Here is a 57,671-nt window from a genome sequence, read left to right as displayed (position 1 = left end):
GACGGCCGCGATTCCCTCGCGCCGTCGATGAACGCGCTGGCCGAGCGCAGCTACGTGCCCGGCGACGGCGACGTCGCCGCCGCGCTCACCGAGCACGTCGACCGCGCGATCGACGACGCCGTGGCGGGACTGATCGAAAAGGAGCGCGTTCGCGTCGGGCCGCCGGCCGCCGCCGTCGCGGCGCTCGCCGCGCCCGACTCGGACCTGCGCACGTGGGCACTGCTGGTGGTCGGCCACCGCCGCATCGCGGCGGCGTTCGACGCGGCCGTAGCCAGGCTGTCGGCGACCGACGAGGCGGAGCGGGACGCCGCGATCGGCGCGCTGTTGGCGATCGGCGATCCGCGCGCGGTGCGGCCGCTCACGCGGCTGGCCGAGTTCCAGGACTACGCGCTGATGCGCCGCGTGATCGACGCGGTCGCCGCGCTCGGCGGCGACGAGGCGCACGCCTATCTCGAGTTCGTCGCCACCGGCCACCCGGACGACGACATCCGCGCGCAAGCCGAGCGGGCGCTGGCGCGGCTGCGCCGGCGGACGGCTCAGACCGCGGCATCTCGCGCACCCGGCGAGCCGAGCCCGTAGCGTTTGAGCTTCTTCTGCAGGCCGTAGCGGCTCAGGCCGAGCAGCTTGGCGGCCGCGGTTTGGTTGCCGTGACAACGGGCCATCGCCTCCTCGATCAGCGCGCGCTCGAGCGCCTCGACCCGCGGTCGCAGGCGGAGGTCGTCGGGCGACGGCGGTCGCGCCGCCGGGTCGGCGTGCGCGATCGCCGGCGACAGATCCGCGACGCCGATGACGTCGCCCGCGAGCGCCGCGGCGCGCGCCAGCTCGTTCTCGAGCTCGCGGACGTTGCCGGGCCACGCGTAGGCGCACAGCCGCTTCAGCGCCGCGCGGTCGAGGCGCGGCGGCCGCGCCGGATCGGGAGCGACGCGGGCGAGCAGGGCGCGGCACAGGTCGGGGATGTCCTCGACCCGTTCGCGCAGCGGCGGGATGCGCACCGAGATGACATTGAGCCGGTAAAACAGGTCCTCGCGGAACCGGCCCTCGTCGACCAGCGCGCGCAGGTCGCGGTTGGACGCGGCCACGATTCGCACGTCCACGGTGCGCGTGCGCGCATCGCCGACCCGGCGCAGTTCGCCCTCCTGCAACACGCGCAACAGCTTGGCTTGCATCGCCGGGCTGGTGTCGGCCACTTCGTCGAGAAACAGCGTGCCGCCGTCGGCGATCTCGAACAGGCCCGGGCGGTCGCGGTCGGCGCCGGTGAACGCGCCGCGCACGTGGCCGAAGAGCTCGGACTCGAGCAGTTCCGCCGGCACGGCGCCGCAGTTGACTGCGACGAACGGCCGGCCGGCGCGCGGGCCGTTGTCGTGCAGCGCGCGGGCGACCAGCTCCTTGCCGGTGCCGCTTTCGCCGAACAGCACCACCGGCAAGCTCGTCTCGGTTGCGCGGTCCACGATCTCGAGCATCCGCACCATCGCCGGGGAGCGACCGACGATTGCGGTGTAGTCGTGGCGCAAGCGGGCGTCGCCGAGCCTGGCGCGCGCGCTCGCGAGCTCGGCGCGCGCGCGCACGATGTCGGCCTCGAGGCGCGCGTTGAGTTCGGCGATCTGTTCGGCGCGCCGGCGGTTTTCGTCGGCGAGGCGCGCGTTTTCGATCGCGACCGCCGCGATGTCGGCCAGCTCGAACACGAGATCGATCGCCTGCTCCGTGAACGCGCCGCGGCGGAAGCGGTGATCGAGGTACACGGTGCCGATGATGCGCCCCTTGCAGCGCAGCGGTACGGCGAGCACCGACCGCAACCGCAGCGCCGCGACCGACGCCGCTTCGCCGAACCGATCGTCGAACGCGGCGTCGACGGTGAGAACGGGTTCGCCGGTGCGGGCGGCGCGCTCGGCGATCGACCGGCTCACTTGCACGGTCTCGGTCGCCACCGGGCTGTGGTCGAAGTTGCGCGCGACGACCACCTCGAGCGCGCCGTCGCGCTCGAGCAGCAAGAAGCCCCGTTCGGCGTCGGTGACCTCGATCAACGAGTCGATCACGTCGTCCAGCAGCGGTTCGAGGCGCTGCTCGGAGTTGAGCCGTCGGCTGAGCGCGAGCAGCCGCCGCAGCCGGGCTGCGTCCGCGTCGGCCGCGCCGCCCGCGGCGGGGGCGGCGACCGCGCGCAGCGCCGCTTCGGTCGCGCCGATCAGGGCTGCGTCCGGGTCGGAGCGGACGCCGTCGCGGTGGACCGCGGGCGTGGCCGCCACGATCGCGTCGAACGCGCGGCGCGCGTCGGCCAGCGCGGCGCCGGCGGCGCCGCGGTCGCCGGCGGCCAGGTGCAGGCGCGCCGCGAGCGCGTCGGCCCGCCACGCGAGGTCGGCGCGGCCCCGCGCGCGCAGCCGGGCGCGCGCCGCGTCGACGGCGGCGGCGACGTCGGGACCGGCGACTCCGGCCGCGAGCGCCGCGCGGGCGCGCGCCACCGCGATCTCGTCGCGGTCCTCGTCGGAAGCGGCCGCCGCCGCGGCGGCGTCGAGTCGCGCGCCGGCGCGCGGGTCGCCGGCCTCCGCCAGCGCGACGCCGAGCGCGGCCAGGGCGAGCACCCGCGCGCGCGCCGGACCGTGCGCGTCCGCCGCCGCGGCGGCCGCTTCGTAGTGCGCCCGCGCGCCGGCGGCGTCGCCTGCGCGCCGCGCCACGTCGCCGGCGAGCAGCTGCGCGAATGCCTGCACCTCGGGGGCGCCGTGGGCGCGCGCGTCGGCCAGCGCACGGTCGGCCGCGCGCCGCGCCTCGTCGACCTTGCCGAGCGCGAGCAGCGACACCCCGCGGTTGTAGGTGGCCGCGGCCACCTCGGCGTGCGCGTCGAGCCGGCGCAGCTGAACGAGCGCCGCGTCGATCGCGGCGACCGCGTCCGCGTGCCGCCCCTGGGCCGACGCGGCCGCCGCACGGTTGAGCGCGTAGACGGCGGCGGCGTGCGGATCGCCGGCCGCCTGCGCGTGCGCGTGCGCCGCCGCGTAGCGCTCCGCGGCGACGGCGACCTCGCCGGCGGTGTGCGCGACCATGCCGAGCAGCGCGAGCGCGCGGCCGAGCAGCGCCGGGTCGTCCGCGGCGCGCGCGGCCGACTCCAGGCGGGCGAACGCGGCGTTCGCGCCGGCCAGGTCGCCGCGGTACAGGCGCGCGAGGCCCGCCGCCTCGAGCCGCGCGGCGCGCGCGGCGGACACCGGACCGCCGGCCGGCGGCTCGTCCTCCGGCCGGCCGGCGACCGCCTCGGCGTCGGCGTAGCGGCCCCGCGCGACGAGCACGCGCGCGTAGGCGGCGGCGACGTCCTCGCCTCCGTCGCGCGCGCGCAGCCGTTCGAGCGCGCGCTCGGCTGCCGCGAGGTCGCCGCGCTTTTGCAGCGCGCGCGCCAGGGCCAGCGCGCCGCGCCGGCGGCACGCCGGATCGCGCGACCGGGCCGCGCGTTGCGCCGCGGCGACCGCGTCGTCGTAGCGCGCGACGGCCAGCGCGCGCTCGGCCAGCGCGGCGGCCACCTGCGACGCCACCCGGCCGGAGGCGCGCTCGGCCGCCCGCCGGGTCCAGTCGAACGCGGCCGGCGCTCGCCCGGTCGCCTCGGCTGCCGCCGCCGCCGCCAGGCAGGCGTCCACCGCGGCGGCGGCGGGGCCGACCGCGCACAGGTGGCGCGCTCGGCGCTCGGCGTCCAGCCCCGGCAGGCGGAGGGCGGTGCGGTGGAGCGCGGCGGCGCGCGGGGCCGGCATCGCGGCGGCGACCGCGTCCGCGTGCGCGGTCGACGGCAGCGCGAGCGTGCCGGCGCCGCCGTCGGCGCCGACGGACACGAACCCGCGCGCGGCCAGCGCGAGCGCGCGATCCGCGGTCGCGCCGGCCGGCTGGCCGGCGACCGCCGAGACCTCGGTGAGCGCCGCGCGGCCGCCGAGCACGGCGAGCGCTTCGATCAGCGCGGCGTCGTCGGCGGCCAGCAGCCGCACCCGCCGGACGTACAGCGCGGTCGCGCTGTCGTTGGTTTCGGTCGCATCGAACGCTCCGACCAGCGCGACCGGATCGGCGCGCTCGACGGCGGCGACGCCTGCGTCGGCGGCGGCGGCCCGCACGACTTCGACGACCGCGCGCGGCAGGCCGCCGGTCGCGCGCGCCACGGCGGCGGCCCAGTCGCCGGCCACGGGACGGCCGACCATGGATGCGGCGACCGCGGCGACCTCCGCCGGCGACAGCGGCCCGACCGCCACGTCGGTTACACCCGGCGGCGCGCGCACGGCGTCGATCTCGGCGTCGACGCGCACCACGGCGACGATGTCCGCCGCGGCGGCCGCCCCGGCGCCGAGGGCCGCCGCGAGCGCGGCGGCGCGCGGGTCGTCCCGGTCGTCGTCGACGACGACCGCCACGGCGCCCGCGCGCGCCCGTTCGGCCAGCGCGCGGGCCGCGCGCTCCGCCCACGCCGCGACGCTCGCGCCGGCCGCGGGAGGCGCGACGCCGAGCGATCGGAGCGCGTCGTCCAGCGCGCCGCGGCCGACCGTGCGAGCCGGCGCTCGGCCCGCCGCGACCGCGAGCTGAAACCGGCGCAGCGCGGCGTCGATCGCGGCGCCGCGGCCGGCGCCGGGCGGCCCGATCACGCGGACCGCGCGCGGTGCGCCGGTGGCGAGCGCGGCGGCGATCGCGGCGACGGCGGCGTCGCGGCCGCACAGCGCGGGCGCCAGCAGTCCGGCGGCGGCGTCGCGCGCGCGCGCCGGCAGGCCGAGGCTCTCGCGCACGCGCGACAGTTCGCCGAGCAGCGCCGCGGCCGACGGCGGCCGCGCGGCCGGGTCGGGCGCGAGCAGCCGCGCGACCACGTCCGACAGGGGAATCGGCGCTCCCGCGGCGTCCGCCAGGGGCGGCGCGGCGCCGTCGCAGATGGCGCGCACGATCGCCGCGGGATCGTCGCCGGCGAACGGTCGCCGGCCCGCCGTCCACTCGTAGATCGCCGCGCCGAGCGAAAACAGATCCGAACGCGGGTCGGCGGCGCCCGCCAGCGCCTCGGGCGCCATGTACGCGAGGCTGCCGGCCGCCGCGGCGTGGCGGCCGGGCGCGGCCGCCAGCCCGAGGTCGATGAGCACGGCCTCGCCGGTCGCGCGCACCAGCACGTTGGCCGGTTTCACGTCGCGGTGAACCAGGCCGGCGCGGTGGACGTGGGACAGCGCCGCGGCGACGTCGACCGCCACGTCGAGCACGGCCTCGACGCGGTCGGGACGCGCCGCGATCCACGCGGTCGATACGGCGCCGTCGACGTATTCGGCCGTAAAGAACAGCGCGCCGTCGTCGGCCGCATCGAGTTCGCAGGCGCGGACGAGGTTCGGGTGGTCGAGCGCCGCGAGGCGGCGAAACTCGGCGGCGAGCCGCGCGCGCGCGGCGGCGTCGCCCGCCTCACCGAGACGCTTGGCCGCGCGCAGGGCGCCGCCGCGGGCGCGATCCTCCACGAGCCACACGCGCGCCTGGGTGCCGCTCCCGAGCGGGCGGACGGCCCGATAGCGATCGTTGAAGCGGGGGTGCGGCATCTTTGTTGGCAGTATATCGGCAACAAAAATGGCAGAGGGAAAAATCGTTGAATCTGCCGGGACTGGGCGCCGCGTGGTAGGTTGCGGCCCGATGGCGGACACCCGGCGACCAAGCCCGCGGGGCGGCCGGCGCATCGGCGACGACACCCGCGCGCGGATCGACGAGCTGGCGGACGGCTGGCGCGTGGAACCCGCGCCGGGCGGCGCGGAGCCAAAGGATGCGCCGGGCGACTCCGGAGGCCCGGCAGGGCGGGCAGCGGCGCCGCCGCCGGCCGCCGCCGGCACCGCGCCGGGGCGGGCGAACCGCGCGAGCGGGGCACCGCCGCCTCCACCGCCGCCGGCTCCCTCTGGGCGGGCGAACCGCGCGAGCGGCCCGCCCCCGCCGCCGCGGGCACCCTCCGGGCGGGCGAACGGCGCGAGCGGGGCACCGCCGCCGGCCCCGGGCGGTGCGCCAGCCGGCCGGCGGGAGCCGGAGGCAGGGCGCATCGACACGCGCGCGCCGACCGCGGTCGGCGGCGACGCGCTCGCGTCCGGCCGAGCCGACTCGCGCGCGGCGACCGCCGTCGCGCCGCCGCGGTCGGACACCGAGGCGGATGCCACCGTCGCGCACATCGACCTGCCGGGATCGGTCGCGCCGCCGCGGTCGCGCAGCGGCCAGCGCGCGCGCGACGTCGCGCAACTGCCGCGCGAGCGGGGGGCGTTCGGCGATGTCCGCTACGTGTTTTCCGCCCTGTTCGGGGTCGCGCGCGCGCGGCGCGAGCTCGCGCGCATCGACGCGCAGCTCGCCGCCGAGCGCGCCGCCCGCAACGAGCGGTTGATCGCGGTCGCGCGGCACGCGATCGCCGATGCGGACGCCGAGTTCGACGCGGTCGCCCGCGCGCGCGACGCGCTCGCGGCAATCGAGGAGCGGCGGTCGCGCCACGCCGGTGCGGTCGCCGCTGCGGACGAGCGCATCGCCGCCATCGAGCGAGAGCGCGACGCGGAGCGGTCGGCGTTCGCCGAGCGCGACGCGCAGTTCGACACCGAACTGCGCGCGATCGACGCCAAGCTCGCGCCCCTCGAACGCCGGGCCGGCGACGTGCGCAAGCAGGTGGCCGCGGTGCGCGCCGCCGTCGACGACCTCGCGGCCCGGATCGCCCGGGAGGAGCGCCGGCTCCACGCGGTCGACCGGCGGGAAGACCCGAGCGCGATCGAAGCGCGGCTGGCGTCCCTTCGCGCCGAGCGCGACGCGGTCGCCGCCGAGGAGCCGGCGCTCGCGGCGGAACTGGACGACCTCGAGCCGCGCATCGCCAAGCTGGCCGGCGAGCGCGAAGCCGTCGACCGCCGGCGCGCGGAGGCCCGCGACGCCGAAGACCGGGCGGCGGCGCGCGCGGCCGACGCGATCGCGGCGGAGCGCGCCCGCCAGAAGGTGGAACGCGCCGCGATGGACGACTGCGACCGCGAACGGGACGACGCGTTGCTGGCGCTCGGCGAGACGATCGACGTGGACCGGCCGCCGGGCTACGCGCCGCGGCTGGCCGGCGCCGACGAGCACGCCGTCACCATCGCGACGCTCGAGCGGCGCCAGATCGAGCTGCAGGAGATCGTGTCGGGCATCGACCGGGCCGCGCTCGCGCGCGGCGTGCTGTGGATGGCGCTGGCCGCCGCCGCGGCCGCCGTGCCGATCTGGCTCGCGCTGCGGTGACGCCGCGTGGCGGCGCGGCGCGCCGAGCCCACCGCGCGCCGGCGCCGGCAGCCGCTATAGTCTCCCCGTGACCGGCGCATCCGACCTGTCCGCCCTCGAACGGCGCCTCGGCTATCGCTTCCGCGACCGCGCGCTGCTCGTGCGGGCGGTGACGCACCGCTCGTTCGCCAACGAGCATCCGGACGCCGGCGGCGACAACGAGCGGCTCGAGTTCCTCGGCGACGCCGTGCTCGATCTCGTCGTCGGCGAACAGCTCATGGCGCGCCACCCGGATCTGCACGAGGGCGACCTGTCGATGCTGCGCGCGTCGATCGTGAGCGAGGCCGGGCTGTCCGCGATCGCGCGCGATCTCGGACTCGGCGACCACCTGCGCCTCGGTCGCGGCGAGGAGCGCAGCGGCGGGCGCGACAAGCCGTCGCTTTTGGCCGACGCGCTCGAGGCGGTCGTCGCCGCCATCTACCGCGACGGCGGCTTCGACCGCGCGGCCGAGGTCGTCGCGCGGCTGTTTGCCGGCGCGATCGCCGGCGCCGTGGCGACCGAGCCGCCGGACTACAAGACGCGGTTGCAGGAGTGGAGCCAGGCGCGGTTCAAGGTGCCGCCCGAGTACGAGGTCGTCGCCGAACGCGGGCCGGATCACGACAAGACGTTTCGCGTGGACGTGCGGCTGCGCGGGCGGGTGCTGGCGACGGGGGAGGGGCGGTCGAAGAAGGAGGCCGAGCAGGCCGCGGCGCGCGCCGCGCTCGCCAACGTCGACGCGGGCGACTGACGCGTCGGTCCGACCTGGCGGCGCGACCCGCGCGCGACCGTGGCGCCGCTACTTCGACGCCACGTACGTGTCGCGCTCGACGAGGAACCGTCGCGCCTGGTAGTCGGCGAGCAGCACGACGTCGCGGCGGGTGCTCGCCTTGACCGGCCACAGGTTGTCTCCCTCGCGCTTGGCGGCGAGGGAGATCTTGATCGTATTGCCCTGCTCGTCGGTGAAGCGCGCGACGGCGACCGGCCTGGCGAAGGCGCGCGGCGGCACGTCGGTGGCGATCTTCGCGCCGACGAGTGACGCCATCGCGCCGGCGAGGGAGTCGAGCTTGCCCTTGTCGATCTGCACGCCCTTGGGCTGCGCGACCGTCCACCCATCGCCGCTGCGCCGGGCGACGATGCGGAAGTCACCGTGGCGCACGTCCATCGCGGCCACGTCCGCGGCCGGCAGTTTGGCGATGGTCCGATCGCGCCACTGCACCGGTCCCTTGGCGAACGAGTCGGCGCTCGACGACAGCAGCGTCCACACCCGGTCCGAGTCCGGCCGCCCGATGTAGACGTGGGTGTCGTCGGCTTTGCCGCCGACGAGGAGGGTGTGCGCGGTGCCGTCGTCGAGGGTGACCGTGAGCGTGAGCGCCGGGTGGTCGAGTCCCGCGGCCGCCTTGGACACGCCGTCGGCGAAGTCGGTGGCGATCAGGTGGTACAGGCGCGACACGATCGTCTTGGGGACGGCCGGGTCGAACGTGCCGACAATCGGCGCGCCCTCCTCGAGCGTCCACGTCTCGCTGTCGCTGGACGGCGGCGGCCCCGCGTCGCCGCCCGCCGCGGCCGACGGCGCGCTGCGCCGCGCGACCGCCTTGCCGGTCGCGTCCACCGCCGTCACCGTCGCGACCTTGTCGCGGTCGAACTTGAGCACGGTGCGGTCGCGCCACTGCGCCACGCCGCGCTCGAGCATCGCCCGGCTCACGCCGCGCAGTGCGTACACCTCGGGGGCGTCGCCGATCCGGACGAACCGGCCGGTCTTGCCGATGTGCAGCGTCGCGATCGGCGTGCCCGACGACGACAGGGTCACCGTGAGCACGTCGCCGTCGCCGACCTGGAGCTTGTCCCACGACTCCTTCGACGTCGCGGACGGCCGGTCGGCGATGCGCGCGCCGGCGAGCTGCTCGATCGCGCGGTCGACCGCCGCCGCGTCGGCGCGATCCTCGACCGGCGCGGTGACCTTCCAGCCGTCGCCGTCTTTGGCCAGGGACACCGTCTTGCCCTCCTCGGGCGAGCGGATGTCGATCGCGTCGATGTCGGCCGCGGAAAACTCGGGCAGCGGCCCGCGCGGCGGTGCGGTCTCGATGTGTTCGTCCGGCCGCGACAGCTGCCACCACGCGGCGGCGCCGGCGACGACCACGAAAGCGAGCGCTGCGAGGGTTCGGGTCTGGAGCATGGCTACACGTCGAGGCGGAAGCTACGGCGGCGGCGGTTTTGCGTCGCGCGCACCGCGAACCCGGCCAGCAGGATCGCGAGGGCGCTGCCGCCGACGTTGGCGAGGTTGATCAGCGTCTTGGTCGCCTTGTCGACCTCCTTGATCGGCGGGGGCGCGCCGCGCGAGCGCGCCGCGACGAGCGCCTGGTCGGCGGCGGCCCAGTCGACGAGGTCGGTCAACACGTCGGCACCGAGGGCGAAGGCCCGAAGCAGTGGGTTCCTGGCGGCGTTCAGCAGCGTCGGGTTGACCAGGTCGGCGGAGCCGAACACGACCATCCGCGTGTTGGCCGACGACCGCGTCGGGCCGGCGCCGGCTCCGCCGGCGTCCGCGTCCGACGACGTGGCGTCCGGCGCCCCGCCGCCGGTCGCGCTGTCGGGCGCCGCCGGCGGCGCGCTCGCGAACGCCGACGGGAACCGCCCCTGCAGCGCGACGCCGACGGTGAACGGCCCGCTCGGCGCATCGCCGCGGTCCACGCGCGCCCCGGCGCTCAGCGGCAGGATGTCGGTGCGCGCGAACGACGTCGGCGCGGTGCGCGCGAGTTCGATCGCTTCGATCTGGGGATCGGAGCCGACCAGCTTGACCGTCGTCGCGTACGGCACGGGGAACAGGCTGATGCCCTCGAGCGGCTCGCCCTCGCCGTTGGCGATCGCTTCGGCGAGCGGGAACAACAGGCGCGTCATAAGGAGCTCTTCTCCGACGAAGACGGGGCCCGGCGCGCCATTTTGCGGATCGAGGATGATGTTGGATTCGACCTCGACGCCCCATTTGCGCAGCATGTCGCCGAGGCCGGCGTCCGCCGGCATGCCGATGAGAGGCTGGTTGGCGCCGAACTGCGGCATCCCCGGCTGCGCGCCGGGCGACGTGAAGTTCATCCCCTTGAGCAGGAACACCGTCGGCTTGCCGGCGAGCACGTGCCCGTCGATCGCCAGCTTGGCCGCCTCGGTGAGCGGCTGGGTGGGGCCGTTGACGATGAGCAGGTCGTAGGGCGACAGGTCGACCTCGGATGCCGACAGGTCGACCGTCTCGACGTCGTAGAGGTCCGACAGCAGTTGCTCGATCGCGGGGATCTGAGCCGGCGAACCGAACCCTGTGGTGACGCCGACTTTCTTTTTCGGATAGGCGAGCTTCTTGATGATCGAGCTGAACTCGTATTCGAGCCCGCGCAGGCTGAACTTGGCCGCTGGCGCCCACACCTCGGACTTGTCGAGGTAGCGGAACTGCACGTGGAAGTAGACCGGAACCTGTTGCGGGGCGTCGTCGACGATCGACAACCACATCAACTTGTCGATGCCCTCGTCCTCGCGCAGCTTCCGCTGGAACTCCTGGCCGCGGTCGAATGGGTCGACCTTGCGCCAGGTGAACTTGCCGTCCGACGCGCGCGCGTAGTTGTCGAGAAGCTGCTCCACGTAACGCTGCTCGAACTGGTTGTCCGGCGGGATGTTTCCGAAGTAGGCGGTGACCTGCATCGGCTCCTCGAGGCCGGCCACCAGCAGCTCTGACGCGCGCGTGAGCCCCTCGCCGGACAGATCGATGCCCGCGCGCGCGCGATGCACGGCGACGTTGACCAGCACGATCCCGGCGGTCGCCAGCAGTGTGGTCGCCACGGCGTTCGCGAGCGTCTTGCGCTTGGAAGACCTCAGATCGGCCATCGGTCTCACCCCCACTTGCGGGCCTCGAGCACCTGAACGGCGAGCAGCACGAACAGCGCGATGCCCGAGACGAAATAGACGACGGAGCGCAGCTCGACGTAGCCGCGCGACAGGTTGCCGAAATGGAATGCCGGCGACAGGTACATCACGATGCCGCCGCCCGCGGTGCCGGCGTCGACGACCCAGGTGAGGGCGTAGACCGCGAAGCACAAAATCAGCCCGACGATGAACGCGATGACCTGCTCGCGCGTGACGGACGACGCGAGCAGGCCGGCGGCCAGGTACAGGCCGCCGAGCAACAGCGCGCCGAGGTAGCCGCCGATCACCGGCCCGAGGTCGAGATCGCCGAGGCGGCTGACCGTGTACGCGAACGGCAGCGTGGCGGCGAGCGCGACCATCAGCATGATCAAGGCGGCGAGGTACTTGCCGAGCACGACCTCCCGATCGCGCACCGGCATCGTGAGCAACAGTTCGATCGTGCCGAGGTCCCGCTCCTCGGCGATCAGTCGCATCGCCATCGCCGGCGCAAAGAACAGGTAGACGAGCGGCAGGGCGTGAAACAGGCCGTCGAGGCGGGCTTGCTTGACCGTAAAGAAGCTGTTGAAGAACAAAAACCCGGTGAACGCGACGAACCCGGCGAGAATGATGTACGCCATCGGCGACGCGAAGTACGCGCCCAGCTCGCGGCGACAGATGATCCAGGCGGTTTTCATGCGGCGGCTCCTTGCGCGTCCTGCGCCTCGGTCCCGCCGGCCGCGGCGTGCTCCGCGCCGGCGCCGGTGAGGCGGCTGAAGACCTGTTCGAGCGACATCTCCGTGCGCACGAGTTCGACCAACGGCCAGCCGGAGTCGGCGGCGAGCCGGAACAGCGAAAGCCGCAGGTCGGCGTCGCGCGCGCCGGCGATGACCAGTTCGAGTTCTCCGTTGGTCGCCATCCGGGCGTCGACGCCGGTGACCCCGTCGAGCCGGCGCACGGCCGCCGTCGCGTCGTCGGGGGCGGGCGTGCCGTCGCCCGCCAACACGAGGCGGTAGCGGTTGTCCGCCTCCCGCGATACCAACTCGTCCGGGCGGCCGTCGGCGACGATGCGCCCGTCGTGGATGATCAGCACGCGGTTGCAGGTCGCCTGCACTTCCGGGAGGATGTGGGTCGACAGCAGGATCGTCTTGTCGCGTCCGATCGTGCGGATCAGCTCGCGGATCTCGACGATCTGGTTGGGGTCGAGACCGCTGGTGGGCTCGTCGAGGATCAGCACGTCGGGGTCGTGCAGCAGCGCCTGGGTGAGCCCGACGCGCTGGCGGTAGCCGCGGGACAGCTCGCGGATGTACTTGCCGAGCACGTCGAGGATGCCGGTGGTCGCGCCGACCTCCGCGATGCGCCGGTCGATCCGGTGGCGCTCGATCCGGCGGACTTGGGCGCAGAACCGCAGGTAGCCGATGACCGTCATGTTCGGGTAAAGCGGCGTGTTCTCCGGCAAGTAGCCGACGCGCCGGCGCACCTCGAGCGGGTCGTCGTACACGTCGTAGCCGGCGACGCGGGCGCGACCGGAGGTGGGCGGCAGGTAACAGGTGAGCATCTTCATCGTGGTCGACTTGCCGGCTCCGTTCGGACCGAGGAATCCGAGGATCTCGCCGCGCGCCACGGAGAAGGTCACTCGGTCGACCGCGGGGCGCGCGCCGAAGCCCCGGCCGTAGACGCGCGTGAGCTCCTGGACGTCGATCATGATGTCGTGCGTGGCGATGGTGTCCTGCAAGTCAGCCTCTCCCGTGGACGTGTCGACAAGGATGCGAACGAGACGGTGGAAACGACGTCGTGGGTTTTCGATCAGCTCTGTGCCGTGCGCAACAAGATGCCCGTGACGAAGCGCGGGTCCGGCGGCCACTCGACGCCGCCGAGGAGGTCGTGAAGTTGTCCGAGCCACGAATCGACGAGCGCGTCGAGATATTCCCGGCCGGCGGTCACGCCGGTTTCGTCGAGCCGGCGCACGAGCGCAGCGCGGGCGCGCGCGCGGGCGTCGGGGTCGAAATCGCGCGGGATTTCCGCAACATCGAGCGGCGTCGGGTCGATCTCGCCGCCGGCGAGGGCGCGCGCGAGCGCGGTGCGGACGAAGTCGTCGAGGGCGGGGCGGCGGTCGGCGGGCGCCTCGGCGAGCGCGACCAGGTCGACCCCGAGCGCCTGCTCGGCGATCGCGATGCGCAGCGCGAGCCGCGCGAGCGCGCCGGCCGCCGCGCGCACGTCCGCGACCGACGCGATCGGGCGCAGGCCGCCGTCGCCGTCGGGCAGCCACGGCCGCGCCGCGAGCAGCGCTCCGAGCAGCGCGCGGTCGTCGTCGTCGGCCGCCGCGGCGCGCGGGGCGAGCGCGCGCGCCAGCCGCGCGAGCCGCAGCGTGACGGTGAATCCCGCGCGGTGTAGCCGCGTGAGCGACACCTGCGCGAGCGCGCGCGCCGCGCGGTCCACGTCGCCGCCGGCCACCGTCTCGAGCCCGAGCGACACCGTCGCCGCGGCGCAGCGCGCGCCGGCGATCGCCGCGTCGAGGTCGCCCGGGGACACCCGCGACGCGCTCAGCACCTTGTTGACGAGGACGACCATCGCCGCTTCGAGCCGCTCGAGGTCGGCCGGGTCCGCGAGCGCGTCGACCGCCCGCGCGAGAAACGGCGCGCCGTCGAGCGCGTCGGCCAGCGGCGCCGGCAGCCGCCGCGGCACGAGCGCCTCGTCCCCCTCCGCCGGCGGCGGGATCACGTCGGCGGTGCCTTCGTCGAGCCGGATCGACGTCGGTTCGAGCGGGCGGAACACCTCGAGCGCGTCGTAGAAGTCCACGTAGCCGAGATCCGCCATCCGCCCGGAGCGCCACCGGTAGCTCATCTCCTCGAGTTCGGCCGGCAGCTCCGACCGCGCGGCCATCAGCGTGTGGCGGGCCAGCGCCATGTCGGCGCGGTACAGGTCGTCGATCAGGCGCAGCACGAGTCGCACGTCGGCGTCGTCCTCGGCGAGGATCTCGACCGTGAAGAACGTGTCCGGCGTGCGGTACAGCGGCCGCTCCGTGTCGTCGGGCGGCGCCTCGTCGAGGGTGTGGTCGTAGATGCGCGTCCACCGCGCCAGCAGCAGCGCCGTGAGTTCGGGGTCGAGCGCCTCCCATACCTGGCCGAGCTTCTCGTAGCCGCCGGCGTCCAGCAGCGTCGTGAGCCACGGCCGGATCGCCTCGTCGACCAGCCGGTCGCGGTCCCAGATGTCGAGATCGAAGCAGCCGCGGAGTTGTTCTGGGGTTGCAAGCGCAACCAGCTCGGCGGTGTCGGCGAGCCCGACCTCCTTGATGAGGCCGAACAGCTCGGGCACGGACAGCGCCGCGACCGCGGCGGCCGGGTCGCGCGCCGACAACAGGGCGTCCACGCGCGCCGCGGCCGGCGAGCGGGCCAGCCCGGCGCGAAATCGCGCCATCGACACCACGTCGCCGGTGCTGCGGGCGCCGCTGCCGCCGTGGCCGTTGCCGTTGTCACCGTCGTTGCGGGGGGGCGTCGTCATGCGCGCTATAAACCTACACATGTGGGCCATCGCGCAACGGGCCGCGGCCGCGTTCGACCGGGCGGGGGTGCCGGCCGGCGCGCGCGTGCTCGTCGCGTGCTCCGGCGGGCCGGATTCGACCGCCCTGGCCGCCGCGTGCGCGCGGCTGTCGGACCGCGGGCGCCTGGGGCCGGTGGCGCTGGCGCACGTCGACCACGGGCTGCGGCCCGGCGGCGATCGCGAGCGCGCGCGCGTCGCGGCGCTCGCCGCCCGGCTGGGCGCCGGCGCGATGTCGGAATCGGTCGAGGTCCGCACCGCCGGCGGCTCGCTCGAGGACGCCGCGCGGCGCGCGCGCTACGCGGCGCTCCGGCGGATGGCCGACGCGTGGGGCGCCGATGTCATCGCGACCGGCCACACCGCGTCGGACCAGGCCGAAACGGTGCTGATGCGGCTGCTGCGCGGCGCGGGCATCCCCGGGCTCGCCGGCATCCCGCTGCGGCGCGGTCGGATCGTCCGCCCGCTGCTCGACGTGACCCGCGCGGAGGTCGAACGCGGCCTGGCCGAGGCCGGGTTCGCGGACGTGCTGCGCGACCCGATGAACGCGGACCCGCGGTTTCTGCGCGCGCGCGTCCGCCACCGCTGGCTGCCGGCCCTGCGCGAGGAAAACCCCGCGCTCGACGCCGCCCTGGCCGCGGTCGCGCGGGCCGCGGCCGAGCAGCGCGACGTGCTCGACTGGGCCGCGCGCCGGCTGCCGCTCGAGGCGGCGGCGGTCGCGGCGGCGCCGCCTGCGGTCGGCAAGCGGGCGCTGCAGCTCGCCGCCGAGGCGGCGGGCGCGCGCCGCCTCGGTCGCGCCCACATCGAGGCGTTGTGGCGCCTGGCGCGCCGGCCGGACGCCGGGACCGCGTCGCTCGCGTTGCCCGGCGTCCGCGCCGTGCGGGAGTACGGCGCGCTGCGGTTCGAGCCCGCGGGCGCCGCCGAGGCCCGCGCGGCGGCGGCGCTCGCGGTCGAGGGCCCGGACGGTCCGTACGCCGTGCGGCGCTGGCGACCGGGCGACCGGATGCGGCCGGCGCGCCTGCGCGGGCGCTCGCGCAAGCTCAGCGACCTGTTCATCGACGCGAAGGTGCCGCGGCGACTGCGCGCCGATGCGCGGGTCGCCGTGCGCGCGAGCGACGGCGCGATTGTGTGGGCCGAGCACATCGGCCCGGCGTGGGGCGCCCGGGTCCGCGTCGCCGAGCGCGGCTCCGAGGCCGGCGCGGATCCGCGCCGGCCGGCCGACGGCGGCGGCCGACGGTGACAACCCCCGCGCGCCGGCGGGAGCCCGCCGCGCGGCGGTCAGCTTGACGCGGAAGGTGTCCGCGGCTACGAAGTAGAGGTAAACTCGGCACGATTCGTCGAATCGCGGGCTGTCGCGCGCGGGCCGGCGCAAGGTGGGCGTTTGCGTCAATCACATAAAACGATTCTTCTCTGGTTCGTCCTCGTCCTGATGTTCGTGGCGGTCTACAAGCTGTTCGCGGAGACCGGCAAACAGGAGGAGGAAAAGGACTTCACGGCCCTGATGGAGGAGGTGGCGGACCCCGAGCGGGCCAAACAGATCGAAAAGATCGAGATCGAGCCGCGCGGCGACAACGCGGCGATCTACATCGTGACCTATCGCGATCGGCCCAACGTGCGCGTCATCGCGAAGGGCGAGTTCTTCGACCACACGGTCGAGGCGATCAACCGCGCGGGGATTCCGCGCAACATCGTCATCAAGGAGCGCAGCGGGTTCTGGCAAAACCTCATCATTTCGTGGCTGCCGATCCTGTTTTTGTTCGTGATCTTCTTCTTCTTCATGCGGCAGCTGCAGGCCGGCGGCGGCAAGGCGATGTCGTTCGGCAAGTCGAAAGCCAAGCTGCTGACCGATCACCAGAACAAGGTCACGTTCAAGGACGTCGCCGGCGTCGAGGAGGCCAAGGAAGAGGTCGAGGAGATCATCGCGTTCCTCAAGGACCCGAAGAAGTTCACGCGCCTCGGCGGCCGCATTCCGAAGGGCGTGCTCATGATGGGCGCGCCGGGCACCGGCAAGACGTTGCTGGCGCGCGCGATCGCCGGCGAGGCCGGAGTGCCGTTCTTCTCGATCAGCGGCTCGGATTTCGTCGAGATGTTCGTCGGCGTGGGCGCGTCGCGCGTCCGCGACCTGTTCGAGCAGGGCAAGAAGAACGCGCCGTGCATCATCTTCATCGACGAGATCGATGCGGTCGGGCGCCATCGCGGCGCCGGGCTCGGCGGCGGCCACGACGAGCGCGAGCAGACTCTCAATCAGCTGCTCGTCGAGATGGACGGGTTCGAGTCCAACGACGGCGTCATCCTCATTGCGGCGACGAACCGGCCGGACGTGCTCGACCCGGCGCTGCTGCGACCGGGGCGGTTCGACCGGCGCATCGTGGTCCCGCGTCCGGACCTCAACGGCCGCATCGGCATCTTGCAGGTGCACACCCGCAAGGTGCCCATCAGCCCCAACGTGGACCTGGAAGTCCTGGCGCGCGGCACCCCCGGGTTCAGCGGCGCCGACCTCGAGGCGCTCGTCAACGAGGCCGCGCTGCTCGCCGCGCGGCGCGACAAGGACAAGGTCGAGATGATCGACTTCGAGGACGCCAAGGACAAGGTCCTCATGGGCAGCGAGCGCCGCTCGATGATCATCTCCGAGAAGGACAAGCGGACGACCGCGTACCACGAGGCCGGTCACGCGCTCGTCGCGCGCCTCGTGGGCGAGGAGACCGATCCGGTTCACAAGGTGACGATCATCCCGCGCGGCCGCGCGCTCGGGCTCACCCAGCAGCTGCCGGAGGAAGATCGCCTGTCGATGACCAAGGAGTTCGCGCTCAACCAGATCGCGATCCTCATGGGCGGCAGGCTCGCGGAAGAGATCGTGTTGCATCAGCAGACGACGGGCGCGGGCAACGACATCGAGAAGGCGACGGAACTGGCGCGCCGGATGGTCACCGAATGGGGGATGAGCGAGGAGATCGGCCCTCTGAACTTCGGCGCCGGCGAACGCGAGGTGTTCCTGGGCCGCGACTTCCAGCAGGGGGACGGCTATTCGGAGCAGACCGCGCAAAAGATCGACGCCGAGATCCGCCGCATCGTCCTCGAGCAGCACGAGCGCGCGCGCCAGCTGATCCTCGCCAACCTCGACAAGCTACACGCGATCGCCAATGCGCTGCTCGAGGTGGAGACGCTCACGGGCAAGGACATCGATCGGCTGATGGCCGGCGAGCCGCTGCCCGCGCGCGCCGCGCCGCGGGCCGATGGCAACGCGGCGCCGCCGCCGAAGGCCGACGCCGATCGGGCCAAGGGGCGCCGGCCGGGCATCATCCCGCCGCTGGGCGGCAAGGAGCCGGACCCGGAGCCGGCGTAGGGCCGGGGAGCGCGTGGCGACGGCTTTCGCACCCCTGGTCTTCCGCGGCGCGGCGCTCGACTGGTCGCGCCCGTACATCATGGGCGTCGTCAACGCGACGCCCGATTCGTTCTCCGACGGCGGACTGTTCGCCGAGCCGGAACTCGCGGTGGCGCGCGCCGAGGCGTTGGTGGCGCACGGGGCGGACATCGTGGACGTCGGCGGCGAGAGCACGCGGCCGGGGGCGGCGCCGGTGCCGGCGGACGACGAGATCGCGCGCGTGGTGCCGGTGATCTGCGCGCTCGCCGCGCGGCTGCCGACGCCGATTTCGATCGACACGACCAAAGCAGCCGTCGCGGAGGCGGCGATCGCCGCGGGCGCCGAGATCGTCAACGACATCTCGGGCGGCGCGTTCGACCCGGACCTGCCGGCCGTCGCCGCCGACGCCGGGGCCGCGTACGTGTGCGGCCACGTGCGCGGCACGACGCTGGCGGAGGCGCACGCGGCCGAGGCGGCGCCGCCGGATTTCGACGACGTGGTGGCCGAGCTGCGCGCGCGGATCGACGGGCTGCCGCCCGGCCTGCGCGGGCGCACGATCGCGGACCCGTGCCTCGGCTTCGGCAAGGGGACGCGCCAGAACGTCGAACTCGTCCGCCGCGCCGGCGAGCTGGCCGACGCGGTCGGCGCGCCCGTGCTCGTCGGCCCGTCGCGCAAGCGGTTCCTCGGCGACCTCACCGGCCAGCCGGTCGCCGAGCGCGACGACGCCACGGTGGGCGCGGCGCTCGCAGCCGTCGCCGCGGGCGCGCACATCGTCCGCGTCCACGACGTCGCGCGGCTTCGACCGGCGCTGGTCGCGTTTTGCGCGATCGCGAGGGAGGGCGCCGCGTGAGGCAGATGTTCGATTCGCTGTTGCGGGATGCGTCGGCGCGCGACGTGCTCGTACTGTGCGCGGACATCTTCCTCGTCTACTACGTCATCTACCGCGTGTTGCTCACGATCAAGGGCACGCGCGCCATGCAGATGGTCATCGGCATGTTCCTGATCGGCGCGGCCTTCTTTGCCGCCGATCGGTTCGAGATGACCACGGTGTCGTGGCTGCTCGACAACTTCATCAACTACTTCATCATCATCATCATCGTCGTGTTCCAGCAGGACATCCGGCGCGGCCTGGTCCGGCTGGGACAGAACGTGTTCCCGTTCGGCCGCAGCCGCGAGGTGAGCCACGCGCTCGACGAGGTGGTCGACGCGGCCGAACAGATGGCGAAGGCCCGCATTGGCGCGATCATCGTGATGGAGCGCGACGCCGACCTGACCGGATTCGTCGACCACGGCCAAGAGGTCGACGCGAAGCTGTCGACGGAGCTGCTGGTCGCGCTGTTCGTTCCGTCGCGCGACAACAAGCTCCACGACGGCGCCGTGCTGATCGACAAGCAGCTGCGCATTCAGCTCGCGGCCGTCGTGTTGCCGCTGTCGCACCAGCCGTTGGTCAAGGAGTTCGGCACGCGCCACCGGGCCGCGGTCGGCATCACCGAGGAGACCGACGCCGTCGCGGTCGTCGTGTCCGAGGAGCGCGGCGAGATCTCGCTGTGTTTCGGCGGCAACATCGCGCGCGACCTGGAGCGCGACGAGCTGCGGCGCGCGCTGATGGGCCTGTTTTACGGCGAAAAGGAGCGCGCGAGCCGGATCGCCGCCGAGGCGCGGGCGGCGGCCGACATCGCGCGCGCGGTCGCCGCGATGGCCGAGGGGATGGAGCGCGCCGAGCGCGCCGCGCGCGCCGTCACCGCCGAGTCGAGCGGCCGGGCGCGCACGGTGGCCGAGACGCCGACCGCGCGCAACCGCGCGGCGGCGCCGGCGGAGGAGCCGGCGCGCTGACATGCTCGCACCGGCGGACACCAACGCTGTGCGCGCAGCGAGGGGAGCGAAGTGATTCGGGGAGCGGTTGCCCGGTTCTTGCGCGGAGCGCTGCTCGAGAACCTCGGGCTCAAGTTCATCGCGTTCGTTCTCGCGCTCACCGTGTTCATCCTCGTTCACAGCGACGAGGACGCCGTCGCCGGCGCGTACGTCGCGATCAGCTACACGCTGCCGGAGGATCAGGTGCTCGTGTCCGACCGGCTCGACCAGGTGCGGATCACGGTCAAGGGGAGCTGGCGCCGCATCAAGCGGTTCGACGAGCGCGAGCTGGAGCCGGTGCGCATCGACCTGCGCCGCTTCAAGAACGGCGATCTGATCTTTCGGTCGGACATGTTCCGGCTGCCGCCCGGCCTCACCATCGTGTCGATCGACCCGCCCACGATGCCGGTCCGCTTCGAACCGCGGACGACCAAGCGCGTGCCGATCGCGGTGGCGACGCGCGGCGACCCGGCGCGCGGCTACGGCGTGGCGCGGCTCGAAGCGCGCGTCGTGCCGTGCGACCGCGAATGTGACACGGTCGAAGTGACGGGGGCCGCGTCGTACGTCGCGCGCACCGACCGCGTGTTCACCGAGGAGGTCTCGCTCGTCGGCCGGCGCGAGTCGTTCACCGACGAGGTGGGCCTGGCGCCGCCCGGGCCGTTCGTCGACGTCGTCGGCCAGCCGCGCGTCCAGGTCACCGTGGAGATCGCCGAGGCGCTGTCGGCGCGCGAACTGCCGGCGGTGCCGGTGCGGCTGCGGCCCGGCCCGGATCTGCGCACCGCCGAGCTGTCGGCGTTTCGCGTCGAGCCCGCGGCGGTCAAGATCGTGTTGCGCGGGGCGGCGCGCGCGATCGAGCAGGTCGCCGACGATCAGGTGGTCCCGTTCGTCGACGTGTTGGGCGACGACGACATCGCCGGCCGGCGCCGCCGCGCGACGGTCATCGTCGAAGGCCTGCCGCCCGGCGTCGCGGTCGAGATCGACCCGCGTACGGTGACGCTCGTGTACGAGCCGCGGTCCCCGTGAGCGCGACGCCGGCTCAGTGAACGTGCCGCGGTGAACTCGAGTTCACCGGATCTCGGACGGTCCTGGCGACTCGACGAGCCGCCGGTGGCGCAGCCGCTGCGCGTCGGGCGGGGCGCCGCCGCGTGGAGGTTGCGAAATCACACGGGGAGTTCCCGCCTTGCGACTGGCACGCGGGATGCTTACTCCACAGGCATGCAATCGCACGTGTTCGTCGATGCCGCCTATCGCCTCCTCGTCGCCGCGGTCGACCTCGGCTGGACGCCGCCGGCGTGGCGCAGCGGCCCGCACGAGCCCCCGTTCGAAGCGGCGCGCCGGCCGGCCGACTGGGTCGCGCTCGTCGCGCGCACGATCGCGACCCAGCGCGCGCTCGGCGCCGAGCGCGGCGGCCGGCGCGCGGCGTGATCGATCACGGCTGCGCCGCGCGGCGAAGCTGGATCAGTTCGCGCGTCGACGGCACGCGCGCGACGGGGCCGGTCGGCTCGACGCCGCGCGCCGCAAACGCCCGCTTGTAGTCGGCGAAGCGCCCTCCCGCGCGGTGGGCGTCGAGCACGGCCAATCCGGCCTCCGGCGGCCCCTGCGCCAGCATGTACTCCACCCACGCCCACCGCGCGGACGTCGGGCGCACGTCCGCGATGCCGCGCAGGCCGCGCCGCAGCCGCGCGAGGCGCGCTTCCACCGTCTTGATGCCGGCGTACGGGCTGCCGTCGAGCGGCGTGTGGCGCTTGGCGACGAACGGCGCGACGCCGAACGCGATCCGCCCGCACAGGTCGCGCAGTTCGCGGGTGAACCGCACGAGCTCGTCGATGTCCGCGTCCGTCTCGCCGGGCAGGCCGACCATCATGTAGACCTTCAAGGTGTGAAAGCCATGTGCGCGTGCGAGTTCGGCCGCGCGTAGCAGGTGGCGCTCGGTGTGGCGCCGCTCGATCTCCGCGCGCAGGCGCTCGGACGCTCCGTCGAGGGCGACGGTGAGCGTGCGGTAGCCGCCGGCGCGCAGCAGTCCGGCCAGTTCGTCGTCGAGGCGGTCGGCGCGCAGCGACGAGATGCCGATCTCGCGGCCGCCGTCGACGAGCGCGCGCAGCAGGTCCTTGATGCGAGGGTGGTCGGTCACCGCCGCTCCGACGAGGCCGACGCGCCGCACGTCGTCCGGAATGCCCTCGAGGATCGTGTCGAGCGGCACGACGCGCATGCCCCCGTTGGTCGACCGCCGCATCACGCAGTAGGTGCAGCCGCGCGAGCAGCCGCGCGACGTCTCGGTCAAGAACATCGACGACAGCTCGGTGTGCGGCGTGACGATCTGGGACCGGGCCGGCAACACGGCGTCGTCGGCCTTGGCGACCGCCGGCACGGCCGCGCCGTCGCGTTCGGGGACGTAGAACCCCGGGCGGCCGGCGAGCTGGTCCGGGTCGCCGCCGACCGCGACGAGTTCTTCGGCGAGGTGCTCGCCTTCGCCGACGGCGATCACGTCGCAAAACGGTGCCAGCGGCGCGGGGTTCGAGAACGTAAGCGGGCCGCCCGCCACGACGCGCGGGTGGTTCGGGCCCCGGTCGGCCCGCAGCGGCGGCACCCCGGCCAGCTCGAGGCAGTCGATCAGGCCCGCGAGTTCGAGCTCGTAGGAGATGGAAAACGCGATCAGCGGGTACTCGCCCACGGGCTGTTCCCGCTCGAGCGTGACCAGCGGCGCACCTGCGGCGCGGTGCGCGGCCACGTCGTCCGGCAGCACCGCCCGGTCGGCGGCGACGCCGGGGAGGCTATTGAGGCGCTTATAGATGCACTGATAGCCCAGCGACGACATGGCGACCCGGTACGGGCTGGGATAGACCAGCGCGACGCGGCGCGGTGCGTCCTTGCGGATGGTGCCGCGCTCGTCGGCCAGCCATCGGCGCGCTGTCCGCTGTGCGTGCCACATCGCCATCGCCTCGCCACTGTAGCCGAAAGCCCGAGTCGGACCAGGGGCGCGCGGCCGCGCGCCCCGGTTGTCGGCGTCGCGGCGCGGTGATAGGGTGCCGGCAGCAGGGAAGTTCCCCTCTCGCGACAGGAGGCAGTGCAAATGGTACGTGGACGGACCTCGGGTTGGCTCGGTCGTCGCTTCGCGGGCGCGCCGCGGGTTGCCTGCGGGCTGCTCGCGGCGTGGTTGGCGGTCGGCTGTGGTGGCGGCGGCGGCGGCGATGACGACGACGATATGGGAGGCGTGGATGCCGCGGCAGCGCCGGACGCCGCTGGAGCGCCCGACGCCGCACCGCCGCCCGATGCCGCGCTGCCGCCGGATGCGGCCACGCGGCGGACGATCAACATCACCGGCTCGGTGCGGTACGTGACCGACTCGGGCGAGGTCACGCGTCCGATCGACTTTTCTTCCGCGACGATCGAGGCGCTCGTGCCCGACGGGGCCGGGGACTTCGACGTGTACTCCGGCACGGGCGCGGTCGGGAGCGCATCGATCCCCGACGTTCCGGCCGGCACGCGGTACTACCTGCGCGTGAACGACCGTTACCTCGTCACGGGAGCGAGCACCGTGGATCTGTCCCGCGTCGAGTGGGGCCGCCCCGACGCGACCGCCTCCGGGAGCGGGTCGACGATCACGTTCAACGTCACCGGCCTGGGCGCGTGGAATGCGCTCGACGAGCTGCAGATCATCTCGTCCAACCTCGGCGAGGTCGCGTTCGCCGACGACGATCTCACCAATGGGCCGGCGGTGGGCGCGACCGCCCTGGCGGGGGCGACCTACGACTGGTCCGGCCGGCCGCTCATCCAGGGGACGACCGCGGGAGACCGTCTGGCGATGACGCAGCTGTCGAGCGTAACCACCGGCGGTCTGAGCTACCGGGTCGCGACGAAATTCTACACCGCGCCGAGCTTCGAGCAGTCCAGCGGCGTCGGTACGACCCTCAGCGGCGCGTTCGCGGACATCGTGCGCGACGGGACCGCCAGCTTCGACTGGCGCCGATCGCAGTTCGCGTCGCTCGTGACCGATGCGAATCCGCGGGCGCAGCACGGCATGGACTACCTGTACGTGTCACCGCTGCCCAAGGCGAACGTCTACGGTCCCTACGGCAATGCGCCCGACTTGCTGCAGATCTTCCTGGGGGAGCCCGTCGACGACGTGAACACGGGTACGCTGAACTTCGGCAATCCGTTCGGATCCGGCTGGGACGTGCTCGGGCAGGTGTACACGGCGTACTCGACCGAGTACAGCGTCGGAACCGCGAGTCCCGGCAGGCTGTATTGCGCCATCACCCAGACCGAGCCGATCGCGACGTTCGCGACGAGTCCGATCCGGCCTCGCGTCGGCCCGATTGGCAACTTTGCGATCGACGGATCGTCGGCGTTCGACGCGCTCCTGAACGTGGGCCTCACGCCGACGCTGTCCTGGTCGCCGCCGAGCGTCGGCGACGCGGACTACTACGGCATCGATGTCTACAAGCTCGGAGATGTCGGCGGCGAGACGCGGTTTGCGTTCGTCGCGTCTCTGGTGACCCGGGACACCGAGCTGCAGATTCCGCCGGGGGTGCTCCAGCCGCTGGGGTCGTACGTGTTCCTCGCGGGCGCGTTCCGTGCCCCAGGACGGTCGATCGAGACGGCGCCGTACTCTCCCGTCCCGTCGTTCGCAAGCGCCTGCAGCATGTCGGAGCCGATGGTCCCGTAGGCGGCCGGAGCCGGCGCGGCGCGCGCGCGAGGGACGGGCGGCGCCCGGTTGGCGGTATCTCGCCCGGGCACGCGAGGCCGCCGGGGTGCCCCGCTGCGCTGGCGGCACCGCGGCGACTGCCGGCGCGAACGGGGTGCGCGTTCGGCATGGCCGAGCCGCGGGGGAGGCGCTGCAGGTTGTGACCCTACCGGGACGGGAACCCCGGATGGTCGACGCCGCGTGAGAGGCCGAAAAGGCGAGCGCCCCCGGGCCGTGGGGGCCGGAGGCGCTGCAAGTTGTGACCCCACCGGGACGGGAACCCCGGATGGTCGACGCCGCGTGAGAGGCCGAAAAGGCGAGCGCCCCCGAGCCGTGGGGGCCGGAGGCGCTGCAAGTTGTGACCCCACCGGGACTTGAACCCGGGATTTCGGCGTGAGAGGCCGACGTCCTAGACCGCTAGACTATGGGGCCAAAATGTCAGTTCCGGGACTTGGATTCGAACCAAGATAGACAGATCCAGAGTCTGCCGTCCTGCCGTTAGACGATCCCGGAGCGATTCCCGGAGTCAGGTAACTACCTCGACTCGGCCGCTCCGTCAAGGGGGACTGGTTGACGAACACGATGTGTGTGCGTCCGCGGACTTGGAAGATGTGTAGGGCGGCCCAGGGGGCTCCGGCGTCGCGCCGCAGGAAGCGGGCGACGAGTACGCCACGGTAGCCGTACACGGGGACGGCGTCCACGGACACGCGGTCGAGTCGAAAGCGTCGCTGATAGAAGCGCAGGGTGTCGCGAAACCCCCGGCCAGACTCGAACTGCCCCGGGCCGAGCGGACGGGATCCGGGAGGCAGCGGCTGCCCCCGACCGCCGGCACCGGCCGGCGTCGTGGCGAGGCAGACGGCGACCGCGACGACCGCCGCCGCAGTGTGCGACCGGCCCCGCTTCACGTCTCCGAGTAGATGATCGTCCCGACGTCTTCGCCGTCGAGCGCCGCGCGGACCTGGTCCGGCTTGAGGCCGTTGACGATCTGGCACTCCTTCGTCCACTTCGAGTACGTCATCATCTCGATGACGGACCGCTCGAGGACCAGGTCGGGCAGATCCCGTTTTAGGAGTTCCTGCGCGCTGATCCGCGGGATGTGCGTGGCGTTCGGGTCCTTCTTGGGGTCGTGTGTGAACAGGCCGTCCTCGTCCTTGATGAACAGGGCGCGGCGCACGCCGAGAAACTCGGCCGACAGGAACACGCCGGCGTCGGTCCGGTGCGGCGGGATCCGGCTGCCGCTTTCGCGCTTTTCCCAGTACTCGTACGGCGGCATGCCGTTCATGATCGGAATACAGCCGAGTTGTAGGTACAGCGGGAGTTTCTCGAAGTCGTCCGGCAGGATGAAGATGCCTCCATGCTTGGCCAAGAGCATCTGCATCATGCGCGCGTTCTGCATCGGAATGTACGAGCCGAGCTTGGCGAGCACGCCGGTCGGCAGTTCGAGTTCGCTTGCGATCGAGTAGATGTGGCGCGCGCGGGTGCCGCCGCCGGTGCAGACGAGCACGGCGATACCGCGCTTGCGCGCGGCGACGATCTCGTCGAGTACGGGGAATACGGCGGCTCGCCCGCGGTCCAGTAGACTCTGGCCGCCGAGCTTGAGCACCTTGACGTCCGGCATGACGGCGACGGGCCGGTAGTCGAAACCGCCGGCGCCGGGCTCGGTGAGGGTGGCGCCCGCGAGCGGGCTGTCGATGATCTTGCGGTCCGCGGTCACGGTACGGTCACTCCTTGGTGATGACGGTGCCGACGTCCTCTCCTTCGAGCGCAGCGGTGAGCTGGCCGGGCACGAGGCCGTTTACGATCTGAATGCGTTTGACGTTCTTCGCGTCGCGCCACTGCTCGAACACGGCGCGGTCGAGGATCGACTCGAGGGGCGGGTTCGCCAGGATCTCGGCGAGCGTCGTCTTGCGGATGAGCACGGCGTCGTCGTGTTTCTTGGGATCCTTGTCGTACAGGCCGTCCTCGTCCTTGACGTAGATGAGCTTGCCGAGGGCGAGCACCTCCGCGATCTGGAACAGACCGAAGTCCGAGCCGTGCTCGGGCAGGGCGCCCTCGCGCGCCGGTGGTTCCCAGAAGTGATACGGCGGCACGGAGATCACGATCGGCAGGATGCCGGCGGAGAAGTACAGGGGCAGATCCCAGAAGTGGTCGCGCGGCATCGTGGTGGAACCGTGCTTGGCCAGCAGCGTGTTGAGCATGATGGCGTTGAGTTCCTCCATCGCGCCGACGAGCTGGGCGATGCCGCCGGTCGGGATGCCGAGATCGAGCGCCACCGCGGCGGTGTGACGCACGCGGGTGCCGCCGCCGACACCGACGATAATCTTGTGCTTGCGCGACGCGTGAAGGGCGCCAAGTTCCTCGGCCAGCGGGACGATCGCGTCGCGCCCGCGGTCGAAGATGCTCTGGCCGCCGATGCTCACGAGGGCGACGTCCGGGAAGATCTTGAGATCCTCGCTGCTGTCGGTGCCGGCGACCACGCCGCGGTCCTGCAGCGATTCGCGCATCAGTTTCGATTCGATGTGGGTCCGGCCGTCGCCGGTCACCAGTTTGCTCATGCGGCCTCCGTGGAGTCTGTCTCGTCGCGGTTGTCGGTCGGTGTATCGTGGCAGTCGGGTGCGCACCGCGGATTGCCCCGTGTGGACGATCGCGCGTCGATGGCGCGCAGCAGCGGGGCCGTGACGATGCTGGACAGGACCCCGAACGTGCCATGGACGATCAGTCCGGGGACCAACAGAGCGTACACGACTGCCGGGGGTTGCACACAAAGGGCGATGGCGGTGACCGTCGCGAACCGGCCGAGGGCGGTGACGGCGCCGACCGCAGCCCACGCGGCGCGGCCGGCGTTGCGCGGGACCACCGGCACGAGGACATCGGCCAGCAGGCCCGGTGCGACGTGCTTGAAGATCTCGAAGACGCCGTAGCGGCCGTCGCCCATCAAGAACGCCACCGCGCCCATGGTGAGCCCCGTCCAGGTCGCTCCGAACCGCGCCCGCGTGAGCCGCGCCGCGACGAAGTACAGCGGGATCAGCACGACGCCCTTGTGCCCCGGCGCGAACGGCAAGCCCGGCAGCAGCTTGAGCACCTTGACGCTGAGCATCGTGAGCGCCATGCCGGCGATCACGGCGACGTCGCGCGCGCGGCCGCGATCCGCCTCGCCGGTGTGGGCGACGATGTAGTCGGCAGCGCGGTCGATCTGGGCGTCGATGCGGCTGACGAGGCGCGTCATGTCGCCGCGGCCGAGACGGCCGAGCGCGGCCCAAAAGTCGCGCACGCGGGCCCCGATCCCGCGGGCCGGCGCGTCTGTCGACTCGGGCGGGGGCGCGCCCGCCGCATCGCCGCCCCCGTGGCCCTGGCCGCGCCCGCCGCCGCGGCCCTGGCCGCGCCCGGCGCCGCGGCCCTGGCCGCGCCCGCCGCCGTCGCCGAGTAGTGCGAGGGTCGTGTCGATCGCCAGGGCCGCCATGCGGGGCACGCCGAGCTTGCCGAGTCCCGCGGCCAGCGCGCGCGGGTCGCCGGCGCGCGCGACCTGCGACGCGAGCACGACCGCCGCGATGCGCAGCACCATCCCGAGCCCGAGCGCGGCGCCGGGCACGCTCCACCGCAAGCCGGCGACCGTACGCCACGTCTGGCCCGCTTCGCCCGTCCCGACGAGCGCGTAGGCGACGAAGATCACGCCGAGAAACAGCGCGAGCTTGCGCAGTTGGCGGACGAGGGCGCGGGCGCCGAGTCCGACGGCGACGAACAGTACGGCTTGCGCGGCGGCGACCGCGCCGACCGCGGCGGGGTCGCGCAGGAAGAACACCCCGACGGCGACGGCGACGAGGTACACGGCGCGCAGGCGGGGATCCATGCCCCTCCATCATGCGCTCTCGGGCGCAAAAAGAAAATGCTCGTGTCCGCGGGTGGCTCGCGGCCGGTGCGACTCGCGCCGTCCCGCGCGCAACGGTCACATCCGCCGGTCGAAGTCCACCGGTGCCGCGCGCGCGAACTCGATCGCGCGGGGAATGTCCTGCGGTTCGAGTCCACGCCAGTAGACCACCCAGCGATCGCCGCGCGCCATGCCGTCGCAGTGGGCCGTGTACCACGACACGATCGGATTGTCGGGGCGCGCGCGCCACACGAGCGCCGGGTGGTCGGCGGTCACCGCGCGCCACAGGTCGCGGCCGATGCCGGCCCCGCGCGCGCCGGCGTCCACCGCGAACTTCGACAGGTACGCGCCCAGCGGCGCGGGTTCGACCACCGCCGCGCCGTCGTAGTCGCCCGCGACGTACAACCCGGCGACCGCGCGCGCGAACACGGCAGGGTGCGGTTCGGCGCCGAACGCCGACCGCATCAGCGCAGCCACGCGCGGCACGTCGACATCGGCCCAGCGCCGCGCGACCGCAATCGGGGCGGCGCGGCGGATGAGCGTGCCGGCGCCGCGAACCGTGAACAGTTCGCGCAGCAGGTCGAGTGGGCCCGTGACCGCCGCGGTGACGTCGTGGTCGGCGCCATCGAGGATGCGGCGGGCCTCTTCGACCACGGCGCGCTGGTCGGACGGCAACCTGGGCGCGAGCGCATCGACCTCGCGGACGTCGACGATCGACGGCACGGGTGCGCCGCGCGGTTCGAGACCGGGCCAGGGGCCGAGGAACACGACTTTCTTTGCGCGCCGCGCCCGGACGACGGCGAGCAAGTCGTCGTCGGGCCGGGCGACGTATGGGTGGAGGTCGAGGGCTGCGAGGTATCGCAGGTCGAGATCGAGGGCGGCGCGATCGACGCGCGGGTCGACGGACAGCACGGCGAATCGTTCCGGCCGGTCGGAGCGAAACAGCGCCAGGTAGTAGTCGATCTCGCCGCGGGTCGCGACGCTGGCGAGAAACCGCAAAACGACGTCACTCGGGCGCACGAGCCTGCTCCAGCACGTGTGCGAACAGGTCGACGGCCCATTCGAGGTCGTCCACCGTCACGTATTCGTCGGCCGCATGGGCTTGCTCGATTGCGCCGGGACCGACGACGACGGCCGCCATGCCGGCGCGCACGAACTCGGCGGCCTCCGTCCAAAACTGCAGCGGCGCGAGCGCGCGGACCCGGTTGCCGAGGAGAGTCCGGATCCAACCCGTGTCGCCGGCGTCGAACGGCGGGTTGTCGACGAACGTGTCGATGTCGATGGCCGGGTCGATGGCGGCGGCGCGCGCGCGTACCGCCGCACGCCACCGCTCCATGTCGAAGCCCGGCGGCGGGCGCAGCGACCACGTGAGCGTTGCGGCATCCGGGACGACGTTGAACGCGACGCCGCCGTCGAGGCTCGCGACGTTCAGACAGATGCCCTTCATGTCGTCCGGCCCGTCGTCGAGCGCGGCGCGTCCGAGGTCGTCGAGCGCGATCGCGAGGTGCGCGAGGGTTACGATCGGCTTGGGCAGGCGGTCCGCGGCCGACGAGTGGCCTCCGCGCCCGGCGACTCGCGCGCGCTGGCCCACGATGCCGCGGTGGCGGACGCCGGCGAGGCGCCCGGTGGGCTCGCAGACGATGGCGCGCTCGACCGCGCGCGCGTCCTCGCTGGCGAGGAACGCGCGAATGCAGGTGCCGCCGCGCTCCTCGTCGCCGCTGAACAACACGCCGAAGTCGCGCGGCGAGCGGCGGTCGAGTGCGGTGAGCAGGGCCGCGATCGCCCCTTTGGTGTCCGCGGCGCCGAGGCCGACGACCCGGCCGTCCGAGACTCGCGCAGTCCACGGGTCGGCGGTCCAGCCGGTGTTGGCTGGCACCGTGTCGACGTGAACGTTGACGAGCGTGCGAGGCGTGCCCCAGCGGGCGAACACGTAGGCGCCCATCTGCGGTCGGCCGTCGCGCGTTCGCGGCACGCGGACCACGCGCGCGGCATCGCAGCCGCGCGCGCGCAGCTCGCCCGCCAGGTAGCTGCAGATGGCGACCTCGTCCCCGCCGGGATTCTCCGTGTGATACGCGATCAGGCGGGCCAGCCGTTGTACGCAGGCGTTCATGTTCGGAGGCGCGGCGGGACGGGGTCGTTGTCGGGCAAAGTATGTCGGGGAGGGAGGAACTTGTCACCGGCGGGGTGTCCCGAGTGCGGTATCATAGAACCTACGCATGACCCAGCGTCCCGAACAGAACCTCGACATCATCAAGCGCGCGCTCGGCGCGGACTACCTCGAACACCGCATCCTCGGGCTGGTGCTCGAGGAGGATTTCGAGACCGGCCAGAGCACCGTGCGCGTCGACTTGTCGGATCCCGACGGCAACAACCGGTACACGGTCGAGGGGACGGGCGTGGGGCTGGTGGACGCGCTCACGCACGCGTTGCTGTCGCGGTTCGCGCCGGAATACCGCTCGCTCGAAACGATCGAGTTCACCGGGTTCGACGTGCAGGCCAAGTTCGACACCAAGAACGAGCGCTCCGGGGCCGATGCGATCGGAGTGGTATCGCTCGAGGTCCGCAACAGCGAGGGGCAGGTGTTCACGTTTGCGGACTCGTCCCGGTCGATCGCGTCGTCGGCGGCGCGGGCGGTCCTAGCGGCGGTCGAATACTTCGTCAATTCGGAGCGGGCGTACGTGTCGCTGTACCGCGCGCTGCGGGATGCCAAGGAGCGGGACCGGCCGGACCTGGTGGCGCGGTACACGCGCGAGCTGGCGGAAGTCGTCAAGAGCACCTCCTATACCGAGGTGATCGAGCGGATCAAGAGCGAACTCGACTGACGCGCGCCCGGACGCGCGGGGTGCGGCCCGCTACGCCGTGGAAAACACGGCGAGGTGGACGACGTCGCCGTCGGCGACGAGGGCGGCCAAGCGGAAGGCTTTGCCGATGGCGCGCACGTCCGTGCCCGAGCCGGGCGGAGTCGCGACGGTGGTCGCGCCGGACAACGCGTCGTGTACCGCGGCGTGCAGTGACGGCGGCTGTCGGCCCGACGATCGCGGGCGGTCGACCGCTTCGGCGGCGGCGGCTGCGACGAGGCGGTCGTGCAGGTGCGCGTATGCCTCGGCCGAGCCGACCGCGTCCGCTGCCAGCAGGTGTCCCGCGAGGAACGCGGCGAGCCCGGTCTGCCCCGGTTGGACAGGCGCGGCCGCGCGGACGGCGTCGACGTGGCCGGCGTCGGCGGCGAGCACGTCGCTCAGTGCCATGGTCGGAGCGTGGACGCCGCGCCGGCGGGCGCGGCCCGCGACTTCGCGCCACACGGCGCGCTGGTCGGCGTCGAACCGGCCGCACCAGCGCAACTGGGTGGTGACGCGCGCCATCTTCGACCGGCGCATGTCGGTAGACAGGATCGCGCCGGCGGCGATCGTGCGCGTGCGGTAGTTCCAGCGGCCCTGTTCGACGCACGACACCGGGATCCGGATGCGCGCGCGCGGGGGTACGAGAATCGACGTGTTCACGACCCGGTCCTGCTTGGCGCCGACGAGCTGCTCGCCGTCGAACAGCAATACCGGCTCGTCGCCGGCGTTGTCGACGTGCAGGCAGTTGACGTCGCCTGCTGCGCCGATTTCGCCGACGGTGATGTGGCCGCGGTCGAGGGCGGCCGCAAGTGGCAGGAACGAGCGGGACGCGGTGGGGCCGAACAAGGGCACGAACGTGAGGTCGTCGACGGCGATCGGGTCGCCGGTGCGAATCGCGCGGGCGAACGCGGCGATCGCGTCGATCAGGTCTCTGGGCGCGGCGGCCGTGGGAGTCGGCGAACTCATGTCACCATGTTGGCAACCGCCGCGGACGCGCGAGCGGTGCGATCCGCGGTTTCTACTGCGAATCCAACAGGTTATGCTGTCGTGTCGAAACGCCGACGCCGGCGCCGGCGCGCAAGCGAGCGGGGCCGCGCGCGGCGGGCGCCACGGCACCGACGCCCGCGCGTGCGGCGCGCGCGGGTCGGGGCCGGGGACTCCGGGCACCGGGGCGCCGCGGCCGGCCTACGCGACGGCGTCGACTTCGCAGGCGCGCTCGACCCGCGCGCGTCACGCGGCGCGGGCGTCGGTGTTCCACGCGACGGCGACGTGCCCCCTGCCGAGTTCGAGCGTGCGCGACGGCGTCAGGTCGACGACGCGCGGAGGCGTCCCATCGCCGGAACCACAGGCCCCGTCGGCGTCGACCGGCCACGTGCCGTTCGTGCTCGCCGTATCGATCGCAACCATGCGATCGCCGACGCGAACCACCAGCAGATGGACCCGCGACACGCTTTCGTCGTCGAATGCGCGCAGCAGATCGACGTCGCAGCGGGGGTAGCGGCCGAGCAGGATCCCTGCGGCCGCGGCCGTGTCGCCCACGAGCAGCCGCTCGCGCCCGCCGCCGCGGTGCTCGACGACGAGCTCTCCTACCGGGGGGCCGCCGCCGAGGACGTCCGCGCGACGCGCCTCGAAGGGGCCGCGACCGACGACGACGAGCGTGTCCCGCGGGCTGCCTCGACGACCGGCGGGCGTTCCGCGCGGCGGCCGCCGCACGGCCGGCAGCCCCTCCGGCAGCGGGCGGGCGGTCACGTAGCGGCACGCGGGAAACCGTTCCCATGCCGCATCGGGGTCGTCTGGCCAGTCCGCGGCTTCTCCGGCGGGCAGGCAGAACAGCGCGTAGCCCGCGACGCGCACGCACGCCGGGCCGTCGGCCGTGATCGAGTGCAGCACCGGGTCTCGCTCGGTGCCGAAGCCGATGCCGGTGCGCAGGTCGACCACGCGATATCGAATGCCGGTCGCGTCGAGTGACGACAGCAACGGCGGCACGATGATGGCGAGGTGGCGCAACGCGACCGTCGGGTCATCCGGCAAGTACAGGTCGGCGCGGCTGTGCCGGCCGACGATCGCCGCGTTCGGCCGCGTGGGCGTCGCCTCGACACAGACCGCGCCTGCGATGCGGTCGTGCGTCTCGTCGATCGCGACGATCGCGACACCGGCGGCCGGAAGGCGGCCGCACGTATCGCGCAGCGCCGCGAAGTGCGTGACGAACAGGTCACGCACCGGCCGCGACGGCCAGCGGAATGCAGCCATCGCAGTCGGTGCGTTGCGCGCGCCGCGCGCGTCCGCGCGCTCCCACAACGGGTGGCACGCCGGGCGGGCGTCCTGCGGCGAGTTGGGGCCGGATGAGCATCGGTTCGACATGGGGCCTCCGTGGTTTCACTGGCGCCGGGTTCTTTGCCCGACGTGCGCCCACATTCGGCTACACGGCGGACGCGCGACGGCCGCCGATCGGTGATTTCTCTGTGCGTTCGCGAACTTGTCTGCGCCCGCGGCGGCGCGTACGATCGCGGCATCAGCGGGGTGGGGCCGTGGATCAAACCGAGCGCATCCTGAGGCTGATCGCCTCGTTGCTCGACGCGCGCGAACCGGTGTCGCGCGAGGAAATTCGCAGTTGGTTCCCAGAGGACTACGGCGCGGTGTCGGACGCGGCGTTCGAGCGCAAGTTCTCCCGCGACAAGCAGATCCTGGTCGAACTCGGCCTGCCGCTTCGCTACGTCGACCGCAGCGACGGCGCGGGCTACGTCATCGATCGGCGCGACGTGTTTTTGCCGGAGATCGACTTCGACGTGGACGAACTCGCCGCGCTCGTCATCGCCGGCCGGGGAATGGTTCGCCGGCCGGAGTTCCCGTATCGGGACGACCTCGAGGCGGCGCTCGAGAAGCTGTCGATGGTCACGGCGGACGACCGCCGGCGCGCGGCGCGCGAAGCGGCCAAACGGGTGCTGTTGAACCACCCGGCCCACGCGCCGGTCGCCGACCTGTCGAGCCGCCTCGAGCTGGCCGCGGACGCGGTGGAGCGCGGCCGCCGGTTGCGGGTCGTCTACTGCGCCCTGTACACCGGTGAGGTGGCCGAGCGCACGATCGACCCGTATGCGCTGCGCTGCTGGCGCGGGCGGTGGGCGGTGATCGGCTATTGCCATCTGCGCGGCGAGGTTCGCCAGTTCTCGCTCCATCGCATGCGCGCGCTGTCGCTCGCCGATCCGGACGCGGAGCCGCCCGAGTTCTCGGTGCCGCCCGAGTTCTCGCTCGAAAAGTGGCAGATGCAACCCGCGTGGAGGTTTCGCGTCCATCCGGCGATTCGCACGCGCGTCGAGGTGCGCGCGGATCGCGCGTGGCTGGCCGAGCAGGCGCTCGGCACGCCGGTCGGCCCCGCGCGCGACGGGTGGGCGGCCGTCGACCTGGACGTGACCAACACCGACGGCCTCGTCGAGTGGGCGCTCCGCCAGGGGCCCAACGTGCGCGTCGTGTCGCCGGCGTCGGTGCGCGACCGGGTCGTGGCCGCGCTGCGGGCGGCGGCCGGTCGCGGGGGGGCGGCGGCGTGAGTGCGCGGCTCAGCGCGCGGGTGCGCGACGCGCTCAACTTGATCGCGTTCGTTCGCCAGCGCGGCGGGCGCGCACACGTGCGCGACATCAAACAGGAGCTGGGGCTGGCGGCCGCGCGCGTGCGCGAGTTGATCGAGACGGCGACGATGGCCGGGCGCGCGCCGTTCGGCCCCGACGATCTGATCGACGCGTACATCGAGCGGGACTGGGTTCACGTGGACATCGCGCTCGACTTCGGCCGGCCGATCCGGCTCAGCCGCAGCGAGGCGCTCGCCCTCGCGATCGCGATGCGCGCGCTGATGGGCGGCGGCGACCTCGGGCACGCTGCGGCGCGCGCACTCGACAAGCTGCGCGCCGCCATGTCCGCCGGCGCGCGCGACGCCGTCGACGCCGCCGAGACGCGCGTCGCGTTCGAAGGAGATGACGCCGGGATCGCCGGCCGGGTCGCGCGGCTGCGGGACGCCCAGCGGCGCTGCCGCGCGGTCGACATCGAGTACTACACGGCGAGCCGGGACGCCATGACGCGCCGCCGCGTGCGGCCCTACGCGCTGATCCAGCACCTCGGCCAGTGGTATCTCGTCGGTCGGGACAGCCTGCGCCGCGACGTGCGCATGTTCAAAGTCGAGCGGATCAAGAGCGTGGCCGTCACCGACGAGGCATTCGACGTGCCGTCCGGGTTCAAGGTCGAACGCTACCGCCGGTCCGGCAAACTGCTCGTCGGCCGCGTCGACGAGGCGAGGGTGCGGTTCACCGGACGGGCCGCGCGGGTGGTGCGCGAGGAATGGCCGCCGGACTCGGTCGAGGACGCCGCCGACGGAGCGGTCGTCGGCAGGCTGCACTTCGCGGCGCTCGAGGGCGTGGCCGACTGGCTGCTGGCGCACGGCGGCGACGCGGAAGTCCTCGAGCCGCCCGAGCTGCGCGAAGCGGTGGCCCGGCGCGCGCGCCAGGCGCTGGCGCTGTACGGCGACGGCGCCTGACGGCCCGCGGCCGGCCGCGGGCGCGCCGCGATGGGGCGCAACGCACGACGATCGCACGGGAAAACCGGCTCGGCGGAGCGGGCGTGTCCGGGCGGTTTGCGAGCCTGGACGCGATGTCGCCCGCACGTCCCACGTCTCGCCGTCCCCGCTGCCGCGACTCGCAGCAGCTCGTCCGCCAGTGGAGCCTCGTCCTGCTGCTGGCGCGGTCGCCCCGCTGGTTCACCGTCAAGCAGCTCGCCGACCAGTTCGGCGTGAGCAAGTCGACGATCGAACGCGACCTCGCGACCATCGAGCAGGTGTTTCCCGTCGACGAGCAGCGCGCCGGGGCGCAGCGCAGGCGCTACCGGATCGCCCACGCGCCGCCCGCGGTCGACGCCGCGCGGCCGCTGGGACCGATGCAGCTCGTCGCGCTGTGGTTCGCGCTCGCCGCGCTGCGACCGCTGCGCGACACGCCGCTTTACCGCGATCTCGAACAGGTCGCGCAGGTCGTGCGCGCGCTGCTGGCCGCGCGGGACCACGAGTGGCTCGATCGGATCGCGAGCGTGTTCGACTCCGACGGCACGCTGCCGGCGGAACTCGGCGCGGCGGCCGACGTCGTCGACGGTCTGGTGGACGCCGCGATCCGCGGGCGCCTTTGCGCGGTGCGATTCAGCACGCGCTCGCGGTCCCGGCCGGCGGAGCTTCAGCTCGTGCCTCGACGCCTCGAACTGCGCCGGGGCCGGCTCGCGCTGCGCGGGAAGCCGCCGCGAGGCGCGGAAGTGGCCATCGACGTCGCCGACATCGCCGGCGTCGTGGTCGGCGGCGCGGCGGTTCGCGCCCGGCGCCGGCGCGGTGCACGCGATCCGGACACCGGCGGCGCATCGTGACGGCGCACGCGCGCCGCTACGCGACCCCGGTCCACGGCGCGCCGCTACGCGACCCCGGCGCACGGCGCGCCGCTACGCGACCCCGGTCCACTGCGCGCTGCGCCGCCACAGCTCGGCGGCCAGCGCCGGATCGCGGGCCACGGCGCTCGGCGACCGCCGCCGGCAGTCGTCGTAGTAGAACCCGGACTCGCCGGCGACCTCCGGATCGGACGCGCAGTACAGCGTCGTGCGCGCGCCCTGTTCGGGCGACTTCATGAACGCCTTGATCGCGGCGCGGGCCGGCCAGGGCACGCGCCGCCACACGTCGGTCGCGATCACGCCCGGGTGCAACGCGTACGCGGTGACGCCCGCGTCGCGGTGCCGGCGCGCGAACTCGGCGGTGAACAGCACGTTCGCCAGCTTGCTCACCGCGTATTCGCGCAGGCCGGTGAACGTGGCCGTCGGCCGGCGCACCGCATCCCAGTCGATGCCGCGCGCGTCGAAGTGCGACTTGCTCGACACGTTGACGACGCGGGCGGGGGCGCTGGCGCGCAGGCGGTCCATCAGCAGCGAGGTCCACAAGAAGTGACCCAGGTGGTTGACGCCGAACGCGAGTTCGAAGCCGTCGCGCGTCGCGCCCCGCTGGCCCGCGACGCCGGCGTTGTTGACGAGGACGTGAATCGGGTGGCCGCGGTCGAGCAGCTCGCGCGCCGCGCGGCGCACGTCGGCGAGGTCGCCGAGGTCGAGCCGCACGAAATCGACGCGGTCGTCGCCTGCGGTCGCGCGGATCGCGTCGATCACCGGCCGCGCTCGCTCCTCCGAGCGGCACGCGAGCACGACGCGCGCGCCGCGCGCCGCCAACGTCCGCGCCGTCGCCGCGCCGATCCCGGTGTTCGCGCCCGTCACGACGCACACGCGCCCGGTCATGTCGCCCGCCATGCGCCGAGCATACGCCAGCCCGCGGCCCGTGCGGCCGCCGCCCGGTCATTGGACTCGGTAGCGCTCGAGCTTGCGGTACAAGGTCGCCCTGTTCAGACCCAGGATCTGCGCGGCGCGGCGTTTGTTGCCACCGGTGACGCGCAGCACGTGCACGATGTATCGACGTTCGAGTTCCTCGAGGGACATCAACTCGTCGGCCTCATGTACGAGGCCGGATCGCCAACTCCGGTAGGTGCGAAGGGGCTCGGGCAGGTCCTCGACGAGGATCTCGGTGTGTTGGGCCATCGCAACGGCGTGTTCGATGCAGTTTTGCAACTCGCGAATGTTCCCCGGCCACGGATAGTCGCCGAGTCGCCGAGCGGCCTCCGGGCTCAGCCCTGAGATGGCCTTGCCGGCGCGCGTCGCGCTTTGCTCGAGAAAGCGCTGTGCGAGCAATAGAATGTCGCCACCTCGTTCGCGTAGCGGCGGAACCCGCACCGGCAGTACGGCCAATCGGTAGTAGAGATCGGCTCGGAACCGGCCTCGTTGGATCAGCTCGTCGAGGTCGCAGTGCGTCGCCGCGATCACGCGCACATCGACTGCAACCTCGCGGGTGGCACCGAGTGGGCGGATCGTGCGCTCTTGCAGCGCGCGGAGCAGTTTCGGCTGCAGGGACAACGGCATGTCGCCGATCTCGTCGAGCAGAAGCGTCCCGCCGCGTGCGGCTGCGAACAAGCCCTCGTGGCGCGCGTGCGCTCCAGTGAATGCCCCTTTCTCGTGGCCGAACAACTCGCTCTCGAGCAGTGTCTCCGGTACGGCGGCACAGTTGATCGCGACGAACGGACCCTTGCGGCCGCTGCGCGCGTGCAGCGCGCGCGCCACCAGTTCCTTCCCCGTTCCGGTTTCTCCGACCACCAGAACGGGGGCGTCGGCTACGGCGATGCGGGCCAGCTGTTCGAACAGGCTCCGCATGGCGTCGCTGTTGCCCAGCAGGCGGTCGAACTGGCCGGCCTGGCGCACGCATTCTCGCAGGCGCTGGACCTCGCGCCGCAGGCGGCGGTGTTCGGATGCGCGGCGCAGCGCGAGGGCCAGGGCGTCGACTTCAACCGGCTTGGTGAGAAAGTCGTATGCCCCGCGCGAATGGCGTCGATGGCGGCGTCCATGGACCCGAACGCGGTCATCACGACGACGGGGACGTCGGGGCGGTTCGCGGCGATCCGCTCGCACAGCGCGAGCCCACTGAGGCCGGGCAGACGGACGTCGGCCACCACGGCGTCGAAGTCGTCCCGGCTCACTGCGACCAGCGCGTCGCTCGCATGCGTGCACCATCGAGCGGCAAAGCCGCGCCGCGTGAGACCCGCTTCGAGCGTGCGACAAAGCTCCGCGTCGTCGTCGACGATCAAAACGGAAGGCTCCATGACGGGAGTAACCGTAGGCCATCCCGTACGCCCCTGCCAGGCGGAGCGGTCCGACCATTACGTTGCGTCGGCCACCGGGAGCGCAAGCGACAGCCGTGTGGGCTCGCGCAGTCGGTCCACGCGCAACCGCCCGCCGTGGTCGCGTGCGATGCCGAACGCGATCGACAGGCCGAGCCCGGTGCCCTCGCCAACGTCTTTCGTCGTGAAGAATGGCTCGAAGATGCGGTGGGCGATGGATTCGGGGATCCCCGCGCCGCGGTCTTCTACCGCGACCGACGCCCAGCGACGTCCGCCGGGATCGACGGTGATGCCGATCTCCACGATGACTTCACCGCCGTCCGGCGACGCTTGGATGGCGTTGACGACGAGGTTCGTAAGGGCCTGCCGAAGCAACTCGCGGTCGCCGCTCGCGCACGGGGAGGTGGCCGCATCGAGCGGGCTCTGGCGCACGGACACGGTCACGTTGCGCTGTGCCGCGAGTGGAGCGACCAGTTCGGCGACTTCGCGCGCGAGGTCGACGAGCGGCACGGTTTCCCGGTGGACGGCCCGCCGCCGCCCGAAGTCGAGCAACTGCCGGACGATGCCGGTGATGCGCATCGCCTGCTCACGCACCACCCGTGCGCTATGCACACTCTCTTGTCCCGCGACTTCGCCGCGTTCGATCATGGCGGCCCGCTGGATGATGACGTTCAGCGGTGTACCGAGTTCGTGCGCGACTCCCGACGCCAGTTTTCCGACGGTGGCCAGGCGCTCCGCGTGGCGCAGTTCGTCGAGCGCGGCGATGCGCTGCTCCGTCTCGGCCGCGACGCGCTCTCTCGCGCGCGCCGGGCTGGCGGCCATGTGGTTCATCTCGTTCGCGAGCGCGCCCAACTCGTCGTGGGCGGTCCATGCGACCCGCGATTCCAGGTCGCCTCGGCCGATCGCGCGCGCGTGGCGCAGAAGTTTGTTCACGGGGCGCCCGATGAGCCACGCGCCCAGTGTGGTCGCCATGGCGGCGCACACGACGATCGTCGCGGCCACCATGATCGCGGTCCGCACCGTCGTGCGTTCGACGTATCCGTCGCGGAAGGAGAGGGACTTGCCGATCTCGATGGCGCCCTCGTTCGCGCCCGCGAACTCGGGCACGACATAGGTGAACAGGACGTTGGTGGCGGGATCGACGGCGCTGGCCGGCGTCGACCGATTGCGCACTGCGCGCGCAAAAGCGTCCGGCAGCCGGGGTGCAGCGGAGGCCGGCGCGCTCGCGGAGACCCAGCGCAGGGACAGGCCGACAAGCGTGCGATCGAGATCGTCGATGATGGCGATCGCGCGATCGACGCCGGATCGCCGCGCGACGTCCGACAACGTGCGGTCGAGCGCACGGCCGAGTTCGACGGCATCCTGCCGGAGCTTGGCGTCGAACAGAGCGACCTCCCGGCGCACGGTCAGCCAGCCATCGATGGCGACGATCGCGCAGATGCCGACGAGGATCGCGCTGACGAATTTTGCGACGACTCTCATCCGCTCGGGTCGCGTCGATCGGTCCGCGCCGCGGGTGCAAGCGCGCCCGCGTCGCTGGCGGATCCCACGGCCGCCGGCCGTTCGCTTCGCACGAGGGCGCCAGCCACGGCGGCAATCGCCCACGCGGCAGCGGCTGCGAGCCCGGCCAGCAAGCCGACGCCGAGCACCGAGGGGAGCGGATCGTCGACGTTGAGATCGCGGGCCAGCTCGAAGGCGAACACGGCGGCGAACGCGACGGGCGGAAACGCGTGCACGTGGACGCGTGAGCGGCGAGCGGCGACGTCGACCACCAGACCCAGTACGGCGACGACGCCGAGCGCCAGCGGAACCGCGGACTCGCCCCACGGCGGCGGCAGAATCGCGACGTGCAATGTCGGGAGGACGGCGCCGTCGGCCGCGACGACGCGCACGCGCGCCGGGCCATTGCCGGGCAGACTCGTGCGGAAGCGCTCGGTCTCGTGCAGGAACATCGACGTCATGGGACCAAATCGGCGGACGCGCCGGCCGCGGCGGACGGCGCGCTCCACCGCGCCGCGCAGCGCGCGCACGGCGCCCGCGCGGCGAAGTTCCAGCGTGAACGTGCCGCGCGCGGATCCGCTGCGGCGTTCGAGCCCGGCGTGGACCTGTACGTCGAACGGCCGGCCGTCCGGCGGCGCGTCGATGTCGCGGTCGCCGCCGGCGCGCGCCACGTCGACCGAGGCGATCGGATGGCGCGGTGTGACGGTCACGCCGATCGTCCACACCGCAACGACGGCGGCGGCGACGAGGACCGGGACCGTAGCCGCGATCCAGCGGCGTTCGCAGTCGACGACGGCGACTCCCGCGGCGGCGACGGCGGCCACGGGGGCGAGCAGCGCGAGGACGCGCGCTTCCAGCGTGCGCGTATACTCGAACTGCGCTCCGAGGATCAGCGCCGCGACCGCGGCGATCGCCCCGAGGACTGGATGCCACCGTCGGTCCACGGCTACCTCACACCGCTCACGGTGGAGTGTCGCGATGTGCGACATGTGTCACCGGGCGACATCGGGATGGGCTGCGAGATGGGTCGTCGCGGCACATCGGAAGGCTAGCGTGCCGCTCGGGCCGATGGCTCGCGCGTGCGGGCGACGGCGCTGCTGTGCACATCGCGGCGGGGAAGAACCCGGCGGGACGCCACCCGCCGCCATGACGTCGGGAGACCAGATTTCGGTTTTCGCCATATGCAGAGGTCGCGCAGTCGCGCGTGCCCGCAGCGCGCGGGCCATCGGACCCGACGCGGCACGGCGGGGAGGAACCCGCCGATGTGTGAGCTCTATGCAGTCGGTGTGCCATACCCATCGCGGCACGGAGCATGCATCGGAAAGGAGGCGTGGTGGCTTGGCAGCGACCGCGCGTGCTGCTCGCAGAAGACGACAGCGAGATGCGCCGGCTGGTGGCCGGCAAACTGCGCCAATGTGGCTTCGACGTGGTGGAGGCTGCGACCGGGGCGGACGTGCTCGCGGTCGTCGAGCCCGTGTTGCTCGATGGCGCACCGTGCCCGGTGGACGTCATCGTGTCCGACATCCGTATGCCCCTCGTCGACGGCTTCGACGTACTCGGCGGACTGCGCGACTGCGGATGCGCGACGCCGGTCGTGTTGATGACCGCGTTCGCCGACGACGACACGCACGAGCGCGCGAGCCGACAGGGCGCCGCTGCCGTGTTCGACAAGCCGTTCGACATCGACGACCTGTGCGACGTCGTATGCGCTCTCGCACCGGTGGCCAAATAGCCGAATAGTTGCTACGGCATGCGCCGCGCGCGAGGATGCCGGCGATGACCGAGGCGGATCCGACCGATCGGCGACAACCCTGGGCGGTCGAACTCGATTTCGACCGGCGCACCGTGCGGCCGATCGCGCTGGCCGATGCGGGCGCGTCCATGGCCGCGGGGCGGTTCGTCTGGGTGGACCTGCACCCGGACACCCTGCACGCGGCCGCGCGGGACCTCGAGGTGTTCGGCGTGCCGGAGGAGGTCATCGAGGACGCGCTGGCCGGCGATCCGGCGACCCAACACGCGCGCTACCCGCACTGTCTTCACATGGTGCTGTCCGGCTGTCGCCTGCGCGACCGCGACTTCGAGCTGCAGCGCGTGGACGTGACCGTCGGCGAGCGGTTCTTGCTCACGGTCCACGCCGACCGAGTGGAGTTCGTCGAGGGCGTCAAGCGCGACCTGCCGGAAGACTTCGCGCATCACGCCCAGACGCCGAGTTTCCTCATCTACGAGCTGTGGGACCACCTCCTCGACCGGTACATTCTCGTGCAGGACCAGTTCGAGGAGCGGGTGGCGCGTTTGCAACAGCGGCTCATCGGCGCGGTCGACGAGGACCTGTTCGCGGAGATCGGCGAGCTGGCGGCCGACCTCGTGCACTTCCGCAAGGTGCTGCTGCCGGCGCGCGCAGTGCTCACCGACCTGGCCACCCGCCGGTCGCGGTTCGTGAGCGACGCGACACAACCGTACCTGCACAACATGGTCGGCACGGTCGAGCGCGTGTTGCAGGACCTGCTGGCCGACCGCGAGATCCTGTCCGACGCGCTGAACCTGCACGTGTCCGCGGTGGGGCACCGCACGAACGTCATCATGCAGCGGCTCACCGTCGTGAGCGTGCTGTTCTTGCCGCTCACGTTCCTCGTCGGCGTCTACGGCATGAACTTCGACAACATGCCGGAGCTGCACTGGCGGTGGGGCTACGCGGCATTCTGGGGCGTGACCGCGGCGATCACCGGCGGCCTGCTCGCGTTTTTGGCGCGCAAGAAGCTGCTGTGACGCCGGCCCGTCCACTGTGGACGGGCCGAGGCCGCGGGACCGGCCGGCAGCGGCGGTCAGCGTTGCGATGGCTTGACTCCGTACCGCTGTCCGGAGTTCATGCTAGGGCTGATGCCTGGCGAACCGCTTACCACCGGTCAGGTCGCGCGCGCCGCCGGCGTCCACGTCGAGACGCTGCGGTTTTACGAGCGGCGCGGCTTGTTGCCGAAACCGCCGCGCCGGCGGTCCGGCTACCGGCAGTACCCGCCCGACGCCGTGCGCATCGTGCGATTCATCAAGCGCGCGCAGCGGCTCGGGTTCACGCTCGACGAGATCGCCGAGCTGCTCGCGCTGCGAGACGACGACCGGCGCGCGTGCAGCGAGGTGCGCGGCGCGGCCGAGCACAAGATCGCCGAGATCGACGACAAGATCCGGGCGCTGCGCGCGATGCGGCGCGCGCTGGCCGAGCTGGTGGCGACCTGCGCCGACGGCGACGCCTCGGTGCGGCGATGCCCGATCCTCGAGGCGCTCGCCGACGGCAGGCCGAGCCGGCGATCGAAGGATGTACCGACAACAAGAACGCGGGAGGTCAAACCATGCAAATGAACCCGGTGTTGGCGGCGGTCGCCACCTGCGCGCTGGCGGCAGGCGCGTGCGCGCAAGATACCGCGCCCGTGCGCGGCGGCGCCGCGGCGCGCCCGGCGCCGCCTGCCTCGCGCCCGGCGGCGCGCCGCGCGGCACCGTTGACGTTTCGCGTCGACGGGATGCGGCGCGTTCACGGCGCGCTTTGAATGGGTTGACCCAACGGGGTCGTAGAAGCCCTGGAAGGGCTTCCCGCAGTCGACGACGCGCGGTTCGATGCCGCGACGGAGCAGTTCACGGTCGTTCTGCGGCCGGGGCAGACGCTGGCGCGCGCCGACATCGAGCGCGCGGTCGCGGCTCAGGCCGCGAAGATGGGCCGCCCGTACCGGGTCGTGTGGGCCAGCGGTGACAGCGGTGGCGGACCGAAGTTGGCCGAGCGCGCGATCGCGTTTCGCGCGCCGCTGCTCGGCGGCGGCGAGGTCGACGTCGCCACATGGATCGGCCACCGCCCGTTCGTGTTGGTGTTCTGGGCGAGCTGGTGTGGGCCGTGCCGCGCGGAGGCACCTCACCTGGCGAAGCTGTACGAGCGCTACGGCGATCGCGTGGCGTTTCTGTCGGTGAGCATCGACGAAGCGGGCGACCGCGCGGCGGTCGACGAGGCGGTGCGGGAACTCGGGATTCCGTATCCGGTGGCCCTCGATCCGGACGGGGCCGTGATGGCGCGCTACGCCGCGGGCGCGAGCATCCCGCTGTCGTTCGTATTCGACGCAACCGGCGCCGCTCGCTTTCGCCACCACAACTTCCAGCCCGGCGACGAGCGCGCGCTGGCGGCCGCGGTGTCGGCGGTCGCGGGCGCGGCCGGTGGCGCGCAGGAGGCCACCGAGCGGGCGCGGGAGGTGAACAGCGGCAGCGCGTCACGGAGGTAGCATGAGCCAGTTCACGAAAGCAGCGTGTCGGACCGGCGTCGTCGCGGCGGTCGCCGCGTGCGTGCCGCGCGCCGCGTGGGCGTGCGGCGTGTGCGCGACGGGAGACGGCGGGGGGCTCGCCGGCTGGGTGGCGCTCGGGCTCGCGATCTGGTTCGCGGTGCGCTCGTTCCGGTCGTGACCGGCGATCGGGCGCGGCGGTGCGCCCGGTCGTACCGGTCGCGCGCAACCGCCGGCTACGGGGACGCCGCCGTGGCGGCGCGCGGGTCGGGCAACCACAGCGCGAGCGCGCTGGAGACGACGACGCACGCCGCGGCCGCGATCAGGCAGGCGGTCAGGCCGCCGGCCTGGTACAGCGCGCCGGACAACACGGTGCCGAGCAGCCGGCCGCCGGCGTTGGCCATGTAGTAGAAGCCGACGTCGGCAGCGGTTGCATCTGCATCGGAATAGGCGAGCACCAGGTACGAGTGCACCGCGGAGTTGATCGCGAACACGACGCCGAACGCGGCGAGACCGGCGACCACGGTCGCGGTCGGGTCGGCGCCCGTGCGCAGGGCGACGACCATCGCTACCGGCACCGCGGCGAGCACGAATCCCCAGACCTGGGCGGCGCGCGCGTCGTTGGCGTCCGCGCGGCGACGCAGCGCGCGAGGCGTGACGGCCTGGACGACGCCGTAGCCGATGACCCACGCCGCCATGTAGCCGGCGACCTGGACGAACGACCAGCCGGCGTGGTCGTACAGAAACACCGGCAGGCCGACGACGAACCACACGTCGCGCGCGCAGAACAGAAACAGCCGCGCCGCCGACAGCACGTTGATCGCGCGCGACTTGGCGAGCAGGGCGCGCAGGCCCGGCTTCGCCTTGGCGCGGCCCATGCCGCGGGGCAGCCCGATCGTCGCGACGGCGGCCGCGGCGACGACCGCGCCGGCCATCGCCCACAGCGCGCCGCGGAAGCCGAGCGCCGCGAGCAGCGCGCCGCCGGCGAAGAAGCCCGCGCCCTTGAGCGCGTTCTTCGAGCCGGTGAGCAGCGCGACCCAGCGAAACAGCGTGCCGTGCGCGCCTTCGGGCACGAGCGTCTTGATCGCGCTCTTCGCGCTGAGCTTGGTGAAGTCCTTGGCGACGCCGGATAGCCCCTGTGCCGCGACGACGTACGCGACCTGGAGCGCGCGCGGCCACGCCGGCGACAGCGCCGACAACATGGCGAGCGCGCCGACCTGGAGCGCGAGCCCGACCCGCAGCGTGCGGTCGAGACCCAGGCGCGCCGCGATCCAGCCGCCGAACAGGTTGGTGAACACGCCGGCGACTTCGTAGAGCAAAAACAGGCTCGCGAGCGACAGCGGCGTGTAGCCCAGCGCGTGAAAGTGCAGCAGCACCAGCATGCGCAGGGCGCCGTCGGTGAGCGTGAACGCCCAGTACGAGGCGGTGACGATCGCGTAGGCGCGCACGCTGCCGGACGCCGCCGCCACCGCCGTCACCCGAGCGACCGCGCGACGAGCTGGGCCAGCTCGACCATGCGGTGCACGTAGCCGATCTCGTTGTCGTACCAGGCCAGCAGTTTGACCTGCGTGCCGTCCACGACGTTGGTCGACCGCGCGTCGATCACGGCCGACCGCGTGTCGCCGCGGTAGTCGACGGATACCAGCGGGCGCTCTTCGTAACCGAGGATGCCGTCAAGCGGTCCGGCCGCGGCGTCCGCGAGCAGCCGGTTGACCTCCGCGACCGACGTGGGGCGCGCGACCTCGAACACGCAGTCGGTGAGCGACGCGTTCAGCAGCGGCACGCGGACGGCGATGCCGTCGAGTTTGCCGGCGAGTTCGGGGACGATCAGCCCGATCGCCGTGGCCGAGCCGGTCGTCGTCGGGATCAGCGACAACAGTGCGGACCGCGCGCGCCGCGGGTCCTTGTGCGGGCGGTCGACCACGGTCTGCGTGTTGGTGACGTCGTGGATGGTCGTGATGACGCCGTGGCGAATTCCGAGGCCATCGTGGACGACGCGGACGACCGGCGCGAGGCAGTTGGTCGTGCACGACGCCGCCGTCACGATGTCGTGCTCGGCCGGGTCGTAGCGGTCGTGGTTGACGCCCATCACGACGTTGAGCACGTCCGGCTCTTTGACCGGAGCGGCGACGATCACCTTGGCGACGCCGCGGTCGAAGTAGGGCGCGAGCGCGGCGCGGCGGCGGAACGCGCCGGTGCACTCGAGCACGATCTGGACGCCGGCGTCGTCCCACGCCACGTCGCCCGGCCGGGCCTCGCCGGTGTAGCCGATGCTCCGCCCGTCGACGTGCAGGGCGCCGTCGGCCGCGGTGATGTCGTGCGGCCACCGGCCGTGCACCGAGTCGAACTCGAGCAGGTGCGCGGCCACGTCGGGGCCGCAGCCAGTCTCGTTGACGTGGACGACGTCGAGGTCGTCGCGGTCCCAGGCGGCGCGCAGCGCCAGCCGGCCCATGCGCCCGAATCCGTTGATGCCGATGCGTGTGGTCATGCGGTGTGGTTCGTGTCTTGTCCGCCGGGCGCCGGCGAGGGCCGTCAGTCGCAGCACCGGCGGCTTCGCGTCGCGCGGGCGAGGTCGGCGCGCCCGGCCGCCGTGCGGCCGAAGGTGCGAACGACCGACGCGACCGCGTCGCGCGCCGGCTCCGGCAAGTCCTCGTGTACGCGGTAGTGGACCCACGCGCCGGCGCGCCGGTCGCGGACGAGGCCCGCGTCGCGCAGCACGCGCAGGTGGCGCGATGCCGTCGACTGCGGGATGTCGAGCGCCGCCTCGAGTTCGCAGACGCACAGCTCGCCGGCGGCGGCCAGCAGGTGCACCATGCGCAAGCGCGTCTCGTCGCCGAGCGCGCGATAAAGACGCACGATGGGGCCGGCCGAGTTCATTGCTGGATATCCGGATATGCGGATATCTCGATATGAACCGCCGCGTCAACCGAAAAGCCGGCTCGCACGAGCCCGCACCCGGGTTGATTAGAGCCGCGGCAGATGACAAGCCCGACAAGCCCGTACCCGGGTTGATTAACACGCCCGACAAGCCCGCACCCGGGTTGATTGGAGCCGCGGCCGATGAATCGCGTCGCACAAGCGGCCGGTGCGGGCGCAATCGGGTCGCAGCGGGCTGACGAGCCACCGCCGCGCCGGGTCGGTCGACGCCAAACCGGTGACCGCGCCTACACTCGCTGGCGGCGGGCGCACGTTGGCGCGGCAAGTGGAGTCACTTGCCGCGGTCTTTGCGTGCCCGGGGCCGAGCGTCAAGCCGTGTCGGCGACGGTCACGCCTTGATACACGCGCATGGCGTGCGAGCCGGCCGGGAACACCACCTCGCGCACGCCGCGCTGCCACCGTTCGTACGCCTCGCGGTAGGCGACCACGAACTGCTTGAGCCGGCGCAGCGCCTCGACGCGGCGCCGGGGCGGTGGCGCGGCGGGGCGGTTGGCTCTAGGCTTGCCACCGTGACCGAGCGCGGGACGTGGTGGCCGGTGCTCCGCCGGCGTGTGCTTCCGCTGGCGGTGGTCGTGGGCGTGGCCGCCCTGGCGGTGGACGCGATGCGGGCGGACGCGGCGCGGGTGGCGCTGCGGTTCGACTTCGGCGCCGGTGCGTCCCGGGTGCGCGCCCTGCGCGCCGAGTACCTGCGCGGTGGCGAGCGCGTCGGCTACATGGAACAGCGCTACGGGCCGGCCGGCGCGCCGGGACCGGCGGAGCACACGCTTCGGCTCGACCCGGGGCCGTACACCGCCGCGATCGAACTGGTGACCGACGCGGGCGCGCGGCACTTCACGCGCCGGTTCCACGTGTCCGAAGGCGCGACGATCCGCATGGCGATCCCGGTCGATCCCCCGTGAACCGGGCGCGGCCGCCGTGGGCCCATCGCGCGAGCCATTCGCGCACAAGGCCCTGATCGTCAACGCGAATCGCGCCGCAGGATCGCGACCGTCTCGACCTGCGCGGTGCCGGGCATCAGGTCGAACGGCACGGCGCGCTCGACGCGGTAGCCGGCGCCGCGCAGATCGCCCAGGTCGCGCGCGAGGCTGTCGGGGTGGCAGCTCACGTAGGCGATCCTCGCCGGCGCCAGGCGCGCGAGGGCGGCGCGGGTCGGGACATCGAGGCCCTTGCGCGGCGGGTTGACCACCGCGACGTCGACCGCGCCGGCGAGGTCGACGAGCCGCGCGGCGTCCGCGGCCTCGAACCGGGCGCGGAGGCCGTGGCGGCGTGCGGCGGCGCGCGCGGTCGCGACCGCGTCGGCGTCGCGCTCGATGCCGAGCACGTCGGCGCCCCGCGCCGCGAGGGTGAGGGCGATGCCGCCGACGCCACAGTAGACGTCGACGGCCCGCACGCCCGGCGCGGCCTGCACCGCGTCGGCGACGGCCGCGTACAGCCGCGCGGCCTGGTCGCGGTTGACCTGAAAGAACGAACCGATGCCGACCTCGACGTCCAGGTCGCCGAGCGCCTCGCGGATGACGGCGGCGCCCGACGCGATCCGGCGCCGCGGGCCGAGCAGGGCGCCGCCGGTCGCGTCGTTGACCACGTGGACGACGCCGACGACGGCGGGCACGCGCGCGCGCAGCCGCTCGGCCAGCCGGTCCACGGCCGCGGCCGGCGCGGACGGCGCGGTCACGATGCCGGCGAGCGCGCGCTCGCCGTCGCTGCGCACCAGCAGGTACCGCAGGTGGCCCGCGCGCGTCCGCTCGTCGAAGGCGGCGAGGCCGCAGGCGGCGTGATCGGCGGCGACGGCGCGCGCGACGCGGTCGACGACCGGCTCGACGACGGCGCACCCCAAGGTGGACACGACCGCGTGGCTCCGCGGCCGGTACGCGCCGACCGCGCCCGGAGCGCCACGTACTTGCCGAAGTTGCGGTACCGCGTCTCGCGCGGCGCGGCGACCACATCGGCCACCGCGACGCCGTCGCCGAGCGCCCGCTGCACCCGCCGTCGCTTCGCCGCGAGCTGGGCGGGGTAGGCGACGTGCTGCCACGCGCACCCGCCGCACGCGCCGAACGCGGGGCAGGCGGGGGTGACCCGCTCGGCGGCCGGCGGCGACGTCCGGTCGACCAGCCGCGCCCACGCCCGCGGCGCGTGGGGGCTCACGTGCTCGATCTGCGCCCGGCCGCTCTCGCCGGGCAGCAGGTCCCACACGTGCACATCGACCGCGCCACACGGGGCGACGCCCCGGCCGTCGGCGGCCAGCTCGGCGGCGGTCACGTGCACGCGGTCGCCCGGGCGCATCGCCGCGATGGTAGCGCACGCGGCCGCCCGCGCCCGGTCTGCTATAACGCCGCCGTGGCGAATCCGGGTCCGATCGCGGTAGCGCTGTCCGGCGGCGTCGACAGCGCGACCACCGCGGCGCTGCTGGTCGAGCGCGGCCACCGCGTGGTTGGCCTGACCATGCGCCTGTACGACGCGCGCGGCACGGCGGCGTCGATCGGCGGGCGTTGCTGCGGGCCGCGCGACATCGAGGACGCGCGCCGCGTGTGCGCCGAGCTCGACATCCCGTTTTACGTCGTCGACTACGAGCGCGAGTTCGAGCGCCGCGTGGTGGACGACTTCGTCGCCAGCTACCTGGCCGGCGAGACGCCGAATCCATGCGCGCGGTGCAACGAGCACATCAAGTTCACGCCGCTTTTGCGCCGCGCGCGGGCGCTCGGTTGCGACGCCCTGGCGACCGGTCACTACGCGCGCCTCGAGCCCGACGGCGACGGCTGGGCGCTGCGCCGCGGCGTCGACCCGGGCAAGGACCAGTCGTACTTCCTGTTCGCGATGCCGGCGTCGGCGCTGGGCGCGGTGAGGTTCCCGCTCGGCGGGTTGACGAAGGACGAGGTGCGCGCCGAGGCGCGGCGGCTCGGCGTGCCGGTTGCGGACAAGCCGGACTCGCAGGAGATCTGCTTCGTGCCGGACGGCGACTACGCCGGTTTCGTCGAGCGGCGCGCGCGGGCGGCGGGGCGGCCGCTGCCGCGGGCGGGCGACGTGGTGGACCGGACCGGGCGCGTGGTCGGACGCCACGCCGGGGTTCACCGCTACACCCTCGGCCAGCGGCGCGGCCTCGGCGCGATCGGCCGCGGCCAGCCGGCGTACGTGGTCGACCTCGACGCGGCGACCAACCGGGTCGTCGTCGGTCCGCGCGAGGCGGCGGCGCGGTCGACGCTGCGGGTGCGCGACGTGAACTGGCTCGCGCCGCGGCCGGCCGCGCCGGTCGACGTGCTCGTGCAGGTACGCCACCGCCAGACGCCGCGGCCGGCGCGGGTGAGCCCCGACGGCGGCGGCGCGCGGGTCGACCTGGCCGAGCCGCTGGTCGCCGCGCCCGGCCAGGCCGCCGTGTTCTACGCGGGCGACCGGGTGCTCGGCGGCGGCTGGATCGCGCCGGCGGCCGAGCGCGCGGCCGAAAACTTGGCCGCACCGGCCGCCCCGGGCTAGCGTCGTCTCATGGGCTGGCTCGCGCTCGCGCTCGCGGCCGCGTCGGCGGCCGCGCTGGCCGTGCCGGGCGGCGGCATGTACGCGGCGATGGGGCTGTCGATCGCGGCGATCGGCACCGGCCGCGCCGGCTACCGGCGGCGGTCGGCGCCGGCGCGCGCCCGGCTCGCCGGCAGCGGCGCGATGGCGGTCGGCACCGCGGCGCTCGTGCTGGCGGCGGCCAAGTACGGGCTCACCTGGGCGGCGCTCGGCCGGCTCGAGGCGCTGTTCGGCTCCTGACCGCCGCGTCGCGCGGGCGCATCGCCGCTGCCGCTGCCGTGCTACAAGGCCCTTCGCCCATGTCCGACACGATCGACATCCGCGCCGGGTTCTGCGCCATCCTGGGCCTGCCGAACGCCGGCAAGTCGACGTTGCTGAACGCGGCGCTCGGCAAGAAGATCGCCGCGGTGTCGCCGAAGCCGCAGACCACGCGCAACCGGATCGTCGGGATCGTCAACCGGCCGGACGCGCAGGTCGTGTTCGTCGACACGCCGGGCGTGCAACACGGCCACAATGCGCTGCGCAAATACATGCTCGACGAGGCGCTGGCCGCGGCGGTCGACTGCGACGTCGCGCTGCTGATGCTCGACGCGTCGGACCCGCGCCAGCGGGCCGAGGACGCGCTCGAGCGCGGCGCGGCGGTGGAGTTGTGGCAGGCGCTCGCACGCCTCGACGCGCCGGCGATCTGCGCGCTCAACAAGGTCGACCGGCTGCGCGACAAGGCGCTGCTGCTGCCGTGGATCGAGTCGTTGTCGCGGCTCGGCCGGTTCGAGGAGATCGTGCCGATGTCCGCCCTGCGCGGCACCAACGTCCCGGAACTCATCGCGGCGATCGCGCGCCAGTTGCCGCCGGGGCCGCGGCTGTTTCCCGAGGACATGGTGACCGACCGCGCCGAGTCGTTCTTGGCGGCCGAGCTGATCCGCGAGCAGTTGTATCTGCAGCTTGGCGACGAGTTGCCGTACGCGTCGGCCGTCGTCGTGGAGCAGTTCGAGGAGCGCAGCGGCGGCGACGTCGCCATCTACGCGGTGATCTACGTGGAGCGCGACTCGCAAAGAGGCATCGTCGTCGGCCGCGGCGGCGCGCGCATCAAGGAGGTCGGCCAGCGCGCGCGCGCCGAGATCGCGAAGGTGCTCGGCTGTCCGGTACACGTCAGGCTCCACGTCAAGGTCGCGCCCGAGTGGTCGAGCGAGCCGCGCGGCCTGCGAAAGATGGGCTACGAGTGATGCCGCGCGAGCTGCCGCTGGTCGCCATCGTCGGACGGCCGAACGTCGGCAAGTCGACGCTGTTCAACCGGCTGGTCGGCGGCCGCCCGGCGCTCGTCGACGACACGCCGGGCGTCACGCGCGACCGCCGCTACGGCGAGGTCGAGTACTTCGGCGCGCGGTTTCGCGCGGTCGACACCGGCGGGCTCGACCCCGACGCCGAAGCGACCGCGCTCGGCGCCGGCATCCACCGCCAGGCCCGCGCCGCCATCGACGAGGCCGACGCCGTGTTGTTCGTGGTCGACGGCCGCGCCGGCCTCACGCCGGTGGACGCCGACCTCGCCGACATGTTGCGGCGCTGCGAACGGCCGGTCGTCGTGGCCGTCAACAAGATCGACGGGCCGAAACACGACCCGCTGTTGGCGGAGTTCTTCGCGCTCGGGTTGGGCGAAGTTTTCGGCGTGTCCGCCGCCCACGGGCGCGGCGTCGACCCGCTGGTCGAGGCGGTGGTCGCGGCGGTGCCGGCGGCGGCGGCGCGTGCCGACGATGCGGACGAGCAGGCGGCGTCCGGCGGCGACGACGTCGCGGACCCCGACGAGGGTCGGCCGCTGCGCATCGCGTTCGTCGGCAAGCCGAACGTCGGCAAGTCGAGCACGGTCAACCGCCTGGTCGGCGCTGAGCGCGCGCTGGTACACGACGCGCCGGGCACGACGACGGACCCGGTCGACACGCCGTTCGAGTTCGACGGCCGGCCCTACGTCCTGGTCGACACGGCCGGCATGCGCAAGCGGGCGCGGATCGACGCGCGCACTGAACAGGTGTCGGTATCGATGGCGCTCGATCAGATCCGGCGCGCGGACGTCGCCGTGTTGGTCATCGACGCGACGGAGGGGCCGACGGAGCAGGATCAGCGGATCGCCGGCGCCATCGTCGACGCCGGTCGGCCCGTGGTCATCGCTCTCAACAAGGCGGACCGGCTCGGCCCGGGGGATGCCGCCCGGGTAGACGCCGCGCTGCGCGACGAGCTGCACTTTCTGTCGTTCGCTCCGCGCGTCAAGACGTCGGCGCTGCGCGGCGACGGCATGGCCGACCTGCTCGCCGCGGTCGACCGCGTGGCCGCGGCCCACCGCGCGCGCGTGCCGACCGCGGAGATCAACCGGTTCTTCGCCGAGGTGTGCGAGACGCACCCGCCGCCGACCCAGAGCGGGCGGTCCGTGCGGATCCACTACATGACCCAGGGCGGCACGCGGCCGCCGACCTTCCTTCTGTGGGCCAACCATCCGCGCTACGTCGCCGAGTCGTACAAGCGATTCCTGGTCAACCAACTGCGCCGCCGCTACGGGTTTGAGGGCACGCCGGTGCGCATCGTCGTCAAGCGCAAAAAGCGCCGCGAGCGGGGAGGGCGCGCGTGACGGCCGGTCGCACGTGCGTCCTCGCGGTCGCGGCCGTCGTCGCGACGTCCGTCTCCGGCGTCGCGCGCGCCGGCGGCGACGATCGCTCCGCGTCCGTCGGCCTCGCGTACGGGCGGTTGTCGTTGTCGGATCGGGACGCGGCCGCTCACGGCGCGGTCCTGGCGGTCGACTACGAGCGCGGGCTGTCGGACGCGCTGTCGCTGCGCGCGTCGGCCGGCGGCGGCGCCCACTACGACGGCGGCGCCGCCTATAGCGCATACGCGACTCTGTCGATCGTGTACCTGTTCGACGTGCTCAAGTACGTCCCGTACGCGTCGGTCGGCGCGGGGGCGGTGTTCACGGCCGGCGGAGACCTGGACGCCGACCTCGCGCCCGCCATCGAACTCGGCGCGGGGCTCGAGGTGCTGCGCGGCCGCGACGCGTCGTGGGGGATGTACGCGCGCGCGGCGACCTGGGCCGACGGGGCGACCCTCGTGACCGCGGGCGCGCGGCTCACGTGGCGCTGGGGCTACTTTTAGCGCGGCGGCCGTTGGCGACCGACCGCCGCGCCGCCGCGACCGATACGCGCGAGCCGATCGGGCAACCCCTTGCCCGGCGCGTGGTTCTAAGCTAAGAGAGCGCCTGAATGTCTCCGAAAAACAAAGGCAAATTCGGCAAGGCGAAGGCCGCCATCGAGGAGACGGACGAGTTCGTCTCCGGCGTCAACCGCCTGATCGAGCGGCTTAAACCGTATGCGAAACAGCTGCTGATCGGCGGCGCCGTCCTGCTCGTCGCCGTGGTCGCGGCCGTCTCGTACAACACGTGGCGCGCCCACGCGTCGGAGGACGCCACCGCGTACGTGGTCGCCGCGGTCGACGCGCTGAGCACGGAGGTGATGTCGGACGAAGAGGCCGAACTGTTCAAGTCGCTGCCGCAGCTGGCGGACCTCGAATACCACGCGTCCGCCAAGGAGCGGGCTGCCGCGGCGCTGGCCGAGTTCGAGCGCCTCTACGGTGAGTTCGGCGACAGCGACGCCGCCGCCGCGGCAGAACTGCTCCACGCGGCCGCCCTGTACGATGCCGAAGACTACGCCGGCGCGCGCGCCGCGTACGGCGCGTTCGCCGCCGGCGACTACCCGGAGATGCTGCGCGCCCTCGCGCGCGCCGGCGTGGCGCGCTCGATAGAGGCGGCCGCGTTGGCGCTCGAGGACGAGGCCGCGCGCAAGGCGGAACTCGAAAAGGCGCTCGACGCCTACGAGCGGGTGCAGCCGCGCGAGGACGGCCCGCTGCGCGACGAGGCGCTGTACCACCAGGCCCGCGTGCTCGCGGCGCTCGGTCGAACGAGCGACGCGATCGCGCGCTACAACGAGGTGATCGCGTCTCATCCCGCGACGCCGCTGCGCGGCGACATCAACCAGCGCCTGGCGCTGCTGGGCGCGGCTCCGGCGGATGCGCAGTAGCCTGGTTTGCACGGTCGCGGCCGCCGGCGTCGCCGCGGCGGCGACCGGCTGCTGGCGCCATCCGCAGCAGATCGATCCGGTCGCGGCCGTAGCGCGCGAGGACATCGGCCTGCCGGTGCTCAGCCTGCGGTGGAAGCGTGTGATCGCGGACCATCGCGACGAGTTTGCCGCGCAGGAGTTCGCGACGGCGGCGGTGGCGTTCGACCGCGTCTACATCGGGTCGCGCGCCGGTGTGCTGTACGCGCTCGACGCGGCCGACGGCTCGGTGGTGTGGAAGCGGGCCATCGGGGCGACCAGCGCGCAGCCCGTCGTCGACCGCGGGCGGCTGTACGTCGGCACCGACGACGGCTACCTGCTGTGTCTCGACACGTTCGACGGCGAGGAGAAGTGGCGCTACGCCGGCCATGGCGCCGTCGTGCGGCCGCCGGTGGTCGGCGACGAGTTGGTGTTCTTCAGCGACGACGCCGACGAGGTGTTCGCGGTCGACCGCGAGACCGGCACGTACCGCTGGCAGTTCAAGGTGGACATGCCCGAGGAGTTCACCCTGCGCGGCCACGCGGGGGTCGCCGTCGCGGGCGACCTGTTGTTTACCGGCTTTGCCAATGGGACCGTGGCGGCGCTGCGCACGGCGACCGGGTCGGTCGCGTGGATGACCTCCATCAAGGGCAAGGCTGACCGGTTCGTCGACGTCGACAGCCACCCGACCATCGTCGGCGACACGCTGTGGATGGCGTCGGCGGCCGGAGGGGTGCACGCGCTCGACGCGGCGACCGGGCTCGTCAAGTGGAAGTTGGAGGTCGAAGGGGCCGGCACGGTGGTCGCCGACGGCGACACGCTCTACTTCGCCGCGGCCGACGAGGGCCTGTTTTCCGTCGACGACGCGGGCCACGTCCGCTGGCGCCAGGGAACGCGCGGCGGCGGCGAGCCGGCCGACCCGGTCGTCACCGGCCGCTACGCCGTGTTCGCGCTCAGCGACGCGGGCTTATATGTCACCGACAAGCGGACCGGGCGCGTCTATCAGTACTTCGATCCCGGGCACGGCGTATCGGCGACGCCGGCCGTGGCGGGCGATCGCATGTACGTGCTGACGAACGGGGGCATTCTGTACGCGTTCGACCTGCGCCGGTTCGACGGCTGACCGCGCGCGTCCGGCCGCCACGCCGTACAGTCTCCTACGCGTGCGTGCCCTCGGCGCGCTCCATCCGGCGGACGAGTTCGCGCAGGCGGCGCATGCCGCCGGCGTCGCGACAGTAGAACGTGACGCCGAGGGCGGTGTCGCCCGGTGCGTCGCGCGTCCACGCGACGCGACCGGCGAGGTCGATCGGCGCGCTGGACCCCGGCGGCTTGAGTTGGAGGACGACCTCCGTCCCCGGAGCCGGCGGCGGCTCGTCGAGCCGTATGAACGCGCCCCCAGGGGCGATGTCGGCCAGCACGCCCGACCGCCGAGATGGCTCGGCGTTCACGCGCCAGGCGATGGGCAGGGCGGTCGGCAGGCGGCGATGGCGTCGCTGCCCCTGAGCGTGCGCGCCTGCGCCGGCGAGCGCCAACAAGAAGTCGCGCTTGCGGCGTTCCGACGCGAGAAACTCCAGACCGACGCCGGCCGGGACGCCGGTGCGGCGATTCGCCGGCCGCCGCCAGGTCACGCGGGCGCACACGAGCATCCGGTCGCGCAGGTTGGGCACGCGGACGTCGACGAGCACGATCTGGCCGAGGTCGAGCTTGGCGCGGGTCGGAAAGAACAGTCCGCCGTGGGGGAAGGTGGAGATGTAATGGGTGAGGAAATCGTCGCCCGTTCGGTACTGCGCTCTGAGAATTCGCATCCTTGCACTCTCACCACCCTCCCGCGGCGAGTCGTAGCAACTCGACTGCGAGGGGTCAAGATTTGGCGGTGCGATCGGGCGCGCGGCGCTCGCGCGATCTGCCCGCTATGATGGCGACGTGACGGTGGACAAGGAGCGCCTCGACGAGCTGCACCTGTATCTCGAAAACGCGGTCGACCAGCTCGTGCGCAGCCAGCGGGTGGCGCGCGGGGTCGACGCGGTCGCGGATCTCGAGGCGCGCGTGGACCGCGCCCTCGGAGATCTCGTCGCCCTGCGCAACGACGTGCGCGACGCCTTGTTGCGCGCTGCCGCGCGCGGACCCAAGAAGCTCCCGATCGTCCGGGACTGACCGGCGCGATCGAGCCACCTCGGAGGCTGTCGTGTTTCGGCGGGCGAGCGAGGTCGCGAGATGCGAGGCGAGGTTCGGCGCACGCCCGCAGCGCACGGGCGCGTATCCACATACGGAACCGAAGGGCGCGGGGACGTACGCCGAAGATCACCCGCAGAGCGCGACCGCAGCCAGCGGCGATGCGCTACAGCGCCTAGTAGTGGCCGCCGGACGGAGGCGGGAGGCCACCGCCCCCGCCGGCCGGGGGAGCGCCGCCGCCCGCGGGGGGGTAGCCGCCGCCCGCGGGGGGGTAGCCGCCGCCCGCGGGGGGATAGCCGCCACCCG

General features: G+C 73.3%; 47 protein-coding genes, 2 tRNA genes and 6 pseudogenes (1 of these 55 running past the window's edge). 27 read left to right on the top strand and 28 right to left on the bottom strand.

Features of this window, described 5'->3' with window-relative positions; genetic code table 11:
• Positions 1–579, top strand: the 3' portion of a protein-coding gene (locus D6689_13750) for a HEAT repeat domain-containing protein (GenBank protein RMH40505.1). Its footprint begins 414 nt before the window's first position; 579 of the gene's 993 nt are visible here — the last part of the coding sequence; its start codon lies off the left edge, out of view; its stop codon occupies positions 577–579.
• On the opposite strand, the gene D6689_13745 is transcribed toward D6689_13750, so the two are convergent.
• Positions 537–6,122: a GAF domain-containing protein gene (locus D6689_13745; protein ID RMH40504.1), complete on the bottom strand. Its 5,586-nt coding sequence runs from the start codon at positions 6,120–6,122 to the stop codon at positions 537–539. The two genes, D6689_13750 and D6689_13745, sit on opposite strands and share 43 nt — an antisense overlap.
• Positions 6,123–6,355: 233 nt before the next feature.
• Here D6689_13745 and rnc point away from each other — a divergent pair, with 233 nt between their 5' ends.
• Positions 6,356–7,960 (top strand): ribonuclease III, encoded by a 1,605-nt coding sequence (gene rnc, locus D6689_13740; protein RMH40514.1) that lies wholly within the window; start codon positions 6,356–6,358, stop codon positions 7,958–7,960.
• Positions 7,961–8,008: 48 nt separating this feature from the next.
• Here the strand turns inward: rnc and D6689_13735 are convergent, their stop codons facing one another.
• The 5 genes from D6689_13735 to D6689_13715 form a co-directional block, all read right to left on the bottom strand.
• The gene (locus D6689_13735; protein RMH40503.1) at positions 8,009–9,385 is read right to left on the bottom strand and encodes a DUF4340 domain-containing protein; all 1,377 of its coding nucleotides are present in this window, start codon (positions 9,383–9,385) and stop codon (positions 8,009–8,011) included.
• A gap of 2 nt (positions 9,386–9,387) precedes the next feature.
• The gene (locus D6689_13730) at positions 9,388–11,073 is read right to left on the bottom strand and encodes a hypothetical protein (protein ID RMH40502.1); all 1,686 of its coding nucleotides are present in this window, start codon (positions 11,071–11,073) and stop codon (positions 9,388–9,390) included.
• Positions 11,074–11,078: 5 nt separating this feature from the next.
• The gene (locus tag D6689_13725) at positions 11,079–11,786 is read right to left on the bottom strand and encodes an ABC transporter (GenBank protein ID RMH40501.1); all 708 of its coding nucleotides are present in this window, start codon (positions 11,784–11,786) and stop codon (positions 11,079–11,081) included.
• Positions 11,783–12,793, bottom strand: a complete 1,011-nt coding sequence (locus D6689_13720) for an ATP-binding cassette domain-containing protein (protein RMH40513.1) — start codon at positions 12,791–12,793, stop codon at positions 11,783–11,785. Before D6689_13720 ends, D6689_13725 begins: the two co-directional genes overlap by 4 nt.
• Positions 12,794–12,894: 101 nt before the next feature.
• Entirely contained in the window at positions 12,895–14,040 is a 1,146-nt protein-coding gene (locus D6689_13715; GenBank protein ID RMH40500.1) for a hypothetical protein, read from the bottom strand.
• A 256-nt stretch (positions 14,041–14,296) separates the two neighbouring features.
• Here D6689_13715 and tilS point away from each other — a divergent pair, with 256 nt between their 5' ends.
• The 6 genes from tilS (at position 14,297) to D6689_13685 (ending at position 21,259) form a co-directional block, all read left to right on the top strand.
• Entirely contained in the window at positions 14,297–15,862 is a 1,566-nt protein-coding gene (gene tilS / locus D6689_13710; GenBank protein ID RMH40499.1) for a tRNA lysidine(34) synthetase TilS, read from the top strand.
• 141 nt (positions 15,863–16,003) lie between these two features.
• Positions 16,004–17,965 carry an ATP-dependent zinc metalloprotease FtsH gene (gene hflB / locus D6689_13705; GenBank protein RMH40498.1) on the top strand — a complete coding sequence of 654 codons (1,962 nt, stop codon included), beginning with the start codon at positions 16,004–16,006 and terminating at the stop codon, positions 17,963–17,965.
• Positions 17,966–18,044: 79 nt separating this feature from the next.
• Positions 18,045–18,833 (top strand): dihydropteroate synthase, encoded by a 789-nt coding sequence (gene folP / locus D6689_13700; GenBank protein RMH40512.1) that lies wholly within the window; start codon positions 18,045–18,047, stop codon positions 18,831–18,833.
• The gene (locus D6689_13695) at positions 18,803–19,816 is read left to right on the top strand and encodes a TIGR00159 family protein (GenBank protein ID RMH40497.1); all 1,014 of its coding nucleotides are present in this window, start codon (positions 18,803–18,805) and stop codon (positions 19,814–19,816) included. The genes folP and D6689_13695 overlap by 31 nt, the downstream gene beginning before the upstream one ends.
• 78 nt (positions 19,817–19,894) lie before the next feature.
• The gene (locus D6689_13690; GenBank protein RMH40496.1) at positions 19,895–20,857 is read left to right on the top strand and encodes a hypothetical protein; all 963 of its coding nucleotides are present in this window, start codon (positions 19,895–19,897) and stop codon (positions 20,855–20,857) included.
• A 192-nt stretch (positions 20,858–21,049) separates the two neighbouring features.
• Positions 21,050–21,259, top strand: a complete 210-nt coding sequence (locus tag D6689_13685; protein ID RMH40495.1) for a hypothetical protein — start codon at positions 21,050–21,052, stop codon at positions 21,257–21,259.
• Between the two features lie 4 nt (positions 21,260–21,263).
• Here the strand turns inward: D6689_13685 and D6689_13680 are convergent, their stop codons facing one another.
• The 9 genes and pseudogenes from D6689_13680 to D6689_13640 form a co-directional block, all read right to left on the bottom strand.
• Positions 21,264–22,769, bottom strand: a complete 1,506-nt coding sequence (locus tag D6689_13680; GenBank protein ID RMH40494.1) for a radical SAM protein — start codon at positions 22,767–22,769, stop codon at positions 21,264–21,266.
• A gap of 1,093 nt (positions 22,770–23,862) precedes the next feature.
• A pseudogene (locus D6689_13675) lies at positions 23,863–24,060 on the bottom strand (hypothetical protein).
• A gap of 814 nt (positions 24,061–24,874) precedes the next feature.
• A tRNA-Glu gene (locus tag D6689_13670) sits at positions 24,875–24,950 on the bottom strand.
• 10 nt (positions 24,951–24,960) lie between these two features.
• Positions 24,961–25,031 (bottom strand) — tRNA-Gln (locus tag D6689_13665).
• Positions 25,032–25,419: 388 nt separating this feature from the next.
• A complete protein-coding gene (locus D6689_13660; GenBank protein ID RMH40493.1) occupies positions 25,420–26,286 on the bottom strand; it encodes a uridine kinase in 867 nt (288 codons plus the stop codon).
• Positions 26,240–27,073: a uridine kinase gene (locus D6689_13655; protein ID RMH40492.1), complete on the bottom strand. Its 834-nt coding sequence runs from the start codon at positions 27,071–27,073 to the stop codon at positions 26,240–26,242. The genes D6689_13660 and D6689_13655 overlap by 47 nt, the downstream gene beginning before the upstream one ends.
• A complete protein-coding gene (locus D6689_13650) occupies positions 27,070–28,365 on the bottom strand; it encodes a hypothetical protein (protein ID RMH40491.1) in 1,296 nt (431 codons plus the stop codon). Before D6689_13650 ends, D6689_13655 begins: the two co-directional genes overlap by 4 nt.
• Positions 28,366–28,461: 96 nt before the next feature.
• Positions 28,462–29,403 carry a hypothetical protein gene (locus tag D6689_13645; protein ID RMH40490.1) on the bottom strand — a complete coding sequence of 314 codons (942 nt, stop codon included), beginning with the start codon at positions 29,401–29,403 and terminating at the stop codon, positions 28,462–28,464.
• Positions 29,390–30,493 carry a M20 family peptidase gene (locus tag D6689_13640; protein RMH40489.1) on the bottom strand — a complete coding sequence of 368 codons (1,104 nt, stop codon included), beginning with the start codon at positions 30,491–30,493 and terminating at the stop codon, positions 29,390–29,392. The genes D6689_13645 and D6689_13640 overlap by 14 nt, the downstream gene beginning before the upstream one ends.
• 106 nt (positions 30,494–30,599) lie before the next feature.
• Here D6689_13640 and D6689_13635 point away from each other — a divergent pair, with 106 nt between their 5' ends.
• Positions 30,600–31,205, top strand: a complete 606-nt coding sequence (locus D6689_13635; protein ID RMH40488.1) for a hypothetical protein — start codon at positions 30,600–30,602, stop codon at positions 31,203–31,205.
• Positions 31,206–31,235: 30 nt separating this feature from the next.
• Here the strand turns inward: D6689_13635 and D6689_13630 are convergent, their stop codons facing one another.
• Entirely contained in the window at positions 31,236–32,186 is a 951-nt protein-coding gene (locus D6689_13630) for a hypothetical protein (GenBank protein ID RMH40487.1), read from the bottom strand.
• Positions 32,187–32,450: 264 nt separating this feature from the next.
• Positions 32,451–33,440: an FHA domain-containing protein gene (locus D6689_13625; GenBank protein ID RMH40486.1), complete on the bottom strand. Its 990-nt coding sequence runs from the start codon at positions 33,438–33,440 to the stop codon at positions 32,451–32,453.
• A gap of 20 nt (positions 33,441–33,460) precedes the next feature.
• Here D6689_13625 and D6689_13620 point away from each other — a divergent pair, with 20 nt between their 5' ends.
• From D6689_13620 to D6689_13610, 3 genes and pseudogenes are all read left to right on the top strand, one after another.
• Positions 33,461–34,762: a WYL domain-containing protein gene (locus D6689_13620; protein RMH40485.1), complete on the top strand. Its 1,302-nt coding sequence runs from the start codon at positions 33,461–33,463 to the stop codon at positions 34,760–34,762.
• Positions 34,759–35,739: a WYL domain-containing protein gene (locus tag D6689_13615; GenBank protein ID RMH40484.1), complete on the top strand. Its 981-nt coding sequence runs from the start codon at positions 34,759–34,761 to the stop codon at positions 35,737–35,739. The genes D6689_13620 and D6689_13615 overlap by 4 nt, the downstream gene beginning before the upstream one ends.
• Positions 35,740–35,852: 113 nt before the next feature.
• Positions 35,853–36,038 (top strand): annotated as a pseudogene (locus D6689_13610) (HTH domain-containing protein).
• Positions 36,039–36,234: 196 nt separating this feature from the next.
• Here D6689_13610 and D6689_13605 read toward each other — a convergent pair.
• The 5 genes and pseudogenes from D6689_13605 to D6689_13585 all read right to left on the bottom strand — a co-directional run bounded on the left by D6689_13605 (position 36,235) and on the right by D6689_13585 (position 41,382).
• Positions 36,235–36,668 (bottom strand): annotated as a pseudogene (locus D6689_13605) (hypothetical protein).
• A 9-nt stretch (positions 36,669–36,677) separates the two neighbouring features.
• Positions 36,678–37,523 (bottom strand): SDR family oxidoreductase, encoded by an 846-nt coding sequence (locus D6689_13600; GenBank protein RMH40483.1) that lies wholly within the window; start codon positions 37,521–37,523, stop codon positions 36,678–36,680.
• Between the two features lie 45 nt (positions 37,524–37,568).
• Positions 37,569–38,920 (bottom strand): annotated as a pseudogene (locus D6689_13595) (sigma-54-dependent Fis family transcriptional regulator).
• A 57-nt stretch (positions 38,921–38,977) separates the two neighbouring features.
• Positions 38,978–40,420 carry a sensor histidine kinase gene (locus D6689_13590; protein RMH40482.1) on the bottom strand — a complete coding sequence of 481 codons (1,443 nt, stop codon included), beginning with the start codon at positions 40,418–40,420 and terminating at the stop codon, positions 38,978–38,980.
• The gene (locus D6689_13585; GenBank protein ID RMH40481.1) at positions 40,417–41,382 is read right to left on the bottom strand and encodes a hypothetical protein; all 966 of its coding nucleotides are present in this window, start codon (positions 41,380–41,382) and stop codon (positions 40,417–40,419) included. The genes D6689_13590 and D6689_13585 overlap by 4 nt, the downstream gene beginning before the upstream one ends.
• A gap of 368 nt (positions 41,383–41,750) precedes the next feature.
• Between D6689_13585 and D6689_13580 the strand changes: the two genes are divergently transcribed.
• From D6689_13580 to D6689_13560, 5 genes are all read left to right on the top strand, one after another.
• Positions 41,751–42,170: a response regulator gene (locus tag D6689_13580; protein ID RMH40480.1), complete on the top strand. Its 420-nt coding sequence runs from the start codon at positions 41,751–41,753 to the stop codon at positions 42,168–42,170.
• A gap of 35 nt (positions 42,171–42,205) precedes the next feature.
• The gene (locus D6689_13575; GenBank protein ID RMH40479.1) at positions 42,206–43,204 is read left to right on the top strand and encodes a hypothetical protein; all 999 of its coding nucleotides are present in this window, start codon (positions 42,206–42,208) and stop codon (positions 43,202–43,204) included.
• A gap of 111 nt (positions 43,205–43,315) precedes the next feature.
• Entirely contained in the window at positions 43,316–43,789 is a 474-nt protein-coding gene (locus D6689_13570) for a MerR family transcriptional regulator (GenBank protein ID RMH40478.1), read from the top strand.
• Positions 43,786–43,974, top strand: coding sequence for a hypothetical protein (locus tag D6689_13565; protein RMH40477.1), 189 nt, complete (start codon positions 43,786–43,788; stop codon positions 43,972–43,974). The genes D6689_13570 and D6689_13565 overlap by 4 nt, the downstream gene beginning before the upstream one ends.
• Positions 43,975–44,136: 162 nt before the next feature.
• Positions 44,137–44,691 (top strand): TlpA family protein disulfide reductase, encoded by a 555-nt coding sequence (locus tag D6689_13560; GenBank protein RMH40476.1) that lies wholly within the window; start codon positions 44,137–44,139, stop codon positions 44,689–44,691.
• 233 nt (positions 44,692–44,924) lie between these two features.
• On the opposite strand, the gene D6689_13555 is transcribed toward D6689_13560, so the two are convergent.
• Genes D6689_13555 through D6689_13545 form a run of 3 tightly spaced genes read right to left on the bottom strand, consistent with a single transcriptional unit; the run spans position 44,925 to position 47,565 of the window.
• Complete coding sequence (locus D6689_13555; GenBank protein ID RMH40475.1) at positions 44,925–46,166, bottom strand: MFS transporter; 1,242 nt, start codon at positions 46,164–46,166, stop codon at positions 44,925–44,927.
• The gene (gene gap, locus D6689_13550) at positions 46,163–47,176 is read right to left on the bottom strand and encodes a type I glyceraldehyde-3-phosphate dehydrogenase (protein ID RMH40474.1); all 1,014 of its coding nucleotides are present in this window, start codon (positions 47,174–47,176) and stop codon (positions 46,163–46,165) included. Before gap ends, D6689_13555 begins: the two co-directional genes overlap by 4 nt.
• Before the next feature lie 44 nt (positions 47,177–47,220).
• Positions 47,221–47,565, bottom strand: coding sequence for an ArsR family transcriptional regulator (locus tag D6689_13545; GenBank protein ID RMH40473.1), 345 nt, complete (start codon positions 47,563–47,565; stop codon positions 47,221–47,223).
• 569 nt (positions 47,566–48,134) lie between these two features.
• Between D6689_13545 and D6689_13540 the strand changes: the two genes are divergently transcribed.
• On the top strand, positions 48,135–48,524 hold the full coding sequence (locus D6689_13540) for a hypothetical protein (GenBank protein RMH40472.1): 390 nt from the start codon (positions 48,135–48,137) through the stop codon (positions 48,522–48,524).
• Between the two features lie 59 nt (positions 48,525–48,583).
• On the opposite strand, the gene D6689_13535 is transcribed toward D6689_13540, so the two are convergent.
• Entirely contained in the window at positions 48,584–49,924 is a 1,341-nt protein-coding gene (locus D6689_13535; protein RMH40471.1) for a class I SAM-dependent RNA methyltransferase, read from the bottom strand.
• Between the two features lie 65 nt (positions 49,925–49,989).
• On the opposite strand from D6689_13535, the gene mnmA reads away from it, so the two are divergent.
• The 7 genes from mnmA to D6689_13500 all read left to right on the top strand — a co-directional run bounded on the left by mnmA (position 49,990) and on the right by D6689_13500 (position 56,316).
• On the top strand, positions 49,990–51,090 hold the full coding sequence (gene mnmA, locus D6689_13530) for a tRNA 2-thiouridine(34) synthase MnmA (GenBank protein ID RMH40511.1): 1,101 nt from the start codon (positions 49,990–49,992) through the stop codon (positions 51,088–51,090).
• A gap of 9 nt (positions 51,091–51,099) precedes the next feature.
• The gene (locus D6689_13525; protein RMH40470.1) at positions 51,100–51,366 is read left to right on the top strand and encodes a hypothetical protein; all 267 of its coding nucleotides are present in this window, start codon (positions 51,100–51,102) and stop codon (positions 51,364–51,366) included.
• Between the two features lie 59 nt (positions 51,367–51,425).
• Positions 51,426–52,349, top strand: a complete 924-nt coding sequence (locus tag D6689_13520) for a GTPase Era (protein RMH40469.1) — start codon at positions 51,426–51,428, stop codon at positions 52,347–52,349.
• Positions 52,349–53,740 carry a ribosome biogenesis GTPase Der gene (locus D6689_13515; GenBank protein ID RMH40510.1) on the top strand — a complete coding sequence of 464 codons (1,392 nt, stop codon included), beginning with the start codon at positions 52,349–52,351 and terminating at the stop codon, positions 53,738–53,740. Before D6689_13520 ends, D6689_13515 begins: the two co-directional genes overlap by 1 nt.
• A complete protein-coding gene (locus D6689_13510; GenBank protein RMH40468.1) occupies positions 53,737–54,258 on the top strand; it encodes a hypothetical protein in 522 nt (173 codons plus the stop codon). Before D6689_13515 ends, D6689_13510 begins: the two co-directional genes overlap by 4 nt.
• 107 nt (positions 54,259–54,365) lie before the next feature.
• Positions 54,366–55,178: a hypothetical protein gene (locus D6689_13505; GenBank protein ID RMH40467.1), complete on the top strand. Its 813-nt coding sequence runs from the start codon at positions 54,366–54,368 to the stop codon at positions 55,176–55,178.
• Entirely contained in the window at positions 55,168–56,316 is a 1,149-nt protein-coding gene (locus D6689_13500; GenBank protein RMH40466.1) for a hypothetical protein, read from the top strand. Before D6689_13505 ends, D6689_13500 begins: the two co-directional genes overlap by 11 nt.
• 34 nt (positions 56,317–56,350) lie before the next feature.
• Here the strand turns inward: D6689_13500 and D6689_13495 are convergent, their stop codons facing one another.
• Positions 56,351–56,998, bottom strand: a complete 648-nt coding sequence (locus tag D6689_13495; protein ID RMH40465.1) for a hypothetical protein — start codon at positions 56,996–56,998, stop codon at positions 56,351–56,353.
• Between the two features lie 118 nt (positions 56,999–57,116).
• On the opposite strand from D6689_13495, the gene D6689_13490 reads away from it, so the two are divergent.
• Together D6689_13490 and D6689_13485 are read left to right on the top strand one after the other, a co-directional pair.
• Positions 57,117–57,347 (top strand): hypothetical protein, encoded by a 231-nt coding sequence (locus D6689_13490; GenBank protein ID RMH40464.1) that lies wholly within the window; start codon positions 57,117–57,119, stop codon positions 57,345–57,347.
• Between the two features lie 203 nt (positions 57,348–57,550).
• Positions 57,551–57,616: pseudogene (locus D6689_13485) on the top strand (RDD family protein).
• On the opposite strand, the pseudogene D6689_13480 reads toward D6689_13485, so the two are convergent.
• Positions 57,589–57,671: pseudogene (locus D6689_13480) on the bottom strand (DUF4870 domain-containing protein). The pseudogenes D6689_13485 and D6689_13480 overlap by 28 nt on opposite strands.

The sequence above is a fragment of the Deltaproteobacteria bacterium genome (assembly GCA_003696105.1).
GTDB lineage: Bacteria > Myxococcota_A > Polyangia > Haliangiales > J016 > J016.
Note: the sequence above shows the minus strand (reverse complement) of the source record. Positions and strands in the feature narration are given on the sequence as shown.

Coding starts and splice junctions, on each gene's coding strand:
- gap (RMH40474.1), bottom strand. CDS start 47,176: ATGACCACACGCATCGGCATCAACGGATTCGGGCGCATGGGCCGGCTG.
- D6689_13725 (RMH40501.1), bottom strand. CDS start 11,786: ATGAAAACCGCCTGGATCATCTGTCGCCGCGAGCTGGGCGCGTACTTC.
- D6689_13520 (RMH40469.1), top strand. CDS start 51,426: ATGTCCGACACGATCGACATCCGCGCCGGGTTCTGCGCCATCCTGGGC.
- D6689_13545 (RMH40473.1), bottom strand. CDS start 47,565: ATGAACTCGGCCGGCCCCATCGTGCGTCTTTATCGCGCGCTCGGCGAC.
- D6689_13600 (RMH40483.1), bottom strand. CDS start 37,523: ATGGCGGGCGACATGACCGGGCGCGTGTGCGTCGTGACGGGCGCGAAC.
- D6689_13590 (RMH40482.1), bottom strand. CDS start 40,420: ATGAGAGTCGTCGCAAAATTCGTCAGCGCGATCCTCGTCGGCATCTGC.
- rnc (RMH40514.1), top strand. CDS start 6,356: ATGCGGACGCCGAGTTCGACGCGGTCGCCCGCGCGCGCGACGCGCTCG.
- D6689_13640 (RMH40489.1), bottom strand. CDS start 30,493: ATGAACGCCTGCGTACAACGGCTGGCCCGCCTGATCGCGTATCACACG.
- D6689_13730 (RMH40502.1), bottom strand. CDS start 11,073: ATGGCCGATCTGAGGTCTTCCAAGCGCAAGACGCTCGCGAACGCCGTG.
- D6689_13620 (RMH40485.1), top strand. CDS start 33,461: ATGCAGCCATCGCAGTCGGTGCGTTGCGCGCGCCGCGCGCGTCCGCGC.
- D6689_13720 (RMH40513.1), bottom strand. CDS start 12,793: ATGATCGACGTCCAGGAGCTCACGCGCGTCTACGGCCGGGGCTTCGGC.
- D6689_13685 (RMH40495.1), top strand. CDS start 21,050: ATGCAATCGCACGTGTTCGTCGATGCCGCCTATCGCCTCCTCGTCGCC.
- D6689_13735 (RMH40503.1), bottom strand. CDS start 9,385: ATGCTCCAGACCCGAACCCTCGCAGCGCTCGCTTTCGTGGTCGTCGCC.
- D6689_13650 (RMH40491.1), bottom strand. CDS start 28,365: ATGGATCCCCGCCTGCGCGCCGTGTACCTCGTCGCCGTCGCCGTCGGG.
- tilS (RMH40499.1), top strand. CDS start 14,297: ATGTCGAGATCGAAGCAGCCGCGGAGTTGTTCTGGGGTTGCAAGCGCA.
- D6689_13580 (RMH40480.1), top strand. CDS start 41,751: ATGCATCGGAAAGGAGGCGTGGTGGCTTGGCAGCGACCGCGCGTGCTG.
- D6689_13560 (RMH40476.1), top strand. CDS start 44,137: ATGGGCCGCCCGTACCGGGTCGTGTGGGCCAGCGGTGACAGCGGTGGC.
- D6689_13500 (RMH40466.1), top strand. CDS start 55,168: ATGCGCAGTAGCCTGGTTTGCACGGTCGCGGCCGCCGGCGTCGCCGCG.
- D6689_13680 (RMH40494.1), bottom strand. CDS start 22,769: ATGGCGATGTGGCACGCACAGCGGACAGCGCGCCGATGGCTGGCCGAC.
- D6689_13570 (RMH40478.1), top strand. CDS start 43,316: ATGCCTGGCGAACCGCTTACCACCGGTCAGGTCGCGCGCGCCGCCGGC.
- D6689_13525 (RMH40470.1), top strand. CDS start 51,100: ATGGGCTGGCTCGCGCTCGCGCTCGCGGCCGCGTCGGCGGCCGCGCTG.
- D6689_13655 (RMH40492.1), bottom strand. CDS start 27,073: ATGAGCAAACTGGTGACCGGCGACGGCCGGACCCACATCGAATCGAAA.
- D6689_13495 (RMH40465.1), bottom strand. CDS start 56,998: ATGCGAATTCTCAGAGCGCAGTACCGAACGGGCGACGATTTCCTCACC.
- D6689_13575 (RMH40479.1), top strand. CDS start 42,206: ATGCCGGCGATGACCGAGGCGGATCCGACCGATCGGCGACAACCCTGG.
- D6689_13635 (RMH40488.1), top strand. CDS start 30,600: ATGACCCAGCGTCCCGAACAGAACCTCGACATCATCAAGCGCGCGCTC.
- D6689_13630 (RMH40487.1), bottom strand. CDS start 32,186: ATGAGTTCGCCGACTCCCACGGCCGCCGCGCCCAGAGACCTGATCGAC.
- D6689_13565 (RMH40477.1), top strand. CDS start 43,786: ATGAACCCGGTGTTGGCGGCGGTCGCCACCTGCGCGCTGGCGGCAGGC.
- D6689_13745 (RMH40504.1), bottom strand. CDS start 6,122: ATGTGCGCGACGGTGGCATCCGCCTCGGTGTCCGACCGCGGCGGCGCG.
- folP (RMH40512.1), top strand. CDS start 18,045: ATGGGCGTCGTCAACGCGACGCCCGATTCGTTCTCCGACGGCGGACTG.
- D6689_13515 (RMH40510.1), top strand. CDS start 52,349: ATGCCGCGCGAGCTGCCGCTGGTCGCCATCGTCGGACGGCCGAACGTC.
- D6689_13505 (RMH40467.1), top strand. CDS start 54,366: ATGTCTCCGAAAAACAAAGGCAAATTCGGCAAGGCGAAGGCCGCCATC.